At 68.1% G+C, this 56,962-nt stretch carries 50 protein-coding genes (1 of these 50 cut by a window edge); 24 read left to right on the top strand and 26 right to left on the bottom strand.

What is annotated here, in order from left to right:
- Positions 1-110 precede the first annotated feature (110 nt).
- Together AVT10_RS08710 and glpX are read right to left on the bottom strand one after the other, a co-directional pair.
- Entirely contained in the window at positions 111-731 is a 621-nt protein-coding gene (locus AVT10_RS08710) for a LolA family protein (RefSeq protein ID WP_066689900.1), read from the bottom strand.
- A gap of 180 nt (positions 732-911) precedes the next feature.
- Entirely contained in the window at positions 912-1,871 is a 960-nt protein-coding gene (gene glpX / locus AVT10_RS08715) for a class II fructose-bisphosphatase (protein ID WP_066689901.1), read from the bottom strand.
- 112 nt (positions 1,872-1,983) lie between these two features.
- On the opposite strand from glpX, the gene AVT10_RS08720 reads away from it, so the two are divergent.
- The gene (locus AVT10_RS08720) at positions 1,984-2,343 is read left to right on the top strand and encodes a hypothetical protein (RefSeq protein ID WP_066689902.1); all 360 of its coding nucleotides are present in this window, start codon (positions 1,984-1,986) and stop codon (positions 2,341-2,343) included.
- Between the two features lie 54 nt (positions 2,344-2,397).
- Positions 2,398-2,664, top strand: a complete 267-nt coding sequence (locus AVT10_RS08725; RefSeq protein ID WP_126014250.1) for a hypothetical protein — start codon at positions 2,398-2,400, stop codon at positions 2,662-2,664.
- A gap of 31 nt (positions 2,665-2,695) precedes the next feature.
- On the opposite strand, the gene AVT10_RS08730 is transcribed toward AVT10_RS08725, so the two are convergent.
- Positions 2,696-3,211, bottom strand: coding sequence for a YciE/YciF ferroxidase family protein (locus AVT10_RS08730; protein WP_066689904.1), 516 nt, complete (start codon positions 3,209-3,211; stop codon positions 2,696-2,698).
- Between the two features lie 71 nt (positions 3,212-3,282).
- Complete coding sequence (gene hisN / locus AVT10_RS08735; protein WP_066689905.1) at positions 3,283-4,065, bottom strand: histidinol-phosphatase; 783 nt, start codon at positions 4,063-4,065, stop codon at positions 3,283-3,285.
- 97 nt (positions 4,066-4,162) lie between these two features.
- Between hisN and AVT10_RS08740 the strand changes: the two genes are divergently transcribed.
- From AVT10_RS08740 to AVT10_RS08750, 3 genes are all read left to right on the top strand, one after another.
- Entirely contained in the window at positions 4,163-5,155 is a 993-nt protein-coding gene (locus tag AVT10_RS08740) for a phospholipase A (protein ID WP_066689906.1), read from the top strand.
- Positions 5,156-5,222: 67 nt separating this feature from the next.
- Entirely contained in the window at positions 5,223-5,774 is a 552-nt protein-coding gene (locus AVT10_RS08745; protein ID WP_066689907.1) for a peroxiredoxin, read from the top strand.
- 124 nt (positions 5,775-5,898) lie between these two features.
- A complete protein-coding gene (locus AVT10_RS08750; protein WP_066689908.1) occupies positions 5,899-6,981 on the top strand; it encodes a GGDEF domain-containing protein in 1,083 nt (360 codons plus the stop codon).
- A 262-nt stretch (positions 6,982-7,243) separates the two neighbouring features.
- Here AVT10_RS08750 and AVT10_RS08755 read toward each other — a convergent pair whose 3' ends face one another.
- On the bottom strand, positions 7,244-8,872 hold the full coding sequence (locus tag AVT10_RS08755) for an NAD(P)/FAD-dependent oxidoreductase (RefSeq protein WP_066689909.1): 1,629 nt from the start codon (positions 8,870-8,872) through the stop codon (positions 7,244-7,246).
- 78 nt (positions 8,873-8,950) lie between these two features.
- On the opposite strand from AVT10_RS08755, the gene AVT10_RS08760 reads away from it, so the two are divergent.
- The gene (locus tag AVT10_RS08760; RefSeq protein ID WP_066689910.1) at positions 8,951-11,359 is read left to right on the top strand and encodes a DUF3772 domain-containing protein; all 2,409 of its coding nucleotides are present in this window, start codon (positions 8,951-8,953) and stop codon (positions 11,357-11,359) included.
- Positions 11,356-12,108 (top strand): dienelactone hydrolase family protein, encoded by a 753-nt coding sequence (locus AVT10_RS08765; protein WP_066689911.1) that lies wholly within the window; start codon positions 11,356-11,358, stop codon positions 12,106-12,108. The genes AVT10_RS08760 and AVT10_RS08765 overlap by 4 nt, the downstream gene beginning before the upstream one ends.
- A gap of 149 nt (positions 12,109-12,257) precedes the next feature.
- Here AVT10_RS08765 and AVT10_RS08770 read toward each other — a convergent pair whose 3' ends face one another.
- Positions 12,258-12,680 carry a CoA-binding protein gene (locus AVT10_RS08770; RefSeq protein WP_066689912.1) on the bottom strand — a complete coding sequence of 141 codons (423 nt, stop codon included), beginning with the start codon at positions 12,678-12,680 and terminating at the stop codon, positions 12,258-12,260.
- Position 12,681: 1 nt separating this feature from the next.
- Positions 12,682-13,653: an Mrp/NBP35 family ATP-binding protein gene (locus AVT10_RS08775; protein ID WP_084401516.1), complete on the bottom strand. Its 972-nt coding sequence runs from the start codon at positions 13,651-13,653 to the stop codon at positions 12,682-12,684.
- Between the two features lie 69 nt (positions 13,654-13,722).
- On the opposite strand from AVT10_RS08775, the gene hflK reads away from it, so the two are divergent.
- From hflK to AVT10_RS08800, 5 genes are all read left to right on the top strand, one after another.
- On the top strand, positions 13,723-14,859 hold the full coding sequence (gene hflK / locus AVT10_RS08780) for a protease modulator HflK (RefSeq protein ID WP_066689913.1): 1,137 nt from the start codon (positions 13,723-13,725) through the stop codon (positions 14,857-14,859).
- The gene (gene hflC, locus AVT10_RS08785; protein ID WP_066689914.1) at positions 14,856-15,725 is read left to right on the top strand and encodes a protease modulator HflC; all 870 of its coding nucleotides are present in this window, start codon (positions 14,856-14,858) and stop codon (positions 15,723-15,725) included. The genes hflK and hflC overlap by 4 nt, the downstream gene beginning before the upstream one ends.
- A 93-nt stretch (positions 15,726-15,818) precedes the next feature.
- Positions 15,819-17,345, top strand: a complete 1,527-nt coding sequence (locus AVT10_RS08790) for a Do family serine endopeptidase (protein WP_066689915.1) — start codon at positions 15,819-15,821, stop codon at positions 17,343-17,345.
- Positions 17,346-17,457: 112 nt separating this feature from the next.
- Positions 17,458-19,125, top strand: coding sequence for a helicase HerA-like domain-containing protein (locus AVT10_RS08795; protein ID WP_066689916.1), 1,668 nt, complete (start codon positions 17,458-17,460; stop codon positions 19,123-19,125).
- A gap of 4 nt (positions 19,126-19,129) precedes the next feature.
- Complete coding sequence (locus tag AVT10_RS08800; RefSeq protein WP_066689917.1) at positions 19,130-20,059, top strand: AraC family transcriptional regulator; 930 nt, start codon at positions 19,130-19,132, stop codon at positions 20,057-20,059.
- An 18-nt stretch (positions 20,060-20,077) separates the two neighbouring features.
- Here the strand turns inward: AVT10_RS08800 and AVT10_RS08805 are convergent, their stop codons facing one another.
- The 3 genes from AVT10_RS08805 to queF form a co-directional block, all read right to left on the bottom strand.
- The gene (locus AVT10_RS08805; RefSeq protein WP_066689918.1) at positions 20,078-21,358 is read right to left on the bottom strand and encodes a glycoside hydrolase family 130 protein; all 1,281 of its coding nucleotides are present in this window, start codon (positions 21,356-21,358) and stop codon (positions 20,078-20,080) included.
- Positions 21,359-21,398: 40 nt separating this feature from the next.
- A complete protein-coding gene (locus tag AVT10_RS08810) occupies positions 21,399-23,666 on the bottom strand; it encodes a glycosyltransferase family 4 protein (RefSeq protein ID WP_066689993.1) in 2,268 nt (755 codons plus the stop codon).
- Positions 23,667-23,806: 140 nt separating this feature from the next.
- Positions 23,807-24,250, bottom strand: coding sequence for a preQ(1) synthase (queF, locus tag AVT10_RS08815; RefSeq protein ID WP_198158534.1), 444 nt, complete (start codon positions 24,248-24,250; stop codon positions 23,807-23,809).
- Between the two features lie 29 nt (positions 24,251-24,279).
- Between queF and AVT10_RS08820 the strand changes: the two genes are divergently transcribed.
- The 5 genes from AVT10_RS08820 to AVT10_RS08840 all read left to right on the top strand — a co-directional run bounded on the left by AVT10_RS08820 (position 24,280) and on the right by AVT10_RS08840 (position 30,557).
- Positions 24,280-25,827 (top strand): cryptochrome/photolyase family protein, encoded by a 1,548-nt coding sequence (locus tag AVT10_RS08820; RefSeq protein ID WP_066689920.1) that lies wholly within the window; start codon positions 24,280-24,282, stop codon positions 25,825-25,827.
- A 147-nt stretch (positions 25,828-25,974) separates the two neighbouring features.
- Positions 25,975-26,805, top strand: a complete 831-nt coding sequence (locus AVT10_RS08825) for a sulfurtransferase (RefSeq protein ID WP_066689921.1) — start codon at positions 25,975-25,977, stop codon at positions 26,803-26,805.
- Positions 26,802-27,995, top strand: a complete 1,194-nt coding sequence (gene metC, locus AVT10_RS08830; RefSeq protein ID WP_066689923.1) for a cystathionine beta-lyase — start codon at positions 26,802-26,804, stop codon at positions 27,993-27,995. The genes AVT10_RS08825 and metC overlap by 4 nt, the downstream gene beginning before the upstream one ends.
- Entirely contained in the window at positions 27,992-29,272 is a 1,281-nt protein-coding gene (locus AVT10_RS08835; protein ID WP_084401518.1) for a mechanosensitive ion channel family protein, read from the top strand. The genes metC and AVT10_RS08835 overlap by 4 nt, the downstream gene beginning before the upstream one ends.
- Before the next feature lie 154 nt (positions 29,273-29,426).
- Complete coding sequence (locus tag AVT10_RS08840; protein WP_066689924.1) at positions 29,427-30,557, top strand: GNAT family N-acetyltransferase; 1,131 nt, start codon at positions 29,427-29,429, stop codon at positions 30,555-30,557.
- 144 nt (positions 30,558-30,701) lie between these two features.
- Here AVT10_RS08840 and AVT10_RS08845 read toward each other — a convergent pair whose 3' ends face one another.
- The 5 genes from AVT10_RS08845 to AVT10_RS08865 form a co-directional block, all read right to left on the bottom strand.
- The gene (locus AVT10_RS08845) at positions 30,702-31,028 is read right to left on the bottom strand and encodes a hypothetical protein (protein WP_066689927.1); all 327 of its coding nucleotides are present in this window, start codon (positions 31,026-31,028) and stop codon (positions 30,702-30,704) included.
- Positions 31,028-32,677 (bottom strand): hypothetical protein, encoded by a 1,650-nt coding sequence (locus AVT10_RS08850; protein WP_066689929.1) that lies wholly within the window; start codon positions 32,675-32,677, stop codon positions 31,028-31,030. The genes AVT10_RS08845 and AVT10_RS08850 overlap by 1 nt, the downstream gene beginning before the upstream one ends.
- Before the next feature lie 19 nt (positions 32,678-32,696).
- Positions 32,697-34,484, bottom strand: coding sequence for a hypothetical protein (locus AVT10_RS08855; protein WP_066689931.1), 1,788 nt, complete (start codon positions 34,482-34,484; stop codon positions 32,697-32,699).
- A complete protein-coding gene (locus AVT10_RS08860) occupies positions 34,481-35,995 on the bottom strand; it encodes an NAD(P)/FAD-dependent oxidoreductase (RefSeq protein WP_420038501.1) in 1,515 nt (504 codons plus the stop codon). The genes AVT10_RS08855 and AVT10_RS08860 overlap by 4 nt, the downstream gene beginning before the upstream one ends.
- Positions 35,996-36,075: 80 nt before the next feature.
- Entirely contained in the window at positions 36,076-37,293 is a 1,218-nt protein-coding gene (locus AVT10_RS08865) for an argininosuccinate synthase (protein ID WP_066689996.1), read from the bottom strand.
- A gap of 135 nt (positions 37,294-37,428) precedes the next feature.
- Here AVT10_RS08865 and AVT10_RS08870 point away from each other — a divergent pair, with 135 nt between their 5' ends.
- The gene (locus AVT10_RS08870; RefSeq protein ID WP_066689934.1) at positions 37,429-37,752 is read left to right on the top strand and encodes an EF-hand domain-containing protein; all 324 of its coding nucleotides are present in this window, start codon (positions 37,429-37,431) and stop codon (positions 37,750-37,752) included.
- A gap of 117 nt (positions 37,753-37,869) precedes the next feature.
- Here the strand turns inward: AVT10_RS08870 and AVT10_RS08875 are convergent, their stop codons facing one another.
- Genes AVT10_RS08875 through AVT10_RS08890 form a run of 4 tightly spaced genes read right to left on the bottom strand, consistent with a single transcriptional unit; the run spans position 37,870 to position 43,309 of the window.
- Positions 37,870-41,271: a chromosome segregation SMC family protein gene (locus AVT10_RS08875; protein WP_066689998.1), complete on the bottom strand. Its 3,402-nt coding sequence runs from the start codon at positions 41,269-41,271 to the stop codon at positions 37,870-37,872.
- Between the two features lie 46 nt (positions 41,272-41,317).
- Complete coding sequence (locus AVT10_RS08880) at positions 41,318-42,052, bottom strand: thioredoxin domain-containing protein (RefSeq protein WP_066689935.1); 735 nt, start codon at positions 42,050-42,052, stop codon at positions 41,318-41,320.
- 22 nt (positions 42,053-42,074) lie between these two features.
- Entirely contained in the window at positions 42,075-42,767 is a 693-nt protein-coding gene (locus tag AVT10_RS08885; RefSeq protein ID WP_066689936.1) for a DsbA family protein, read from the bottom strand.
- Positions 42,767-43,309 carry a DUF721 domain-containing protein gene (locus AVT10_RS08890; protein WP_066689938.1) on the bottom strand — a complete coding sequence of 181 codons (543 nt, stop codon included), beginning with the start codon at positions 43,307-43,309 and terminating at the stop codon, positions 42,767-42,769. The genes AVT10_RS08885 and AVT10_RS08890 overlap by 1 nt, the downstream gene beginning before the upstream one ends.
- Positions 43,310-43,328: 19 nt before the next feature.
- Here AVT10_RS08890 and AVT10_RS08895 point away from each other — a divergent pair, with 19 nt between their 5' ends.
- From AVT10_RS08895 to nudC, 3 genes are read left to right on the top strand one after another with little or no spacing between them, the layout of a single operon-like run.
- A complete protein-coding gene (locus AVT10_RS08895; protein ID WP_232307938.1) occupies positions 43,329-44,360 on the top strand; it encodes an A/G-specific adenine glycosylase in 1,032 nt (343 codons plus the stop codon).
- A gap of 23 nt (positions 44,361-44,383) precedes the next feature.
- On the top strand, positions 44,384-45,688 hold the full coding sequence (locus AVT10_RS08900; protein ID WP_084401524.1) for a serine hydrolase domain-containing protein: 1,305 nt from the start codon (positions 44,384-44,386) through the stop codon (positions 45,686-45,688).
- Positions 45,685-46,539 (top strand): NAD(+) diphosphatase, encoded by an 855-nt coding sequence (gene nudC, locus AVT10_RS08905; protein WP_066689942.1) that lies wholly within the window; start codon positions 45,685-45,687, stop codon positions 46,537-46,539. The genes AVT10_RS08900 and nudC overlap by 4 nt, the downstream gene beginning before the upstream one ends.
- Positions 46,540-46,700: 161 nt before the next feature.
- On the opposite strand, the gene AVT10_RS08910 is transcribed toward nudC, so the two are convergent.
- Positions 46,701-47,591 carry a prephenate dehydratase gene (locus AVT10_RS08910; RefSeq protein WP_066689944.1) on the bottom strand — a complete coding sequence of 297 codons (891 nt, stop codon included), beginning with the start codon at positions 47,589-47,591 and terminating at the stop codon, positions 46,701-46,703.
- Positions 47,592-47,707: 116 nt separating this feature from the next.
- Between AVT10_RS08910 and AVT10_RS08915 the strand changes: the two genes are divergently transcribed.
- Complete coding sequence (locus AVT10_RS08915) at positions 47,708-48,388, top strand: c-type cytochrome (protein WP_066689946.1); 681 nt, start codon at positions 47,708-47,710, stop codon at positions 48,386-48,388.
- A 357-nt stretch (positions 48,389-48,745) separates the two neighbouring features.
- Here the strand turns inward: AVT10_RS08915 and AVT10_RS08920 are convergent, their stop codons facing one another.
- Together AVT10_RS08920 and AVT10_RS08925 are read right to left on the bottom strand one after the other, a co-directional pair.
- Positions 48,746-49,429 carry an HAD family hydrolase gene (locus AVT10_RS08920; RefSeq protein ID WP_066690002.1) on the bottom strand — a complete coding sequence of 228 codons (684 nt, stop codon included), beginning with the start codon at positions 49,427-49,429 and terminating at the stop codon, positions 48,746-48,748.
- A 10-nt stretch (positions 49,430-49,439) separates the two neighbouring features.
- Positions 49,440-50,105: a YggS family pyridoxal phosphate-dependent enzyme gene (locus AVT10_RS08925; protein ID WP_066689948.1), complete on the bottom strand. Its 666-nt coding sequence runs from the start codon at positions 50,103-50,105 to the stop codon at positions 49,440-49,442.
- 22 nt (positions 50,106-50,127) lie between these two features.
- Here AVT10_RS08925 and AVT10_RS08930 point away from each other — a divergent pair, with 22 nt between their 5' ends.
- Positions 50,128-50,658: a thiamine phosphate synthase gene (locus AVT10_RS08930; RefSeq protein WP_066689950.1), complete on the top strand. Its 531-nt coding sequence runs from the start codon at positions 50,128-50,130 to the stop codon at positions 50,656-50,658.
- A 74-nt stretch (positions 50,659-50,732) separates the two neighbouring features.
- On the opposite strand, the gene AVT10_RS08935 is transcribed toward AVT10_RS08930, so the two are convergent.
- Positions 50,733-52,811 (bottom strand): TonB-dependent siderophore receptor, encoded by a 2,079-nt coding sequence (locus tag AVT10_RS08935; RefSeq protein ID WP_232307939.1) that lies wholly within the window; start codon positions 52,809-52,811, stop codon positions 50,733-50,735.
- A 198-nt stretch (positions 52,812-53,009) separates the two neighbouring features.
- Between AVT10_RS08935 and AVT10_RS08940 the strand changes: the two genes are divergently transcribed.
- Entirely contained in the window at positions 53,010-54,080 is a 1,071-nt protein-coding gene (locus AVT10_RS08940; protein ID WP_066689954.1) for an AI-2E family transporter, read from the top strand.
- 95 nt (positions 54,081-54,175) lie between these two features.
- Here the strand turns inward: AVT10_RS08940 and AVT10_RS08945 are convergent, their stop codons facing one another.
- The 3 genes from AVT10_RS08945 to AVT10_RS08955 all read right to left on the bottom strand — a co-directional run.
- Positions 54,176-55,102: a phytoene/squalene synthase family protein gene (locus tag AVT10_RS08945; protein ID WP_066689956.1), complete on the bottom strand. Its 927-nt coding sequence runs from the start codon at positions 55,100-55,102 to the stop codon at positions 54,176-54,178.
- Positions 55,099-55,680: a TIGR00730 family Rossman fold protein gene (locus tag AVT10_RS08950; RefSeq protein ID WP_066689958.1), complete on the bottom strand. Its 582-nt coding sequence runs from the start codon at positions 55,678-55,680 to the stop codon at positions 55,099-55,101. Before AVT10_RS08950 ends, AVT10_RS08945 begins: the two co-directional genes overlap by 4 nt.
- A gap of 226 nt (positions 55,681-55,906) precedes the next feature.
- Positions 55,907-56,962 carry the 3' portion of a phytoene desaturase gene (locus tag AVT10_RS08955; RefSeq protein WP_066689960.1) on the bottom strand. The gene runs 423 nt beyond the window's last position, so only the last 1,056 of its 1,479 coding nucleotides appear in the window; the start codon falls outside the window, past its right edge — the gene reads right to left on this strand; the stop codon is at positions 55,907-55,909.

Genomic DNA, 56,962 nt, shown 5'->3' on the forward strand with positions numbered 1-56,962 from the left:
CCCCACTCCCCCACTCCCCCACTCCCCCACTCCGTCACCCGTCAGGATACTGCGCGGGTGGCGGGGCGGGGGAGCGGGCCGGTACCGCCTCCACGTCAGTGGATCAGGCGTTAGCGGCGCACGCGGCGCGGTTCGTTGAAGCGGAAGGCATTGTCCGCGACCGGCAAGTTGAACTGCTGATTCGTCAGCCGCACCGTGGTCCGATTCGCCTGCGCGTCGAGCGCGACCCAGCCCTGCAGCATCAGCCCGGCGGGCGCGGATGGCTGTCGCGCGAAGATCATCGTGATCCGGCCATATTCGGGGCGTTTCGGATCATAGGCCTCGACGCTGACGATTCGCGGATCGTTCGACGGCACGACCTTCGCGAATTTCGACGCATCGCGTTCGGGGTTCAGCAGGATGCCGAGCGGCGAGTTGCCGATCGGCCAGCGCTGCTTCTGCCCGACCTGATAATCGAGGAAGTAGAGCGACTTGCCATCCGACACGAGCAGGATCGGCACGCCCTTCTCATATTGGAAGCGGATCTTGCCCGGCTTCTTCAGCGTCAGCTTGCCGGTCAGCACCCGGCCGTTGCGGTCGGTCTGCGAAAAATCCGCGGTCATCGTCTGCGTCGCCGCCAGATGCCGCTGGACCGAGGCAAGGTCGTTCTGCGGTGCCTGCGCATGCAGGGCAACGGGGGCGGCAAGGGCGAACGCGAGCGCGAGCGGGCGAATGGGGCGTCTCCAGATCATGGGGCAGGGGTAGGATCGGCGCATTGAACGCGGCGTGAACCCATGGGTTGCGCGGTCGTGGCCATACTGAATCGCGTACCCCCGCGCAGGCGGGGGTCCAGAGCCAACAACGCAGCGCGGCGCGTGGAACCCTGGACCCCCGCCTGCGCGGGGGTACGGTGGTTGCTTTGCAGCCGCCCCTTACAGCCGGTGTTCGCCCTTCACCCAGCGCACCGTGCCCGAGCTGGCGCGCATCACGACGCTCTCGGTCGTCATCTTGCCCGGCATCCGCTTGACGCCGGCGAGCAGCGACCCGTCGGTCACGCCGGTCGCGGCAAAAATGCAGTCGCCGCGCGCCAGTTCGGTCAGGTCGTACTGCTTGTCGAGGTCGGTCACGCCCCACTTCGCCGCGCGGGCGCGTTCGTCGTCGTTGCGGAACACCAGCCGCCCCTTGAACTGCCCGCCGGTGCAGCGCAGCGCGGCGGCGGCCAGCACGCCCTCCGGCGCGCCGCCCTGGCCCATATAGAGGTCGATGGTGGTGTCGGGGTCGCTGGTCGCGATCACGCCGGCCACGTCGCCGTCGCCGATCAGCATCACGCCGCAGCCGACCGCGCGCAGTTCGGCGATCATCGCTTCGTGGCGCGGACGGTTGAGGACGCAGACGATGATGTCGTGCGGATCGACGCCCTTGGCCTTCGCCACCGCCTTCACATTTTCGGTCGGCGACTTGTCGAGGTCGATGATCCCGGCGGGATAGCCCGGACCGCAGGCGATCTTGTCCATATAGACGTCGGGGGCGTTGAGCAGGCCGCCCTTTTCGGCGATCGCCAGCACGGCCAGGCTGTTCGGGCCGGCGGTGGCGCAGATCGTGGTGCCCTCCAGCGGATCGAGTGCGATGTCGATCTCCGGGCCTTTGCCCAGGCCCACCTTCTCGCCGATGAACAGCATCGGTGCCTCGTCGCGCTCGCCCTCGCCGATGACGACGGTGCCGTCCATGTAAAGTTCGTTCAGCGCGGCGCGCATCGCTTCGACCGCGGCGGCGTCGGCCGCCTTTTCGTCGCCCCGCCCGACCAGCGTCGACGCGGCGATCGCCGCCGCTTCGGTGACGCGCACCATTTCGAGGACGAGCACGCGATCGAGGGTGTTGCTGACAGGCTGCATTGGACGAAGCTCCCGGCCGTTAAACGGATTAAACGCGGCGATAGGCGACCTGCCCTTGTCGGGCAAGGGATGTTGTGGATAACCTTGTGTATCGGCGACGAAAGGCACGGGCATGACGGCGTGGGCGATGCTTCTGGCGATGGCGCAGGATGGCGGAGCCGCCGCCGCGATGATGGCGCGGGCGCGCAGCATGACCCAGGTCGTCCAGCCCTGTCGCATCGACGCCGATCCGGACGAGATCGTGGTGTGCGCCGCGCGGACCGCCGACCGGTTCCGCGTTCCGCTGGTCACCCCTCCGGCAGAAGGCGATCCCAAGGCGGTCGACGCGCTGGGCGAGCGGGAGCGCCTGCTCGCCGTGCCGCAACCGGCCTGCGGAACCGCGGCGTTCCTGCAAGGGTGTGGCTTTGTCGGGGTGACCGCCTCGACCCGCAGGGGCGGCAGCATCGGCCGTGCGCGACCGCTGGCGCGGTAGCAACCAAAGTTTCGCCAAGACGTTCGGAACGAACGATCTTTGATGGGGGCGTCGATGTTGCTATCCGTGCTGCTTATGATGGCGCAGGCGGCGCCAACACCGACCAAGCTCGGCGTCGCCGATCCGGTCAACTGCATCGTGACGCCCCGGGCACTGGGCTGTCCGGATCGCAAGAACGACCGCTATCGCCTCGACGACGACACGCCCGAATTCGACCACAAGGCCGACGGCCTGCGGCAGGGAACGCCGCGTTGCGGACTGATGGGGATGCCGGTGTGCCCCAGCAACGGGCGTCCGATCCTGACCAGTCGCCCGCAGTAACCGGGGCGGCCTCGCGACCGCCCCGCCCACCTCATGCCTCGGCCAGTTCGGCCTGCGCATTGACCTTGTGCTCGGCCATGGTCGTCAGCTTCTCGTCGGTGGCACGTTCCTCGGCCAGCGTTTCGGCGAGCAGCGCGGCGATATCCTCGCGGCCCAGCTGCCGAGCCCAGGCGATCAGCGTGCCGTAGCGGGTGATCTCATAATGCTCGACCGCCTGTGCCGAGGCGATCAGCGCGGCGTCCAGCACCTTCTTGTCGCCGATTTCACCGGCAACCTCGTTCGCTTCCTTGATGATGCCGTCGATGGCGGGGCAGCTGACCGCCTTCTTGGTCGCGCCGTGCAGCTGGAATATCTGCTCCAGCCGGCGGATCTGCCCTTCGGTTTCGGCCAGATGGCGTTCGAACCCGGCCTTCAATTCGGGGTCGGTCGCCTTGGCCGCCATCTTGGGCAATGCCTTCAGAATCTGGTTCTCGGCATAATAGACATCCTGCAGCTGATGGACGAACAGATCGTCGAGCGTCGCAATATCCTTGGAAAACAATCCCATGACGTGATCCTTCGCAAAGGGGGGCGTGCCGTCCCAACGATGCGGCGCGCGCCCGGTTGCGAAGAAAATCGTCAGTGGCCGCGACAGCCGAGCAGGTCGACGACATCCTCCAGCCGCGCGGCGTCGCCCAGTGCAATGACCTCACCGATGCTGCCGGCATGGAGCGGATCGCCCGACCAGTCGCTCATCGTGCCGCCCGCGCCCTCGACGACCGGCACCAGCGCGGCGAAGTCGTGCAGCTTCAGCCCCGCCTCCACCACCAGGTCGATATGGCCGGACGCCAGCGTGCCATAGGAATAGCAATCGCCGCCGAGCACGGTCGATCGGACCTTGGCCTCGACATGTTCGAACCCGTGGAGCTGCCCGTCGTCGAACAGCGCCGGGCTGGTGGTCGCCAGCAGCGCATCCGCAAGATCGCGACAGCGACGGGTTCGGGCCGGTTGCCCGTTGAAGGTCGTGCCGCGCCCGACCGCGCCGACCCAGCGTTCGCCGATGATCGGCTGATCGATCACGCCCAGTACCGGCCAGCCGTCCTCGACCAGCGCGATCAGCGTGCCGAAGATTGGCCGCCCGGCGATGAACGATCGCGTGCCGTCGATCGGGTCGAGCACCCATACGCGCCCGCTGGTCCCCTCCGACACGCCATATTCCTCGCCCTGGATGCCGTCCGAGGGGCGTTCGCGCTCGATGATCGCACGCATCGCCGCCTCCGCTTCGCGATCGGCCAGCGTCACCGGCGAGGCATCGTCCTTGATCTCCAGCCCGTAATTGCTGCGGAATCGCGGGCGGATCGCGGCGCCGGCGGCGTCGGCCAGCTGGGCGGCAAGGGTCAGGTCGGCGGCGGTGACGGGCATGGCGGGCCTTTGCGTTGGGAACCCCCAGATAGGCGGTGACGCCGACAAAGCGCAAACGATGCTCGCGGTTGTCGCAAATGCCTGTCACATCACGTGCATGATCGCTCTCACCCTGCTCGCCGCCGCCGCCCAGCCGCAACTGCGCATCGTCGCCGAACCGCCCGCCTCGGTCGCGGCGGCGGAAGGCGGCGTGACGGTGTTCGTCCTGAACGAAGGGGCGAGCGAGGCAGACGCCACGCCGGCGCCGATGGAGGTCGTCACCGCCGATCAGGTGCCGCTCAGGATCGTGCCGGTCGACACCGCCCCCGCCCGGGTCGCGCCGGGCGGCTTCCGCGCGATCCGCTACCGCATTGCCCCGGTGGCGGTCGCGGCGACTTCGGCACCGGCCTCGCCAAAGGGCGAAACGGTGGTCGCGACCGCGAGCGGTCAGGCGTCGGGCCTGCTCGCCCGGTTCGAACCGCACCAACCGATCTATGGTGCGTTCGGGCTGGGGTCGGACGGCGCCAAGCTGCAACTGAGCCTCGCCTTCCGCCCGTTCGACGGTGCCGGCGCGCTGGACGGGGTGCGGCTGGCGTGGACGCAGACGATGTTCTGGGCCATCGACCGGTCGTCGGGGCCGTTCCGATCGACCAACTACAGCCCCGAAGTCTATTATCAGCGGCAGATCGACGACCGGATCGTCGCCGCGGCGGGCTATGCGCATGATTCGAACGGGCGCGATGCCGGGTCGATCGACGTGAACCGGATCTTCGCTTCGGCCAGCTATGTCCTGCCGCTGGGCGACGACTGGCGGGTCGAGGCGACGCCCAGGGCATGGACCTATGTCGGCACCGGCTATCGCGATCTCGACCGTTATTGGGGCAACTGGTCGCTGGGTGGCGCGATCGGACAGGTCGACGGGCTGCGCATCGCCGCCACGCTGCGCAATCCGCTGGGCAGCCGCCGCGCGGGCGAGCTGTTCCTGTCCTTTCCCGTCGGGCGCACCGGTCTGTACGTTTTCGGACAGGCCTTTGCCGGTTATGGCGAGGCGATCGACGATTACGCCCTGCGCTCGTCCAGCGCGCGGCTGGGAGTCGCCTTCACCCGCTGAGGCCAGCCGCTGGCGCGCCGCGGCCAAGCTGCTAGAATGAGGCAACTTCGCGCAAGGAACCTACTCGATGCGTCTCGCCCTGTTCGCCGCTGCCCTGACCCTGCCGTTCGCTGCCCCGCTGTCCGCCGCGCTGGCGCCCGGTGCTCGCGCGCCCGACTTCACGACCAAGGCCGCGATCGCCGGCAAGGCGTTCACGCTCAACCTGCGCTCGCAGCTGCGTAAAGGTCCGGTGGTGCTCTATTTCTTCCCGGCGGCGTTCACCGGCGGCTGCAATGCGGAGGCAAAGGCGTTCGCCGACGCGGTCGACGATTTCAAGGCGGCCGGCGCGACCGTCATCGGCATGTCGGCCGACGATATCGGCAAGCTGCAGGAATTTTCGAAGGCCCATTGCGCCGGCCGGTTCGCTGTCGCGAGCGCGGGGCCGCGCGTGATCCAGGGATTCGACGTGGCCCTCAACCGCCCGGCGGGTGCCGATGGCAAGCCGCGCACCATGACCACGCGCACCAGCTATGTCATTGACCGCGATGGCAAGATCGCCTTCGTCCATTCCGACATGAACCCGGCCGATCATGTCCGCTCGACTTTGGAGGCGGTGCGCGCGTTGGGCAGGCGCGGCTGAGCCGCCCGCCGCAATCGTGGATTTAGGGTAAATTTCCGCGAAACCCGATTTTAGCAAAGGCGCGCTACGCCCATTCCGTACAATCCGGCACATCGGGTGCGGGGTGGGGGCAGAGGGGCCGGGCGTGTATCTGGAAAAAATCGGCGACGGTGGGGCATCGGCCGGACACGGTCTGATCCATGCCGTCCTCGCTTTTCTGGAGGACCAGCGGCTCGATCCCACGCCGCTCAACTACAGCTTCGCCTACCGCGTCGTCAGCGAACCGGCGGGCGCGCTGGCGCTGGAGGTTGCGCGGCGGACCGATGGCGGCATCCGCCTGACCGGCGGCGAGGTCGAACAGTTGGGCAATGCGATCGACGGGGCGGCGGATGTCGCCGCCGGGCGACCCAATGCTCCGCCCGTGACGCCGACCGCTCCCGCGACCCCCGAACCGGACATCGCCGCCGCCGAAGCTTTGGTCACCGAAACGCTGCGCCAGGTCGCGGGCTTTGCGACGATGGTGTCGGAAATCCGCAGCGAAACGCAGGATTTCGGCCGCGACCTGGCCGCCAGCGCCGATGCGTTGCAACGCTCGACCCCCATCGCCAGCACCGATGCCGCCGTTGCCGAACTGGCACGGATCACCGCCGCGATGCGCGCGCGGGTCGAGATTGCCGAGGCGCGGCTGGAACAGGCGACGCGCGAGGCGAGCGACCTGCGCGAACAACTGGCCGCCGCGCATGACGATGCGCGCCGCGACCCGCTGACCGACCTGCCCAATCGCCGCGCCTTCGAGGAAGCGGTCGAGGCTGCCCAGCATGGGCCGGTCCATATCGCGATGTGCGATGTCGATCATTTCAAGGCGATCAACGACCAGCACGGCCATCCGGTCGGCGACCGCGTGTTGCGCGCCATCGGGACGACGCTGGCGCGCGAATGCCCCGGCCATCTGGTCGCGCGCTATGGCGGGGAGGAATTTGCCGTGCTGATCACCGGCATCGGCACCGGCGCGGCCCGGGCGCTCCTGGAAAAGGCGCGGATCGCGGTCGGCAAGCGCCGCTATCGCCTGCGCGAGAGCGATACGCTGGTCAACGGCATCACCCTGTCGGCCGGATTGGTCACGATGACGCCGGGCGAAAGGCTGTTGTCGGCGATCGAGCGGGTCGATGCCCTCTTGTACGAGGCGAAGCGCCATGGCCGCAACCAATCGGTTGGCGAAAATGGCTGATAAATGGGGTAATGCGCCGGCAAGAATTGCCAACACCGTGCACTTTGTAAAAACTATTGTTACAAATCAATAACATATTAATTGGCACGCCCCCTGCAATGCAATGTGCATAGCCGGCGAGATGGCTCGCACGGCACCAGGGAGTAGCCACCATGATCCGTACCGAAACCCTTCGCCAGCACGTCGCCGCCCTGTTCGGTGCGCTGCTCGTCTCCACGCTGTTGCTGTCGGTCGCCGCGCCGGTCGTGCCGATCGCCTGACCTCAGCCTTTGGCGATCATGGCGCGGGCGACCGCTTCGGCGACCTTGATCCCGTCCACCGCCGCCGACAGGATGCCGCCGGCATAGCCGGCGCCTTCGCCCGCCGGAAACAGGTTGGCGGTGTTGATGCTCTGGAAATCCTCCCCCCGCGTGATCCGCACCGGGGACGAGGTGCGGGTTTCGACCCCGGTCATAACCGCATCGGGATGGTCGTAGCCCGGAATCGTCCGCCCGAACGCGACCAGTGCCTCGCGCATCGCGGTGATCGCGAATTCGGGCAGGCATTCGGACAGGTCGGTCAGTGTCACCCCAGGCCGGTAGGAGGGCAGCACGCTGCGCAGCGCGGTCGATGGCCGCCCGGCCAAAAAATCACCGATCAGCTGCGCCGGCGCACGATAATCGCCGCCGCCCGCGGCATAGGCGCGTTCCTCCAGCTGCCGCTGGAACGCGATTCCCGCCAGCGGGTGCCCCGGATAGTCGCGCGCCGGATCGATGCCGACGACGATGCCGGAATTGGCGTTGCGTTCGTTGCGCGAATATTGGCTCATGCCGTTGGTCGCGACCCGGCCCGGTTCGGACGTCGCCGCCACCACCGTGCCGCCCGGACACATGCAGAAGCTGTAGACGGTGCGCTGGTTGGCGCAATGGTGCGACAGCGTATAGGCCGCCGCGCCCAGGTCGGGATGGCCGGCGCACGCCCCGAAGCGGGCCTGGTCGATCCAGCTTTGCGGATGCTCGATACGTACGCCGATCGAAAACGGCTTGGGTTCGAGGAAGACCCCGCGATCGTGCAGCATGTGGAACGTGTCGCGCGCGCTGTGCCCCAGCGCCAGCACCACCGGACCGTCCGCCGCCAGCGTCTCGCCGGTCGACAGCTTCAGCCCCGTCAGCCGTCGGGTGCCGTCCGGGCGTTCCTCCAGTTCGATATCGTCGACCCGGTGCGAGAAGCGATATTCCCCGCCCAGTTCCTCGACGGTCGCGCGCATCGATTCGACCATGGTGACGAGGCGGAAGGTGCCGATATGCGGATGCGCCTCGGTCAGGATTTCCTCCGGCGCGCCGGCCTTCACGAATTCGGTCAGCACCTTGCGGCCCAGATGGCGCGGGTCCTTGATCTGGCTCCACAATTTGCCGTCGGAAAAGGTGCCGGCGCCGCCCTCGCCGAACTGCACGTTCGATTCGGGGTTCAGCTCGCTCCGCCGCCACAGGCCCCAGGTATCCTGCGTCCGCTGGCGCACAACCTTGCCGCGTTCGAGGATGATCGGGCGGAACCCCATCTGCGCCAGGATCAGCCCGGCGAACAATCCGCACGGCCCCGCGCCGACGACGATCGGGCGCGGCCCGGCATAATCGGCGGGCATCTTGGTCACGAAACGATAGCCGGTATCGGGCGTCGTGGCGACATTGCGGTCGCGCTTGGTGCGGTTGAGCACCTGGCCTTCGTTCCTGACCGTCACGTCGACCGAATAGACGAGCTGGATATCATCCTTGTCGCGCGCATCATGCGCCCGGCGCGCAATGGTGTAGCGAACGAGGTCGCGCGGCGTAATGCGCAACCGCTCCCGGATCGCGGCGGCCAGTGCCTCTTCGGGATGGTTGAGCGGTAGTTTCAATTCGGTGATGCGCAGCATCGGGCCATTTAGCGTGGGCCGCCGCACATCGCCATGGCCGCGATTGTCCGCGGCCGTCGATCGCGATAGCGAGGGGGCATGATCGGAACGTTGCTCCGCTGCCTCCTGTCGCTGCTGCTGGCGGCGGCGAGTGTGCCCGCGCTGGCCCAGACCGTGGCCGCCCCCGACTATGGCAGCATGCTCGACCGTGCGGCCGACGAACTGGGCCGGGTCGACGGCGCGCTCGATACCCGGTTGGAACGCAGCGACCGCGACGAATTGCGCGCCCGGGCACAGGCGGTGCGGGCGAGCACGCTCGACACCGCGCAACAGCTGACCGGCGACATGGCACGGATCGAGGCGCGGCTGGCGCAGCTGGGTCCGGCATCGTCGGGCGAGGACCCTGCGATCCGCGACGAGCGTGCGGCACTCACCCGACAACGCACGACGATCGATTCGGCGACGAAGCGCGCGAAACTGCTGTCGGTGGAGGCGCAGCAGCTGATCGACGAGATTCAGGAAGGGCAGGCGGCGGAGCTGAACCAGAAGCTGTTCGGGCGCGGTGCATCGCCGCTGACGCCGGCATTCTGGAGCGCGATCCTGCGGTCGATGCCGCGCGACCTGCACCGGATCGAACGCTTCGTCGCGGCCGAGGTCGCGACGATCCGCGCCGCGCCCTGGGCACAGGCTTGGCCGGCGCTGCTGGGTTTCGCCATCGCGATCCTGTTGCTGGGCCCTGCGCGGCTGGCGGCGGCACGGGTCGGGCAGCGCCTGCTGATCGAGGGTGCACCGGGGCGGCGGGTGCGGCGGTCGGCCAATGCGCTCGGCCGTATCCTCGTCGGCACGCTCGCGCCGCTGCTGGCCGCCGCCGCGCTGCTGACCGGTGCGCGCTGGGCGGGGCTGGTCGCGTCGCGCTGGGACCCGATGCTCGATCAATGGCTGGTGGCGATCGGCTTTGCGGCCTTTTCCAGCGCGGTGCTGGGCGCGACGTTGATGCGGCGCAGCCCCAGCTGGCGGATCGCGCCGGTCAGCGATGCGGTGGCGACGCGGTTCCGGCCCTATTCCTTCGTGCTGGCGGGGTTGGCCGGCTGTGTGATCGCGCTCGATGCCGCGGACACCGCGATCGGCACCAGTCCGGCGATCCGCATAGCGACCCATTCGCTGCTGGCGCTGGCGCATATCCTGCTGATCGCCGGCAGCCTGTTCACGCTGGGCCGGATGCGGGCCGAGGCGAACGCGGCGGAGGAGGGCGCCGCCGACGCCCCGGCGCATACCGGGCTGGCGGCGATGCAGCTGTTCGCGTGGAGCATCGCCGGGGTGGCGTTGCTGGCGCTGGCGGCGGGCTATGTCGGGTTCAGCCTGTTCGTGGGGCAGATGGCGGCATGGACGCTGGTGCTGGGCGCGGCGGTCTATCTGGTGCTCGCCGCGACCGACGATGTCGCGACATCGGTGTTCGAACGGGGCAGCCGGCTGGGCGCCGCGCTGACCCGGGGCCTCGGCCTGCGCGGCGGGACGGTCGACCAGTTCGGGGTGCTGCTCTCGGGCGTGCTGCGGGTGTTGATCGCGGTCGTCGCCGTCGCCCTGTGGCTGTTGCCGTTCGGCGGCAGCGGCGTGTCCGACGCGCTGACCCGGCTGGGCGACCTTGCGCGCGGGGTGCAGATCGGCGGTGTCACCATCTCGCCCGGTGCGATCCTGCGCAGCATCGTCGTGCTGGCGATCGGGCTGGCGCTGGTGCGCGGCTTCATGCGCTGGCTGGAGGGGCGCTACCTGCCCGCCACCGACCTGGATGGCAGCGGGCGCAATTCGGTCAGCCTCGTCGCGCGCTATGTCGGTATCGCGCTGGCCGTGATCTGGGCGCTGGCGTCGCTGGGCATCGGGGTGGAGCGGATCGCGCTGCTGCTCTCCGCGCTGTCGGTCGGCATCGGGTTCGGGTTGCAGGCGATTACCCAGAATTTCGTCTCCGGGCTGATCCTGCTCGCAGAACGCCCGATCAAGATCGGCGACCTGATCCGGGTCGGCACCGACGAGGGCGATGTGAAGCGGATCAGCGTGCGATCGACCGAGATCACGCTCGCCGATCATTCGACGCTGATCGTGCCCAATTCCGAACTCATCACCAAATCGGTGCTGAACAAGACGCTGGCCAGCCCCTTGGGGCGCATCCAGATCCAGTTCTCGGTTCCGATCAACGCCGATGCGGCGGCGGTGCAGCAGCTGGTGCTGGATGCGTTTGCACGCGAAGAGGCGGTGCTGGACGACCCCGCGCCCAGTGCGTTCATCGACGCGATCGTCAACGATCGCATCGCGTTCAACTGTTTCGCGCATGTCGAATCGCCGCGCGCCGCCTACCGCGCGCGCAGCAACATCCTGCTCGAACTGCTCACCCGTTTCCGGGCGGAGGGGATCGAGATGGGCACGGTGCCGCAGCGCCTGGAACTGGTGACGATGCCCGGCGACCCGGTTCCCCCCTTGCCAGTCGATCCCGCCGGCGGCACGGCACGCGCATGATCCTGCTCAGCGACGAATTTGCCGACCTGCCCTGCGCGACAGGCGGCGTGATGCGTACCCATGTCTTTCGTCCGGTGGGCGAGGGGCGGTTTCCCGGCGTAGTGCTCTATTCCGAAATCTATCAGGTGACCGCACCGATCCGCCGGCTGGCGGCGTTCATCGCGGGGCACGGCTATGTCGTCGCGGTGCCGGAAGTGTATCACGAATATGAAGCGCCCGGCACGGTGCTGGCCTATGACCAGCCGGGCACCGATCGCGGCAACGACCTGAAATTCACCAAGCCGGTCGCAGGGTTCGACGCCGATGCGACGCTGGTGATCGACTGGTTGACGCAGCATCCCGCCTGCTCGGGACGGATCGGCGTCGCGGGCGTGTGCCTTGGCGGGCACCTGGCCTATCGCGCCGCGCTCGATTCGAGGGTGCTGGCGGCGGCCTGTTTCTACCCGACCGATATCCATTCGGGGACGCTGGGCGAAGGGCGCTCAGACGACAGCCTTTCGCGGATCGGTGAGATCGGCGCGGAGATGCTGTTCGTGTGGGGGCGGCAGGACCCGCATGTGCCCTATGCCGGAAGGCAGGCGATCCGCGACGCGCTGGAGGCGGCGGGGACGCGGTACGAATGGCATGAGGTGAATGCACAGCATGCCTTCCTGCGCGACGAGGGGCCGCGCTATGATCCGGCGCTGTTCGTGAGCACGACGGGGTGGATGCTGGCATTGTTCGCGCGGGTGCTGGGCGGGCGGGTTTGAGGTACAACCAAACCACTCCCGTTTGCTTCGAGCGCAGGTTCGAGCCTGTCGAGAACCGAAGTCGAGAAGGGCGTGGCCAAAGCGGCCGGGTTCTCGACGGACGCTTCTCGACAAGCTCGAAGCTGCTCGAACCGAACGGGTGGGTGCAGCTACCCGACCTTCCCGATCCCCAACCGCGGAATCTCGATCTTCGGGCAACGATCCATCACCACCTGCAACCCCGCAGCTTCCGCCCGCGCAGCGGCTTCCGCATTGACCACCCCCAGTTGCATCCACACCGCCTTCGCGCCCGCCGCGATCGCCGCGTCGACTGCCTCACCCGCGGCGGCCGAATTGCGGAAGATGTCGACGATGTCGATCGACTCGCCGATCTGGTCGAGGTCGCGGAACACGAACTCGCCGTGCAGATGCTCGCCGGTGATCTGCGGATTGACCGGGATCACGCGGTAGCCGCGCTGCTGGAGATAGGCCATCACGCCATAGGATGCCCGGTCGGGCCGGTCCGACGCACCGACCAGCGCGATGGTCCGCGCCTCGGTGAGCAGGGTGCGGATGCCATCGTCGTCGAGCATGTCAGTTCCTCTGCAGCCAGTCGCCGACCTTGGCGGCTATCGACAGGAACGGCTCTGCTTCCGCCCCGTTCCCGGCGGCCGGCGGCGTTCCGGCGTCCGACGCGGTGCGGATGTCGATCGTCAGCGGAATGCGCCCGAGGAACGGGATGCTAAGCGTCTCGGCCTTCGCCTCCGCCCCGCCGGTCCCGAACGGATCGGACAGCCCCCCGCAATGCGGACAGCAATAGCCGGCCATATTCTCCACCAGCCCGATGATCGGCACCCCGGCCTTGGTGAACAGGTCGATCGCGCGCGTCGCGTCGATCAGCGCCAGGTCCTGCGGCGTCGACACGATCACCGCGCCGGCCGGCTTGTGCTTCTGGATCATGGTCAGCTGCACGTCGCCGGTGCCCGGCGGCATGTCGACGACCAGCGTGTCGACCATCTCCCAATGGGCGTCGACCAACTGGGTCAGCGCGCCCGCCGCCATCGGTCCGCGCCACGCGATCGCCTGGCCCCCCGGGACCAGCTGCCCCATCGACAAGAGCGGCACGCCGACCCCGGTCGCGACCGGGACCAGCTTCTTGTCATGCGCCTCGGCCTTGATTCCTTCGACGCCCAGCAGGCGCGGCTGCGACGGGCCGTAGATGTCGGCATCGACCATTCCGACCTTCCGGCCGCTGCGCGCCAGCGCGATGGCGAGGTTGGCCGACAGCGTCGATTTGCCGACCCCGCCCTTGCCACTGGCGACGGCAATGATCCGCTGCTGCACCCGTTCGCTGGTCTGCGCCACGCGCACGCTGGCGATGCCGGGCGCGGTCGAGGCCGCCGCCTTCACATCGGCCTCCAGCGCGTCGCGCGCCGCCGGGGGCAGGCCGGTGACGTCGAGGATGATGCTCGCCGAATCGCCGGTCACGCGGACCGTGGCGCGTCCGGCCGCGATGGGGCCAAGCAGCGCGTCGAGCGCGGCGGCGGGGTTCGATGCGGAAGCCATGGCGGCGATGTAGCGTTCGAACGGCGCGTTACCACTGTAAAACGCAAGGCGGCCCCCTATAAAGGATGGATGCGATGGATCATGGGGCGGCGCGCACGCGCGCAAGTGCTGGGGATGAGCGACAAGGGCCCATGGGGCGGCGGAGGCGATTCCGGTAATGGATCGGGCGGCGGTGGCGGCGATGACGGCCCGCGCAATCCCTGGTCGATGCCGCCGGCGGGCAAGCGCGGCAAGATCGGCGGATCGACCTCGCTCGACGATTTCCTGAAGCGCGCGCGCAGCGGCGGTCCGGGCGGCGGCCCGTCCTTTCCGGCGAATGCCGGCCGGCTGTGGCTGGCGGCGGTTGCCGCGCTGATCCTGGTATGGATCGCCTTCACCAGCTTCCATTCGATCGGCCCGCAGGAACGCGGCGTCGTGACGATGTTCGGCAAATATACCGGCACGCTCAATCCCGGCATCCAGTTCACGCTGCCAGCACCGATCATGCGGGTGCAGGTGGAGGACGTGCAGAACACCCGCACCGAAAGTTTCCCGGCGGGCGGTAATCAGGCGAATCTGATGCTGACCGGCGACCAGAATATCGTCGACCTCGCCTATTCGGTGCGCTGGAACATCAAGAGCCCCGAGGACTATGTCTTCGAGATCAAGAACCCGCAGGAAACCGTTCGCGCGGTGGCCGAAAGCGCGATGCGCGCGGCGGTCGCGAGCAAGAACCTGACGCAGGCGATCGGTTCGGGCCGTGGCGAGATCGAGGCGGACGTCCAGACCCGGATGCAGACGCTGCTCGACGAATATCAGTCGGGCGTGCGCGTGCTGGGCGTCAGCATCCAGAAGGCGCAGGCCCCGGCCGAGGTCGACGACGCGTTCAAGGCGGTGACGGCGGCGCAGCAGGAGGCGCAGTCGAACCTCAACCGCTCGCGCGCCTATGCGCAGCAGGTGATCGCGCGGGCGCAAGGTGATGCGACCGAATTCGACAAGATCTACGAACAATATCGCATGGCCCCCGACGTGACGCGCCGGCGGCTCTATTACGAGACCATGGAGCAGGTGTTGAACCGCGCCGACAAGACGATCGTCCAGCCCGGCGTTCAGGCTTATCTGCCGCTGCCCGAGGTCCGTCGCCAGCAACAGGCGACCCCCGAGCCGGAGGCGCCGGCCCCGGCGCCGCAGGCCCAGTCCACGCAAGCGACGGGAGCGGCACGATGAACCGCGCGCTCCGCAATCCGATGACGGCGGGCATCGCGCTGCTGGTGCTGGTCATCCTGCTGTTCAGCACGATCGTGATCGTGCCGGAAACGCGCCAGGCGGTGATCCTGCGCTTCCAGCAGCCGGTCGGCATCCTCAATCCCTATCGCGCCGAACAGCCGTTCGGCCGCACCGGGGCCGGGCTGGTCGCCAAGATTCCGTTCTTCGACCGCGTGGTGTGGATCGACAAGCGGGTGCTGGACATCGAGCTGAACAACCAGCCGGTGCTGTCGACCGACCAGCTGCGGCTCGAGGTCGACGCCTTTGCCCGGTTCCGCATCGTCGATCCGTTGCAGGCGGTGATCTCGACCGGTTCGACCGCCAATACCGAGGAACGCGTCGCCAACCAGCTCGAACCGCTGCTGTCGTCGGCGCTGCGCGCCGAACTGGGCCGTCGTCCGTTCGCGGCGCTGCTCAGCCCGGAACGCGGCGCGGTGATGGACAATATCCAGAACGCGCTGCAGCGGACCGCTCGGCAATATGGTGCCGAAATCGTCGACGTGCGGATCAAGCATGCCGACCTGCCCGATGGCAGCCCGCTGCAATCGGCGCTGGCGCGGATGCGGTCGGCCCGCGAACAGGAAGCGGCGACGATCCAGGCACAGGGGCAGCGCGACGCGCAGGTCGTGCGCGCCAATGCCGAGGCGGAAGCGGCACGCATCTATGCCGCCAGCTTCGGCAAGGACGCCGATTTCTACGCCTTCTGGCGGGCGATGCAGTCCTATCGCGCGACCTTTGCCGGCGCGCCGGGGCAGAGCGGAACGACGTCGATCATCCTGTCGCCGGAGAACGGCTATCTCCGCGAATTCGGTGGCCGGGAACGCTAGGGCGCTCCCGGACATTCAAACCGCGTTCAGCAACGTAGTGGCAGGTTCGTTCCCGAAGGGGTTGCGAGCCATATTCGAGAGGACCATCCAACCGTGCGTTACGCCTACGCCATTACTTCCGCACTCTTGCTGGGCGGCGCTGCCGCCACCTTGACCCTCAACCCGTCGGACGCCCAGACCGCGCAGAACGAGCCGGGGGCGATCAACGCAGTCTCCGCCCCGCGCGCCGGCGCGCCGATGAGCTTTGCCGACATGGTGACGCGCCTGTCGCCGGCGGTCGTCAATATCTCGACCACGCAGCGCATCACCGTGCCGCAGCAGGCGAACCCCTTCTCGGGCACGCCGTTCGAGCAGTTCTTCGGCGGACGTGGCGGGGGGGCGACGCCCCGGACGCAGGAGGCGCAGTCGCTCGGCTCGGGGTTCCTGATCTCCAGCGACGGCTATATCGTCACCAACAACCATGTGGTGTCGGCGGGCGCACAGGGTGCCACGGTCGAATCGATCACCGTGACGCTGGCCGATCAGAAGGAATATAAGGCGCGACTGGTCGGCCGCGACGAGCTGTCGGACCTCGCGGTGCTGAAGATCGACGGCGCGACCTTCCCCTATGTGCGCTTCGGTGATTCGCGCCAGACGCGGGTCGGCGACTGGATTTTGACCATCGGCAATCCGCTGGGCCAGTCGGGCACGGTCACCGCCGGCATCGTGTCGGCACTGAACCGCGTCGGACAGGGGCCGTATGATCGCTTCATCCAGACCGACGCCGCGATCAACCGCGGCAATTCGGGCGGGCCGATGTTCGACATGCAGGGCAATGTCATCGGCATCAATTCGCAGATCCTGTCGCCGACCGGCGGCAATATCGGCATCGGCTTCGCGATCCCGGCCGAACAGGCCAAACCGATCGTCGACAAGCTGATGAAGGGACAGTCCGTTGCGCGCGGCTATCTGGGTCTGACGCAGCAGGAAATCAGCGCCGACATCGCCACCGCGCTGAACATCACCAAGGATCGCGGTGCGCTGGTGAACGGCGTCTCGCCGGGCGAACCGGCGGCGCGTGCCGGCATTCGTCCGGGCGACGTCATCCTCGCAGTCAACGGCAAGGAAATCACGCCGCAGCAGTCGCTGACCTATCTGGTCGGCAACGAGGCGCCGGGCAGCCGCGTCAACCTCGACGTGCTGCGGGACGGCCGTCGTCAGCAGATTGCGGTAACGCTCGGCACTCGCCCCTCGAACGATCAGCTGGCGGCGCAGACCGAACAGTTCGATCCCGACACCGCGCCGACGACGCCGCGCGCCAGCACCAATCTGGCGGCGACCGCCGGGCTGGTCGTACAGCCGCTGACCCCGGCGATCGCCCGGCAGTTGCGGCTCGATTCGACCATCCGCGGTGTCGTCGTCGCGGATGTCGATCCGAACAGCGATGCCGCGACCAAGGGTCTGCGCCGTGGCGTGGTGATCCAGAGCGTCAATCGTCAGCCGGTGACGTCCGAAGCTGAACTGGCCCGTGCGATTCAGCAGGCGCGCGCATCCGGTGCCAAGCAGGTGCTGATCTATGCCCAGCTGCCCGGATCGCTCTTCGCGCAGTTCGTGCCGGTCGGCATCGACGCCGCCAAGTAACGGTGGCGATGGGGGCGGTGGAGCGATCCACCGCCCCTTTTCTTTGTCCGCCAGCCATGATGGACCCTTGCCCGAAACGCGGTACATATCGGCGCAGTATGAAGGGCAGGCCATGACCGACACCGAACTCTTTATCGGCGCTACCGCCGACGGCATCCGCCAGTCGCTGGTCCTGAAACGCGCCAATCGCCACGGCCTGATCGCCGGCGCGACCGGTACCGGCAAGACGGTGACGTTGCAGGGGCTGGCCGAGAATTTCTCCGCCGCCGGGGTGCCGGTGTTCGTGGCGGACGTGAAGGGCGACCTGTCGGGCATCGCCATGGCGGGCAGCGCCACCGCCAAGCCCCACGCCGCCTTTGCCGAACGCGCCGCCGCGATCGGTGACAGCGACTGGCAGTATCGCGACACCCCGGTCGTGTTCTGGGACCTGTTCGGCGAGGCGGGCCATCCGATCCGCGCCACCGTGTCGGAAATGGGGCCGGTGCTGCTTGGGCGCATGCTCAACCTGAACGACGTGCAGGACGGGGTGCTGACCATCGCCTTCCATGTCGCCGACGCGGAAGGGCTGCTGCTGCTCGACCTCGACGATTTGCAAGCGATGCTGGCGCATGTCGCCGAACGGGCGGACGAACTGACCACCCGCTACGGCAATGTCAGCAAGCAATCGGTCGGTGCGATCCAGCGCGCGCTGCTGCAGCTGCGGGGGCAGGGCGGCGACCGCTTCTTCGGCGAACCGGCGCTCGACCTGGCGGACTTCATGCGCGTCGCCGACGATGGGCGCGGCATCGTATCGGTGCTCGCCGCCGACAAGCTGATGGCGTCGCCCCGGCTCTACGCCACCTTCCTGTTGTGGCTGTTGTCCGAATTGTTCGAAACGCTGCCCGAGGTGGGCGACCCCGACAAGCCGAAGCTGGTGTTCTTCTTCGACGAGGCACATCTGCTGTTCGACGATGCGCCCGACGCGCTGGTCGACAAGGTGGAACAGGTCGTCCGCCTGATCCGGTCGAAGGGCGTCGGCATCTATTTCGTGACGCAGAACCCGATCGACATTCCCGACGCGATCGCCGGACAGTTGGGCAACCGCGTGCAGCATGCGCTGCGCGCCTTCACGCCCAAGGAACAGCGCGCGATCCGCGCCGCCGCCGAAACCTTCCGCCCCAATCCCAGGCTGGACGTGGCACAGGCCATCACCGAACTGAAGACCGGCGAGGCGCTGGTGTCGGTATTGCAGGCCGATGGTTCGCCCAGCCCGGTCGAACGCACGTTGATCCGGCCGCCCCGCTCGCGCGTCGGGCCGGTCACGGCGGTCGAACGCGGCATCCTGATGCAGACCGACGCGGTCGGCGACCGCTACGACACCGCGATCGATCGTGAATCCGCCGCCGAGCTGCTGGGCGCCAAGGCCGACGAGGCTGCCGCCGCCGCCGCCGCGACCAAGGCGCAGGCCGCCGCCGACAAGGAAGCCGCGCTCAAGGCGAAGGAGGACGCCCGCCTCGCCAAGGAAGCAGAGCGCCAGCGCATCGCAGACCAACGCGCTACCGACCGTGCCGCGCGCGAGGACGAACGCGCCGCGCGTGCTGCCGAGCGCGAGGCGGCGAACAACCCATGGACCCGCGCCACGCAATCGGCGACCCGGTCGGCCGGGTCGGCGGTCGGGCGCATCGTCGTCAACGAGATCGGCAAGCAGGTGTTCGGTACGACGCGCGGCGGTCGCGCCAAGAGCGGCGGACTGGTCGGCGGGCTGCTGCGCGGCGTTCTGGGCGGGTTGTTCCGCGGGTAACGTCATGGATGTACAGGATATCACTGGCGGGACGGAGACGCCCGGCATCCCCCCATCGCTGTTCGACATGCGACCCGGCATGGCGATCCGCTATGACGCGCCCGATCCCCGGCTGGCGGATTATGTTACCGGCTATCACCTGTACGCCGCTAGCGGGCCGGGTGCGATGGGCCTCGAAAACTGGTTCCTGCCCGGTACGGCGAATGTCCGCGTCACGCTGAACGCCGGTCCGATCGCGGTATCGATCGGCCGGTTCCGCAGCGACCCGTTGCCGCAGGCCAGCCTGTTCGGGCCGACCAGCCATGCGATCCACACCGTCACGAATGGCGGGGCGATGATCGGTTTCGGCATCAGTGCGCTCGGCTGGTCGCGTTTCTTCGACGGGCCGGCGGATCGTTATGCCGACCGGATCGAGCCGCTATCGGCCGCCGCGCGACCGGGCTTTGCCGACCGGCTGGTGACGTTGCTGTCGGCGGTGCGCGACGAACATGGCGTGAAGCCGGCGCTCGACCGCTTCCTGCTCGCCGAACTCGGGCCACGGGTCGCCGACGAAGACCAGATTCGCAGCATCGCCCGCATGGTGACCGATGATCGTCCCAATGCGGTGGCGGACACGGCGGCGGAATGGGGCCTGTCGCCCGAACGGCTGCGGCGGTTGTGCAAGCGGCATTTCGGCTTCGTGCCGAAGACGCTGCTGATCCGCGCGCGCTTCCTCCGGTCGCTGGTGCCGCTGATCGAGGCGAAAGGCGACCTCGACTATTCGCGGATCGATCCGGGCTATGTCAGCGCGTCGCATTTCCTGCGCGATGCCCATGCGGTGCTCGGCACCACGCCGCGCCGTTTCCTGCACGCGCAGACCGAGTTTCTGGTCGCCAGCCTGCGCGCACGGGCGGCGGTGCTGGGCAGCGCGACGCAGGCGCTGCACCGGTTGTAGCCACCGCCCGATGGCGCCTCACATCGCGGCGAGCAGCGCCTCGATCGTCACGAATGCGAACGCCACCGAGCTATCGGCCACGCCATAGGGAATGAATATCCGGTCGCCATGGCGCAGTGCGCCGCACGAATAGACGACGTTGGGCACATAGCCCTCGCGGTCCTCGTTCGCCGCCGCGAGGATCGGTTCGCGGGTGCGACCGATGACCTTGGACGGATCGTCCTTGTCGAGCAGCACCGCGCCGATCGCATATTTGCGCATCGCGCCGACGCCGTGGGTCAGCAGCAGCCAGCCCTGATCGATCTCGATCGGCGGGCCGCAATTGCCGATCTGCACCAGCTCCCACGGGTAGACGGGCTTCAACAGCAGCTCCCCCTCGTCCCAATGGGTCAGCGTGTCGGACTTGATCAGGAACAGGTTTTCCCCGTCCTGCCGCCCGATCATCATATATTGGCCGTTCACCTTGCGCGGGAACAGGCCCATGCCCTTGTTGCGCGCCGCGCTGCCGGTCATCGGCACCAGGTCGAACGCGCGGAAGTCGCGGGTGCGCAGCAGCTCCGACTGGATCATCGACCCGTTATAAGCGGTATAGGTGCCGAGCCACTCGGCGGTGCCGTCGTCATGGCTGAAGTGGACGAGGCGCATGTCCTCCAGCCCCTTCGACTGCGCCTGGGTGATCGGGAAGATCACCGTGCCGGACAGCGTCGAGTCGCGGTGGCGATAGACGGTCACTTCGCCCTCGGGTGCTTCGTCCTCGTCGCCGACCGCATCGGCGGCGGTGGCGAAGGGCGGCTCGGGCGCCAGCACCAGTTCGTTCTCGTCGGTGATGATGCCTTCGCGGAACGCCACTGACGAGATATGGCCTTCGCCAACCGCGCGCAGCGACATCAGTATGCGGAGCGACCCTTCCGGCATGCCCGACTGGTCGAAATGCGGCACCGCGCTAGGATTCATCAGCGCGGCGGCGGCATAGCTATATTCATGGCAGAAATAGGCACCGATCAGCTGGCGCTTCTCATCGCTGATCGTGCTGCCGTCGAGGCCGAGCACCGCTTCGATCTCGTCATAGCGAGTCATGAACACCCGGCGCGTCTGCCAGTGACGTGCCTCGAAATCCTTGAGCACGGTTTCGAGTTGCGCGCGCGTTTCGGCAGGCGTCATCGCCAGCACTTCGCCGACCAGCCGCTCGGTCCGGCTGGGGGCCGAACCATTGCGCTGCCAAGCGATGTGAAACGGGCGCACCACCACGCGCGAGGGATCGGCGTACAGCCGGAGGGGGTGGTTGTAGAGTTCCAGCATTCGCGCGTCCAACTATTCCCGGCCGAAGCCGCGGCCGGATTCAGGCCACGGCGCGGCGCGGGTCTGCCACGGAAGCGCGGCCCTTTGAAAGGGCGGAAATCGCACAGGATGCCAATTGCAGCGCGAGAATCGACTCCGCCCCCTGATTGCGGTTCAATCCGGTGGGCATCAGCCCGTCGAAACAGCCGCCATCATGGGCGGTCGCCAGCGGCAGGTCGAGGTCGTTGGCGCCGAGATACCAGTTATAGGCCTTCACCGCCTCGTCACGCCACTTGGCATCGCCGGTCGCGTCCCATGCGGCGACGCAGGCTTCGACCGTCGCCTGCGCCTCCAGCGGCTGCTGGTCGAAGGGCAGCGGTTCGGCGAAGGGCCGGCCGAAGCTCTCGGTGCCGACCGCGCGGAAGCGGCCTTCGGGCGAGGTCTGGCGGGCGACGATCCAGTCGAGCGTGTCGATCCCGACCTTGACGAAATCTTCGCGCCCCAGCGCCTTGCCGGCGCGGATCATCGCTTCGGGCAGGCGGGCATTGTCATAGGCCAGCACGATTTCGAACCAGCCCCATTCGGGACGACGGCTCGCGTCGAGCAGGGTGACCAGTTCCTCGCCGAAGCGGGTCGCGATCTCCGTGGAGAGCGCATGGCCCGGATTGACCTCCAGCATCGCTACCGCGCCGAGCATGGCAAAGGCACGCGCGCGCGGGCTGTCGAGGTCGAGCGCGATCGAGGCGGTCTGTTCGTAAAGCGACATCGCCCAGTCGCGATGCTTGCGTGCCTGCGCATCGCGCGCGGTGATCGCCAGCGCCCACAAGGTGCGGCCGTTGGAGTCCTCCGACCCTTCATCCTCGCACCAGGTCCGGTCGAAATTCATGAAGTTGCGGAACCGGCGACGGTCCGGGTTCCACGCATATTGCAGGAACGACGCATAGATGGTTGTCCATTTGTCGCGGACGACAGGGTCAAGGTCCTCGATCTGCGACATCAGGATCAGCGCGCGGGCGTTATCGTCAATGCAATAGCCGTGCCGGCGGTCGGGCACCGAATAGATCGAATGCTGCAACATGCCGGTCGCATCGCTCATCCGCTCGACCGCCGCGAAGTCGGGCTTCAGCGCGGTCAGGTCGGCGCTGGTGCGCACCCGCCGGGGACGCGCCGCGACGGCGCGTGCAACCTCCGTCATCGCGGCTTCCGCAAGGCAGGGGAACAGCATCGTCCGACCGCGGGCATAGGCACGGGCAGCGAGGCCGTCGCGACGGGCGTCATTGCCCAGCAGGTCGACGATCTCACGCGCGAATGCCGCCGAGTCGCCGAAATCGACGAGGACGCCATGGTCGTCCGCCAGGATTTCGGTCGCGTGGACATAAGGGGTCGATACCACGACCTTGCCCACGCCGACGGCATAGGACAGCGTGCCCGAGGTGATCTGCGCCGGGTTGCTGTACGGAGTAACGTACAGGTCGGCGGCCTGAAGATAATCGAGCAGTTCGTCCTGTTCGACGAAGCCGTCGAGGAAGCAGACATTGTCGGCCACGCCCAGCGACGCCGCCTGCGCCTTCAGCCGGTCGCGATAGGCTTCGCCTTCATGGGCGACCAGATGGGGGTGGGTAGCGCCCAGCACGACATAGAGTGCATCGGGATGCGACGCAGCGACCGTCGGCATCGCCTCGATCATCGTCTCGATCCCCTTGTTCGGGGCGAGCAGGCCGAAGGTCAGGATGACCGGGCGACCGCTCCAGCCGAAGCGGGCCTTCATCGATTCGGGCTGGACGAACGGACGGTCGTGCACGCCGTGCGGGATCATCGCGATCTTGCGCGCGTCGGTGCCGTGCACCCGCATCAGGATGTCGCGACCCTTGTCGGCCATGACGATGATCTTGGACGCGCGGCGCAGCAGCGCTTCGAGCACGCGGCGTTCGTCGGCATTGGGATGTTCGAGGATGGTGTGCAGCGTGACGACGACGGGCACGTTCACCCGGTCGAGCAGCGCGACGATATGCTCGCCCGCCGGACCGCCATAAATGCCATATTCGTGCTGGACCCACACCGCCTGCGCGCCACTCGCCTCGATCCGGCGTGCCGCGTCGAGATACGCGATGCGGTCGTTCTGCGCGATCGCGTGGGTAACTTCCGGCGGATAGGCATAGGCGCCGAGCCGGTCGTCCATCGCATAGACGTCGACCGCCAGCGCGGGATAGCGATCGCGCAACGCGTTGAACGTATCGGTGGTAAAGGTCGCGAGCCCGCATTTGCGCGGCAGGAAATTACCGATCAGCGCGATGCGATCAAGCGAATCCAGGGCGACCCCGTGGTCCATCTGCGTTCCTCTGTGCGTTGCAATATCCGCGCGATAACCGGCGGTGTCCGCAAACAGAAACATTTCGACAGGATGAATGGTTGCATACCATTGTGCGCTGCGACACGATTCCGTGGCGAACCGTGTCGCGGCTGCGACGATCAGCCCCGGCCGCGATATCCCGGCACGTCCTGATCCGGAATCCATACCGCCTTGGGAGGTTCCCCCGACTGCCAGAACACGTCGATCGGAATGCCCCCGCGCGGATACCAATAGCCGCCGATGCGCAGCCATACCGGCTGCATTTCCGCCACCAGCCGTTCGGCGATGCCGACGGTGCAATCCTCGTGGAAGGCGGCATGGTTGCGGAAGCTGCCAAGGAAGAGCTTCAGCGATTTCGATTCGACGATCGTCTCCCCGGGCACATAGTCGATCACCAGATGCGCGAAATCCGGCTGGCCGGTCACCGGGCAGAGCGAGGTGAATTCCGGCGCGGTGAAGCGCACCAGATAGGGCGTGCTGCGCGGGTTGGGAACATAATCGAGTTCGGCGGCTTCCGGAGTGGTCGGAAGCGGGCTGGCCTGGCCAAGGAATTTCGGGTCCATGGCCCCCATGTAGAAGGGACGGCGCACAAATGGAACGGGTGCTGATCCCGATACTGGGCGACCAATTGTCGTTCCATCTGTCGTCGCTGGCCGATGCCGACCCCGATGACACCACGATCCTGATGATGGAGGTGGTGGAGGAAGCGACCTATGTCCGCCATCACCCCAAGAAGATCGCGTTCCTGTTCGCCGCGATGCGCCACCATGCTGCCGCCTTGGAAGAGGCGGGCTGGAGCGTCGATTATGTCCGGCTCGACGATCCCGACAATGCCGGCAGCTTTACCGGAGAGATTGCCCGCGCGGTCGAGCGGCATGATCCGACGCGGATCGTCGTCACCGAAGCCGGCGAATGGCGGGTGCAGGTGATGCTGGAGGCGTGGGAGACGATCTTCGGCATTCCCGTCGCGATCCGCCCCGACACGCGCTTCATTTGCTCGCACGACCGGTTCAACGCCTGGGCAGACGACCGGCGCGAGCTGCGCATGGAGTTCTTCTATCGCGAGATGCGGCGTGAGACCGGGCTGCTGATGGACGGGGCGAAGCCGGTCGGGGGCAAATGGAATTTCGACCGCGACAATCGCAAACCCGCACGCCGCGACCTGCTGATCCCCCGCCCGCTGTCGTTCAAGCCAGATGCGGTGACGCAGGACGTGCTGGCGCTGGTCGCCGACCGGTTCGGCGACCATGTCGGCACGCTCGACGGGTTCGACTTCGCAGTGACGCGCAAGGATGCGTTGCGCCAGCAACGTGCCTTCCTCACCCATGCGCTGCCCGGCTTCGGTGACAATCAGGACGCGATGCTGACCGGCGAGCCCTATCTGTGGCACGCCGTTCTTTCGCCATACATCAATGCCGGGCTGCTCGATCCGCTCGACCTCTGCAAGGCGGTCGAGAAGGAATATGATGCGGGCAAGGTGCCGATCAACGCGGCGGAAGGGTTCATCCGGCAGATCATCGGCTGGCGCGAATTCGTCCGCGGCATCTATTGGCGTGAGGGGCCGGACTATGTCACCCGCAACTTTCTCGGCGCCAAACGCGACCTGCCGGGCTTCTACTGGACCGGGGAGACCGACATGCACTGCCTGTCCCAGGCGATCGGGCAGACGCTGGACCATGCCTATGCCCATCATATCCAGCGGTTGATGGTCACCGGCAATTTCGCGCTGCTGATCGGCGCCGAGCCGCAACAGGTGCATCGCTGGTATCTGGAGGTCTATGCCGATGCCTATGAATGGGTCGAACTGCCCAATACGCTGGGGATGAGCCAGTTCGGCGATGGCGGGCTGCTGGGGTCGAAGCCCTATGCCTCGTCGGGGGCCTATATCGACCGGATGTCGGATTATTGCGGTCCCTGCCGCTATGACGTGAAGCAGCGTACCGGTCCCGATGCATGCCCGTTCAACGCGCTGTACTGGGACTTCATCGCGCGCAATCGCGAGAAGCTGGGCAACAATCCGCGCATGGCGATGCCATACCGGACGTGGGACAAGATGGCTGAGGAGACCCGGCAGGAACTGCGCGGCCAGGCGAAGGGGTTTTTGCAGGCCTTGGACAAGCTACCGAAATATGCGGGGTAAGCGTATCCCCGCGCAGGCGGGGATCCAGAGCCAAAACGGGCCAGCGGCTTACTTGGCCCTGGATCTCGCCTGCGCAGGGGTACGATACGCTGCCGTCTTTTGCTCCGGCGCTTGACCCGCCGCGTCGCACGCCTAAGCCTTCCTCCCATGCAACCGCTCGTCTCCACCGCATGGCTCGCCGATCGGCTCGGTACCCCCGGCCTCGTCGTCCTCGACGCGACCTTCGTGCCCGTTCAGCCCGATCCGCCCCGCGACGAAGCCGCCGAATTCGCCGTGGCCCACATTCCGGGTGCGCGGTTCCTTGACCTGCGCGCGCTGTCGACCGGGCAGGCGACGTCGCTGCCCGCCGCCGACAAGGTGGCGGGACGGCTGGGCGAATTGGGCCTGACCGACGATGTGCAGGTGGTGCTGTACGACAATTCGCCGCATCGCACCGCGGCAAGGGGCTGGTGGCTGCTGCGGCGCTTCGCCCGCGGGCTGCCGGTGGCGATCCTCGATGGTGGCCTTGGCAAATGGCAGGCCGAGGGGCGACCGGTCGAGACAGGCGAGAGCGTGACGACCCCGACCCGCGTCGCGGCCGATCCCGATCTGGCCGCCGTGCGGACCAAGGCGATGGTGCTGGCGGGGCTGGAGAAAGAGGGCACGCAACTCGTGGATGCCCGATCGCCGGCACGGTTCGACGGGAGCGAGGCCGATCCGCGCGGGCTGCCGTCGGGCCATATTCCGGGCAGCATCAACCTGCATTACGCCCGCTTCTTTCGCGAGGACGGGACGTGGCGGTCGCCCGACGAACTCGGCGGTCTGTTCGCCGAAGCGGGAATCGATCTCGACCGGCCGATCACCACCACCTGCGGGTCGGGCATCACCGCCGCGATCCCCGCCTTCGCGCTGCATCTGCTCGGCCGCGATGCCGCGCTGTATGACGGCAGCTGGACCGAATGGGCCGCCGATCCGCAGACGCCGAAGGTGACGGCATGAGCGCTTCCGACCCGAGCCACGCGCCCGAGACACAGGTCGTCACCGGCGGACGCCGCGACGAATGGACCGGCGGGGTGGTCAACGTTCCCGTCTGGCGGGCCTCGACGATCCTGTACGACGACGTCGCCGACCTGCGCGCGGCGGCGGGCAAGGATACCCATCACCGGCTCTATTACGGCCGGCGCGGCACCCCGACGCAATGGTCGTTGGCCGCGGCGCTGACCGAACTGGAGCCGGGGGCCGAGGGCACGTTGCTCTATCCGTCGGGCGTCGCGGCGATCACCACCGCGTTGCTCGCATTCCTGAAGCCCGGCGATCATCTGCTGCTGCCCGACAGCGCCTATGACCCGACCCGCGCCTTCGCACACGGCATGTTGAAGACGATCGGCATCGAGACGACGCTGTACGATCCGGTCGTCGGCGCGGGGATCGCCGATCTGATGACGCCGGCGACCAAGGTGCTGTTCCTCGAAAGCCCGGGCAGCCTCACCTTCGAAGTGCAGGACGTGCCGGCGATGACGGCGATCGCGCGCGAACGCGGCATCACGACCATCCTCGACAACACCTGGGCCACGCCGCTGCTGTTCCCGGCGATGGCGCATGGCGTCGACGTGACGATTATGGCCTGCACCAAATATGTCGTCGGCCATTCCGACGCGATGCTGGGATCGGCCACCGCCGTCGCATCGCACTGTCAGCGCCTGCGCGATGCGACCTATCAACTGGGCCAGCATGTCGGGCCGGACGATGCGGCGCTCGGTGCGCGAGGCCTGCGCACCATGGCGGTGCGGCTGAAACAGCATGGAGAATCGTCGATCCGCATCGCGCGGTGGCTGGCCGAACAGCCCGAGGTGGCGCGGGTGCTGCATCCGGCGTTGCCCGGCTGTCCGGGGCACGACATTTTCCGGCGCGATTTCCGGGGCAGCGCCGGGCTGTTCGCCTTCGTCCTGAACGGTGGCAGCGATGCCGGTCGGGTAGCGCTGATCGACGGGCTGAAGCTGTTCGGGATCGGCTATAGCTGGGGCGGGTTCGAAAGCCTCGCGCTGCCGATCGATCCGCATCGCTATCGCAGCGTCACGCGGCGCCAAGCGGAAGGACCGATGATCCGGTTGCAGATCGGGCTGGAGAATAGTGACGATCTGATGGCCGATCTTGCCGCGGGCCTCGCGCGGTTCCGGGCGGCGCCGTGAACGACCTTGCCGCCGGGCTGGCCGGACAGGGATTGCCGGTGGCGGACGGGCGGGAACTGATCGAAGCCGGCATCGTCCTGGGGCTGGTGCTGCTGTCGCTGCTGCTTGGCTGGCTGGCCGGGCGCTGGGCGGGGCCGCACCTGACCGATTTGTGGCGGCAGCGGGTCGGCGACCATGCCGTCGGCCTCGCATCGCGGATGTGCGATATCGTCCGGCACCTGGTGGCGGTCGTGGCGCTCGCGCTGGTGGCGCAGGTCCGCGACTGGGGGGCATTGGGCGATATCGTCGTCGGGGTTGCGCTGGCGGCGGCCGTTGCGCGGCTGGCGATGCAGCTGCTGCGCGGCGTCAACCTTGCCCGGTGGCTGGCATGGGCGGTGGCGTCGATCCTGTTCGTCGCGGTGCTGGCCGGATCGGTCGGCGGGCTGGAGCCGATCACCACCACGCTCGACGCGATCGGTTTCTCGGTAGGGCGCAGGCGCCTGTCGCTGCTGGCGCTGGTCAGTGCGCTGCTGACCGCCGTCGTGCTCTATGCCGTGGTGCGCGTTGCCAACAAGCTGGTCAGCCATGCGGTCGGGCAGGCGCGGAGCCTCGACCCCGCACAGAAACTGCTGGCGCAGAAGCTGGCGTCGATCGCGGTGGTCATCACCGCCTTCTTCTTCGGCATCGACCTGCTCGGCATCGATCTCACGACCTTCGCGATCTTTTCGGGCGGGCTGGGCCTCGCGGTCGGCTTCGGGTTGCAGAAGACGGTCGGTAACCTGATCGCGGGCATCATCCTGTTGATGGACCGGTCGATCAAGCCGGGCGACGTGATCGTCGTCGGCGACAGCTTCGGCTGGGTCAACAAGATCGGCGTGCGCGCGGTGTCGGTCATCACCCGCGACGGCAAGGAACACCTGATCCCCAACGAAAACCTGATGACCCAGGAGGTGGAGAACTGGTCCTTTTCCGACCGCAACGTGCGTGTGCGCATTCCGGTCGGGGTAGGGTATGAAACCGACCTCAGGCTCGCACAGAAGCTGATGCTGCAGGCGGCGACCGAAAGCCCGCGCGTGCTGCGCAGCCCGGCGCCCAATGTCTGGCTGATCTCCTATGGCGAATATGCGGTCGAGCATGAGATATTGGCGTGGATCAGCGATCCCGAGCAGGGGGTGGGCAATGTGCGGTCCGACGTGCTCAACCGGTTGTGGGACCTGTTCGGCGAGCATGGGATCAAGATTCCGGTGCCGCGGCGGGAGTTGATGTTCAAGGAGGCGTTGAAGGTGGCGAAGGACTGACAGGATCGTCATTCCGGCGAAGGCCGAAATCGATGGACAGACCGACGTCGCGAACCTTGCGAAGCGGCCCGTATCCATGGATCCCGGCCTTCGCCGGGATGACGATGGGTATGAGGGCTACCGGACTCCATCATCACCCCCTATCTTGCCGTCCGTGACCACCATCACCGCTCGTATCGCCGAGGGCGTCCGCGCCGTGCCTGCCGACCAGTGGGATGCCTGCGCGGGCACGGGCAATCCGTTCCTCCGCCACGCCTTCCTGTCGGCACTGGAGGAATCGGGCAGCGTCGGGCCGGGATCGGGGTGGCAACCGCTGCCGATCATCGTCGACGATGCCGACGGCGTGCCTGCCGCCATCGCGCCGGCCTATGCCAAGGGGCACAGCCAGGGCGAATATGTGTTCGACCATAGCTGGGCCGATGCGTGGGAGCGGGCCGGGGGCGATTATTATCCCAAGCTGCAGATCGCGGCACCGTTCACCCCGGTGCCCGGCCCCCGGCTGCTGTTGCGCGACGGGGCCGATGCCGCCGCGCTGATCGGCGCGGTCGAGGCAGTGGTGCGGCAGAACGGGCTGTCGTCGGCCCATGCGACGTTCGTGGAGGAAGCGCAGCTGCCGGCGTTCGAAGCGGCGGGCTGGCTGACGCGGGCGGGCACGCAGTTTCACTGGGCCAATCGCGGCTATGAGAGCTTTGAGGATTTCCTGAACGATCTGGCCAGCCGCAAGCGCAAGGCGATCCGCAAGGAACGCGCCGCCGCGCTGGACGGGCTGACCGTCCGGCACCTGACCGGGCGCGAACTGACCGAGGCGCATTGGGACGCCTTCTGGACCTTCTATCAGGATACCGGCAGCCGCAAATGGGGCCGCCCCTATCTCACCCGCCCCTTCTTCTCGTTGCTGTCGGAAACGATGCCGGACGCGGTGTTGCTGATCCTCGCCGAGCGGGGCGGGCGGCCGATCGCCGGGGCGCTGAACCTGATCGGCGGCGACGCGCTGTACGGCCGCTATTGGGGGGCGGTGGAGGAGGTGCCGTTCCTCCATTTCGAGCTATGCTATTATCAGGCGATCGACGCCGCCATCGCGCGGCGGTTGCAGCGGGTCGAGGCCGGCGCCCAAGGCGAGCACAAGCTGGCGCGGGGCTATGTGCCGGTAACGACGTGGTCGGCCCATTTCCTGCCCGATCCCGGCTTTCGCCGCGCGGTGGCGGACTTCCTGGATCGGGAGCGGGCGGCGGTTGGGCAGGAACAGGAATTTCTGAGCGAGCTGACGCCGTTTCGGCGGGCGTAGGGTCCAGTCGCCCCGGCCAAAAACGTCACCCCAGCGCAGGCTGGGGTCTCCAGCGGCTCCTGTCTCGCCCTGTTACCGGGAGATCCCCGCCTTCGCCGGGATGACGTCCATGGCCAAGGAGAGAAGCAGGCTGCGTAGCTCGCCTTACTTCTTCCCCATCAGGCCACCCAGCCCGCCGGGCAGCATGTCGCCGATCCCGCCGAGCGCGCCGGGATTGACGTCGAGGCCGAGCAGCTGCGCGAACTGGCCCAGCGCATCGGGACCGCCGACTTCGGACAGGATCGCCTCGATCTGATGGCGCGACACGCCGCTATGGTCGGCGGCTTCCTGCGCCGGGTCGGCATGGCCGGCGAACTTGGCGAGCAGGCCGAGGACGGTCTGTACCTGTTCCTGCGAAATCCCCGCCTTTTCGGCGATGGCGGGCAGGTCGAATTGGCCGGCCAGCTTCAAGGCGTTGTTCAGCAGGTCCATCAGTTTTTCCTTACCGGTTCGTTGGCCGCCATCTGTCGCGACGGATGACGGCGGGGTTTGGCGAACGGACGATTGCCCAGATCGCTCCATGTCAGGTCGGGCGGCGGGACGCTATGGTCGATCCGGAAGACCGCGCTGCGGCCGCTCCGCCACAGCGGCACCAGCCCCTGTTCCAGTCGCCGGTCATATTGGGGCGGGCGGATCAGCCAGACATAATCGAACGCGTCGCGCGGGAATTTGTACAGCGCACCGGCGATCGGCCGCCAATATTCGCGGGGGCATTTGACGTCGGTCACCAGTTCGGACGGATCGTGCGAGAAGCCGCGTGCTTCCTTGTACCGGACCGTCAGCAGCTGCCCACCGGCCATCGACCATTGGTCGTTGGCATAGGCCTGGCGCCGGGCGAGCGCGATGCCGGGCAGATGCTGCAGCCGGGTCATGCGCCATTCGTTGTAGCAGGTCTCACCAACGAACGTGACCAGCCGCGCGCCGACCGGCACATGGTCCAACGCCGCCAGTTCGCGGTCGTAATCGCGGTCGTACAGCCAGAAGCTGTAGGTGGTCGCAGCCATCCGCCCGACGAAGATCGCCAGGCCGATCGCCGCCAGCACCCCGGCATGACGGATCGACAGGCCGGGCTTGGGCCGGAGCGCGATCAGGCTGATCCCGAACAGATAGGGGACCAGCCGCATATCGGCATAGGCCGACCCGAACACGATGCGCGGCAACAGGACATAGACGGCGATCAGGAACAGCGCAGACAGGCCCAGATTGCGCGAATAGCCGATGTTCGGATCGCGCAACCCCTTGAACAGGACGAGGTAGAAGACGGCGACCGAAGCGAGGTCGTAGAGCTGCCAGCGGTCGCGCAGCGTCATCGTCATCCACTGCATCTTCGCGCGCCAGTTGAACCAGTCGGCGGTCTGTCCGCCGACATGGCCGCCCGAGCGCCACAGCAGCATCAGCAGCGCAGGGGGCGCAAGGACGAGGCAATGGAGCCCGGCATGGAAGGCGGCGGCGAACCAGTTGCGACGCTTGTCATGCTCGCGGATCAGCTCGGCCGAGGCGGCCAGCACGCCCAGCGTGCCCCAGCCGAAGGTGTGGGTCAGCCAGATCAGTCCGGCTACGGGTACGAACACCACCCCGCGCAGCACCAGCCGCCCCTGCCGCCCCAGTCGCAGCCATAGCGCGAAGGCGTTGAGCGCCAGCGCCATCGAAAGCACGAAATTGGCGAAGCCGAAATGGAACGGAAAGCTGTAGACGATCGGCAGCGCGAACAGCGCGGTCGCCGGGATGCGGCCATGCACTTCGCGCGCGATCCACAACAGGCCAACGGCGGTCAGCGCCGGGATCGTCAGGATGATGAGCTTGACGGCAGGTTCGAGCCCGATCAGCGGTTCGAGCAGCCAGACGAGCAGGTCGACGCCGAGATTGCCGATCAGGCTCCAGTCGAAATTATACCAGTCATGGAACCAGGGCGCCTGTCCGGTGTCCCACATCTGCTGGACGCGGTAGCGGCCCATATGTCCCGGCAGGTCGACCATCGGCGGGATGTCGGGCCATAGCAGCGGCACCGCCGCCAGCACCGCCATCAGTGCGACGAACCAGCGCGTCTGCCACCAACGGAGCTGTTCGGCGGATCGGGTCATACCCTTGCGTCCTTACGGGCTAGGCAGGCGGGCTCGCAAGAGGGCGGACCACCCGCCATACCAATATTGGCGAGTCGGGAATTGCGACCGGTTGCAACCAGTCGAAACGCTCGCCCCGCTCCAGCCGCGCCCACAGGCCGTGGGGGGCGGCATTGGCATAGGCCAGATTTTCCGAAATGCCCGGACAGCCGACGACATAATCGACCCCGCGCCCGAGGATCGCGCTGCGCGACAGGTCGGGCCGGGCCATGAAGCTGGCGATGACGAACCGCATGGCGGGGGCGTTGCGATGATAGCCGCTGGCGATCGGCCGGAGGCGGCTCGATGCGACGATCGCCGGCCCGATATCGAGCGGGGCGAGGATCGTGGCGCCTGCCGGCAGCGCTGCCAGCGGTACGACGTCGGGCTGGCGTGGGCAGACGGGCTTTTCCCCAGTCAGATAGGGCCGCGGGATCGATACGACCGCACGGTCCGGCACGCCCAGCAGCAACAGGATGCCGGTCAGCACCAGTCCCGGCGCCGCGATCGCCGCGACACCCAGCAGGGCGGCGAGGCGGCGGAGCGGCGGCACGATGGCCCGCGCGCGGGCGAGGCGGTCGGCGACGATCGCCGCCACCGGGGGAATGGCGAGCGCATTGGCGAGCGCGGCGGATCGCAGCACGATAAGGCCGCACAGCGTGGCCGCGATCAGCAGGCCGAGCAGGATCGTCCAGGGCTCCCGCCGGTGCCCCGGTGCCGCCAGCACCCGACGCAGGGTCACCACGACCGCGACCGCCGTCAAGGTGAAGCTGCCGGCGATCGTCGGCCAATATTGATGCCAGACCGGCAGCCCCTCGGCGATATTGAGGAACCAGACGCGGTAGGTCAGCGGATCGAGCATTCCGAACGGCCCGCGGGCGCACTCGCTGGCGAGCAGCGCCATCGTCGCGACCGTCGCCGCGCCGGTCACGGCCAGCAGCGCGAACCGCCCGACGGGCGACCGCAGCGGGGCCAGCGTCGCCAGAGCGAGGCCGATCCCGGCGATGCCGATCGTCGCCAGCCATGCCGGGTCGATCGCGTCGCAGGCCGGGCTGGCCCAACCGGGACCACGGGTGACGAGGTGGAGCAGCAGCGTGGCCAGCGCCATCGTCAGGCCGAAGCCGCGCGTCTGCGCCGCCCGCGCCGGCACGAATACCCAGGCCAGCCCCGCCGCGGCAATCAGCGCGAGGAGGAAGGCGAATCCTTCGAACGAAATCGTGACGAGCAGCGCGCCACCCAGTCCCGCGACGATCCCGCTGCGCCCGTCGCGGCGCAGGATCAGCGCGGCGGCAGCCAGCAGCCCGCTGGCGATCTGCCAGCCATGATGGTCGATGCGCAGCGGTTGCAGCTGGCTGAGCAATGGCGTCGTCAGCGGCACCATGACCATCGCGGCCAGTGCCGCTGGCCGCCCGGCCAGCCGGCGGGTGATCGCCGCGACCAGTGTCATGACGACACCCAGCGTGACGAGCGGGACGGCGATCGCCGCGATCCGCTCGGCAGCGGCGTCCCCGACGATGCCGCGCAGCGCGAGGACGACCGCCGCCAGCGGCAGGTCGACCAGCCGCGACCAGTGCATCGTCAGCCCCGGACCTGCAAAGCCATGCTGTCCGACGTCCCACCAGCTCTGCCCGTCGAGCAGCGCGCGTACTTCGAGCAGGCGCATGATGTCGTCGGGATCGTACATGCGCAGCGGACCGATGCGCGGGATCGCGCACAGGATCAGGACCAGCGAAACGAACCCCCAGACCGCGACCGGCGAGGGCGTGTCGCGCCCCGCCGCCTCGCTCACGCCGCCGCCCGGATCGCGGTCGGCACCGCGCGGACGCTGGCGAGGGCGGCCTGTTCGCCTTCGCGGCCCGCCTCGTGATATTCGGCGTCCTCGTTCACCTGCCACACATCGTGGATGCGCGCGCCGGCGAGGATGTTGCGGACGGTCAGCATCGCCGTCATCATCGCATGATCCTGGTTATTGTAGCGGTGCATGCCGTTGCGACCGACCATGTGCAGCGTCGGGAAACGGGTTTCCAGTTCGGTGCGCAGCGCCTCGACCCGGTCGGCATAGCCTTCGTCATAGACCGGATAGGCTTTCGGCTGGCGCACGACCGCACCGCCGACCACGTCCTTGGCATCGACCAGCTTGAGCGTCGCCAGTTCGCGCGTCGCCTGCGCGATCAGATCGTCGTCGCTGCTGGCCCATAGCCCGTCGCCCTCGAAGCAGAAATATTCGAGGCCGACGCACGCGATGGCTGGATCGGGCACCATTTCGGGCGACCAGCTGCGGAAATTCTGGACGCGGCCGACCTTCACCCGGTTGTCGTGGATGTAGATCCAGTTGTCGGGGAACAGGTCGCTCGACCGGATCATCAGCGCGACGGTCAGGAAGTCGCGGTAGCGCAGGGCGCTGGCGTCGGGCAGCGTCGCGGGCAGCGGATGGATGCGCGAGGCGAGTTCACGAAGCGGCGCCGAGGAGATGACGTGGCGCGCGGTGATAATCCGCGTCGAATCGTCGGCGCGGTCGGTCGCCACCATCCGCCAGCGATCCGCCGCCACATCATGTTCCAGCGTGCGCAGCGCATGGCCCATCAGCACGGTATTGCCGCCCGCGACGACATGGTCGCGCGCTGCTTCCCACATCATCCCCGGCCCCTTGCGCGGATAGCGGAAGCTTTCGAGCAGGGTCTTGGCCGCCATGCCGTCATTGGGTTTGCGGTTGAGACCCAGCGACCGCTTGAGCCCGTCGAGCACCGCCGCGCCGAGGCTCAGCCCCTTGATCCGCTGCGCCGCCCAGTCCGCCGACATGGTGTCGCACGGCATGCCCCACACCTTCTCGGTATAGGTCTTGAAGAAGATCGAATAGAGTTTGTGGCCGAACTGGTTGACGACCCAGTCCTCGAACGAGGCGACCGTACGGCGGGGGAACAGCTTGGCCTTGGCATAGCTCGCCATGCACAGCGCGGAGGTGACGAGGCCGAGATTGCCGAGCGCCTCGAACGCGCGCAGCGGATAGCTGTAGAATTTGCCGCCATAGAAGATGCGGCTCATCCGCGGGCGGTCGATGAAGTCGTCGGGCAGAATCTCGTTCCACAGCGCCACGACTTCCTGCGATTTCGAAAAGAAGCGGTGGCCGCCGATATCGAAGCGGAAACCGTCATGCTCGACGGTGCGGCTGATCCCGCCGACATAGCGCGGGTCCTGTTCGATGACGGTGACCGACAGCCCGGCCTTGGTCAGCAGATAGGCGGCGGTAAGGCCGGCCGGACCGGCGCCGACGATCGCCACGTCCACATTGTCGCTAGCCACCCGCACAACTCCCCCGCTTCGTTCGAAACGGTCGGTGCCATGCGAGTGGCTAAAATGTGGTTAAGGCAATCTTACGTCGATCAGCGATCCCGCCGGCCGAGCAGGCGCAGGCGCAGCGCGTTCAGCTTGATGAAGCCGGCCGCGTCGCGCTGGTCATAGGCGCCCTGATCGTCCTCGAACGTCACGACCTTTTCGCTGTAGAGCGAATTGGGCGACCGGCGGCCGATGACATGGACCCCGCCCTTGTACAGCTTGAGGCGGACTTCGCCCGACACCTTGTGCTGGCTGTGGTCGATCGCCGCCTGCAGCATCTCGCGCTCCGGCGAGAACCAGAAGCCGTTATAGACCAGCTCGGCATAGCGCGGGGCCAGTTCGTCCTTCAGGTGCGCGGCACCGCGGTCGAGCGTGATCTGTTCGATCGCCCGGTGCGCGGCGTGCAGGATCGTGCCGCCCGGCGTTTCGTACATGCCGCGCGACTTCATGCCGACGAAGCGGTTCTCGACCAGGTCGAGCCGGCCGATACCGTGCGCACGGCCGAGTTCGTTGAGCTTGGCGAGCAGCGTGGCGGGCGACATGCCCTCACCATCGACCGCGACCGCGTCACCGCGTTCGAACGCGACGGTGATGACCTGCGGCGTATCGGGCGCATCCTCCGGGTTCACCGTGCGCGAGAAGACGTAGTCGGGCACCTCGTCCCACGGATCCTCCAGCACCTTCCCCTCGGACGAGGTGTGCAGCAGGTTCGCGTCGGTCGAGAAGGGCGATTCGCCGCGCTTGTCCTTGGGCACCGGAATCTGGTGCTGTTCGGCGAAGGCGATCAGCGCGCTGCGGCTGGTCAGGTCCCATTCGCGCCACGGCGCGATGACCTTGATGTCGGGCTGCAGCGCATAATAGCCGAGTTCGAAGCGGACCTGGTCGTTGCCCTTGCCGGTCGCGCCATGGCTGACCGCGTCGGCATTGACCGCCTTCGCGATCTCGATCTGGCGCTTGGCGATCAGCGGGCGTGCGATGGAGGTGCCGAGCAGGTACAGCCCTTCATACAGCGCGTTCGACCGCATCATCGGGAACACGAAGTCGCGGACAAATTCCTCGCGCAGGTCGTCGATGAAGATATGCTCGGGCTTGATGCCCATCAGCTCGGCCTTCTTGCGCGCCGGCTCGAGTTCCTCGCCCTGGCCGAGGTCGGCGGTGAAGGTCACGACTTCGCAATTATATTCCTGCTGCAGCCATTTGAGGATGACGCTGGTGTCGAGGCCGCCCGAATAGGCGAGGACGACGCGATTGATGGACTCGGCCATGGGCGGCTCCTTGGGAATGCAGTGGTTCGGCGCGCGGTTAGGCGACGCGGGGCCGCCGCGCAAGGACACGCGCTTGCGCAGGCGCGAATGCGGTGCAATCGTGTCGCACATTTCCCCTTTTCGGAAAGAAACCCGATGTTCCTCGCCGTCCTTGCCCTTGCGCTGCAGACCGCTCCCGCGCCCGCCCCGGCAACCCCGCCCGCGCCGGTGGTCGAACCGGCGGCCGAGGACGAGACCGAGTTTTTCGGCATTTTCGACAAGGACAAGGACGGCACGATCAGCAAGGCCGAGTTCGACGTGATGAGCGCCCAGATCGATGCCGAAGCGGCGAAGCAGGACCCGTCGCAGAAAGGGCAGGCAGCCGCCGGCCTCGCCACCGCCTTCGCGCTGATGGACCAGAACAAGGACGGCCGGATCACGCGGGAAGAGTTTCGCGCGGTGGTGAAGGCGGGGCAGTAACGAAAGTCGACGTCACCTCAGCGCAGGCTGGGTCTCCCCGTTGTGAAACGCGCTCCTCGCCGCGCGAGACCCCAGCCTACGCTGGGGTGACGTTTCTTGGTTGTGTGGGGGGCTGTTCTACTCCGCCGCGAGCAGTCCCGTCGCGCCGCCCAGATCGACCGATACCAGCCGGCTGACCCCGCGTTCGACCATCGTCACGCCGAACAGCCGGTGCATCCGGCTCATCGTCGCGGCATTGTGGGTCACGATCAGGTAGCGGGTGTCGGTATCGGCGGCCATGCGGTCGAGCAGGTCGCAGAAGCGATCGATATTGGCATCGTCCAGCGGCGCGTCGACCTCGTCGAGCACGCAGATTGGCGACGGGTTGGTCAGGAACAGCGCGAAGATCAGCGCGACGGCGGTCAGCGCCTGTTCGCCGCCCGACAGCAGGGTCAGCGATTGCAGCCGCTTGCCCGGCGGCTGGGCGAGGATTTCGAGGCCCGCTTCCAACGGATCGTCCGAATCGACCAGCGCGAGCTGCGCCTGCCCGCCGTCGAACAGCGCGCCGAACAGGCGGCGGAAATGGCCGTCGACCGCGTCGAACGCCGTCAGCAGCCGCGCGCGCCCTTCGCGGTTGAGCGTGCCGATCGATCCGCGCAGCCGCTGTACCGCTTCGGCCAGTTCGGCACGTTCGGCGGTGGTCTCGCCCTGTGCCGCTTCCAGTTCGGCCAGTTCGGTGTCGGCGATCAAATTGACCGGGCCGATCCGGTCGCGGTCGGCGAGCAGCCGGTCGTGCGCGGCACTCTCGTCGGTCGCATCGCCCACCTCCGTGCCGACAAAGCCGATGCGCGGCAGCAGCGGCGGGGGGCATTGGAAGCGTTCGCCCGACAACCGCCCCATTTCCAGCCGGCGCTGTTCCTGCGCGTCGGCCCGCGCGGACGCGCCGGCGCGGCGTTCGCGGGCCGAGGCGAGCGATTCGGCGATGGTACTGCCCGCCCGCTCGGCGGCGCGCAGGCGGGTTTCGGCCGCGGTTTCGAGCGTAGCCGCCTCGGTCGCGGCGCGGCGTAGATCGCCGAGCGCGCCATCGACCTGCGCCAGCTCCGCGGCAAGGGCCGCTGGCCGGTCGCGCAACGCCGCGCGGTCGGCGGCGAGCGTGGCGGCTCGCGCCTCGACCTCGGCAATGCGGTGATCGGCATCGGTAGCGCGCGATCGCCACGCGGACAGTTCGGTCTTCGCCGTCTCCAGCCGTTCGCGGTCGCGCCTGAGGGCGGCGTCGAGCGCGGAACGGGCCGAGCGGGCGTCGGCCATCTGCGTCCGCGCGGTCGCCGCTGCGCCCGCCAGCGCCGCGACGCGGCCGGCGGTCGCGCTGCGATTGGGTAGCTGGCCAAGCGCGGCATCGGCGCGGTCGCTCTCGTCCTGCGCCTCGATCAGGTCGGCGCGGAGGCGTTGCAGACGGGCGGCAACGTCGTCGGCGCGCGCCTGTGCCCGTTCGATCGCGGCGGTGGCGCGATCTTCGGCGCGCAATGCCTCGCGGGCCTGCGCTTCGGCCTGTTCGAGCGTGCGGCGGGCGGCGGCGAGGGTCGTTCGCGCATCGGCGATCGCGGCATCGGCGGCGGCGAGTGCCGCGTCGGCGGTGTCGCGGCGGGTGATCAGTGCCGGGCGTTCCTGCCCCAACGCCCGCAGCCGGTTGGCGCGGGCGAGGCGTTCGGCGGCGGCGGCCCCCGATCCGGCTCGGGCACGCAGGCCGTCCCAGCGGCGCATCGCCCCGTCGAGCGTCACCAGCCGTTGCCCGACCGCCAGCGTCGTGCCCTCGTCGCGTTCCACGACCAGCACCTGCGCCAAACGCCGGGCGAGCGCGGGGGCGGCAACCTGCGCCGATAGTCGCCCGATGCCGTGCGGCACCGGCGGACCATCGGCCCTGTTCCCGGCATCCTCCCAATAGCGGTCGTCCGCCGGATCGGTCCCGGCGTCGAGATCGTCGCCCAGCGCCGCCGCCAATGCCGCTTCGAACCCCGGCTCGACGCGTACCGAATCGATGATCCGCGCCCGCCCGCTTCGCCGGAGCGCGCGTTCGAGCGCGCCGATCTCCCCGTCCAACGCGGCGAGTTCGGCGGCGGCGGTCGCGCGGTCGGCCTGTGCCCGGCCGCGCGCCTCCTGCGCGGATCGTTCGGCGGCATCGGCATGGGCGATGGTGGTGCGGGCGGTGTCGGCGCTGGCCAGTGCTGCCGCGCGACGCTCGACGGCTGCCGTCCGCTCGACGGTCAGCGGTGCGAGCGCCGGCAATGCCCCCTGTTCGGCGAGCGCACGCGCTTCGTCGCGGCGCGCGCGGTCGAGGCGGATGCGCGCTGCGTCCTGTGCGGCGGCGGCGACGCGAGCCTCGGCCAGTTCGGCGGCCTGGGCCGCGACCGCTTCGCCATGGGCGGCATCGGCGGCCATCGCGGCCTCGGTCGCCCGGACCAGCGCCCCGTCCAGTTCGGGGAGGCGTGCCGCCGCATCGGCGATAGCCTGCGTCAGCCGCGCGATCTCGTCGGTCAGCCGCGCCGCTGCATTGGCGGCATCGCCGGCCAGAGCCGCCTCGCGCGCGCGATCCTCGCTCAGCCGCGTGGCCTGCGCCTCCAGATCGGCCAGCCGCCGGGTCGCGGCATGGGCCTGCGCCTGCAACCGTTCGCGGGCATGGCCGGCATCGGCCGCGCGCTGCCGCAGTTCCTGCGCGGTCGCGCGGGCGGCGGCCAAGGCCTGCGTCGCGGCGGTTTGTTCGGCGAGCGACTCCGCCTGCGCGCTGCCGTGGCTGGCGACGAGGGTTTCGGCGGCGTTCGCCTCCGCCCTGGCGGCATCGGCGGCGGTGGCGGCATCGCGCCAGCGGGCATAGATGGCGCGCGCCTCGGCGATGCGGATCGCGTCGGTCAGTTCGCGATAGCGGGCGGCGATCCGCGCCTGCCGCCGGAGGACGGCGGCGCGGGCATCCTGTTCCTGCGCCATTTCGCCCAGCCGGTCGAGATTGGTCTCCGTGGCGCGCAGCTTTCCCTCGGCATCCTTGCGGCGAATATGCAACCCGGAGATGCCGGCGGCGTCCTCCAGCATCGCGCGGCGTTCGGCGGGGCGGGCGGCGATGACCGCGCCGATCCGGTTCTGGCTGACGAGCGCGGGCGAATGCGCGCCGGTCGCGGCATCGGCGAACAGCAGCGACACGTCCTTCGCCCGCACGTCGCGACCGTTGATACGATAGGCGGAGCCGGCACCGCGTTCGATCCGGCGGACGATCTCGACCTCGTCGCCCGCTGCATCCTCGGCAAGAATCGCGACCTCGGCAAAGTCGCGGGGCGGGCGGGTTTCGGCGCCGGCAAAGATGACATCGTCCATGCCGGCGCCGCGCAGCGATTTCACGCTGTTCTCGCCCATGGTCCAGCGCAGCGCTTCGAGCAGGTTCGACTTGCCGCAGCCATTGGGGCCGACCACGCCGGTCAGCCCGCGTTCGATCACCAGATCGGCGGGGTCGACGAAGCTCTTGAATCCGCTCAGCCGCAGTCGTCGGAGCGTCAGCCCCGGCGCGCGTGAAGTGGCCGCGTCGTCACCCGCGGCCATGGGGTCAGGCGCCGGCGCCCTTCAGCGCTGCCTCGATCTGTGGCCAAGTCACCGCATTCTCGACCTTTTCGCCATTGATCAGGAAGGTCGGGGTGCCGGTGACGGTCGCGCCGCCTTCTTCGGTGATCTTCACCACCTGTTGCAGCAGGTTCTGGTCGGCGAGGCACTGGCGCGCCTTCGCCTCGGGCACGCCGCGCTGCTTGACGAAATCGACGAAGCCGGCGGCATCGGCCCAGCCGGTAACCGCCTGCAAGGGCGGGATCGACTGCAACCGCGCCTGTTCGGCCTGCGGGATCGCCTGCATCCGCTCCAGCGTCGCCGCCTGGTCCTGATACATGGCTTCGAGTAGCGGGAAGAAGGTCGCCGTGCCGTTGCAGCGGCCGAGCACCGCCGCCGCCAGATCGGGCGCGCCGTGCACCGCGAAGTCGCGGAATTCGAAGCTCACCTTGCCGGTCGAGACATAGTTGTTGATGAGCGGTTCGTTGCCTTCGCGGGCAAAGGCCCCGCAGGTCGGGCAGGTGCGCGAACCATATTCGACCAGCTTCACCGCCGCGTCGGGGTTACCGATGCGATAGCCGCCCTCCGGCGTGACCGCGACCATGTCGGTCCATTTCTTGCCGGCCGGCGCGGCGACATTGGCGACCGGCGCGGCGGCGCTGCCATTGGTGCCGGTGCCGGAATCACCACCGCCACAGGCCGACAACAGGCCAAGCGCGATCAGGGGGAAGGCGAAACGCATGGGATCTACTCTCTTCTAAGGATCAGGAGGCGGTCAGGAACGGCTTGAGCGTCGCCCAGTCATGGGCTTCGACCTTCTTGCCGTTGACCTCGAAGCTGGGTGTGCCTTCGACGCCGGCCGCCTGCGCCGCTTCGGCAATGGCGATCACCCGCTTCTGTGCGGCTTCGTCGTTCAGGCAGGCGGTGATCTTCGCATCGTCCACGCCCTGTCCCCGCACCAGCGTGCGCAGCCCGGTGGCAGCGGCGAGCTGTTCCAGCCGCTTGCCGATGGTCGGGGTCGGCTGCTGCGCGGGCGGCGTCGCGGCGAATGCCTCGGCCTTGTCGAGCATCGCGCTCTGCTGCGCGAAGATCGCGTCATGCGCCGCCAGGAAGCGGTTCGCCCCGCCACAGCGCGCGAGTAGCGCGGCGGTCAGGTCGAGCGCGTCGCGCGGGAGCGTGCGATATTCGACGCGTACCTTGCCGGAGCGGGTCAGCGCGGTCAGCTCGGGCTTCGCATCGCGGGCGAAGGCGGCGCAGTGCGAACAGGTATAGCTGGCCCATTCGACCAGTTGCACCCGCGCCATCGGATTGCCGACCGCGATGCCGCCGGTCGGCAGCATCGTGACGCTGTTGGTCCAGTTGCGCGCGGTCGCCGCCTTGGCCGGGGCCTGCGCCTTGGCCGGGGGCATCCCGAACAGCGCGAGGATGAACGAACAGAGCAGGATGAGGATACGCATCAGCGGACCTTGCCGAGGATCGGAATGGCGGGGGGCGGCGGGGCGGCGACCGCACCGGCGAGTGCGGCAAGCACCTCGCGCAGCTCGGGATCGGCGATGTCGCGCAGGCTTTCGTGCATTTCGGCCGGGACCGGCGGCGGTTCACGGCGCGGCGGCACCGGGCGGCGCGGGCGGACCTCGCCGTGCCGGAACTGGAGCCGGGCGACCGCCGGATAGCCGAAGAAGCGATTCACCCGCTCGACGATTTCGGGCGCGATATGCTGCATCATCGTGCCATGCGCGCCCGATACGATCAGCGTCAGCGTTCCGTCGGCGCGCTTGCCCGGCGGGAAGCGGATCGATTCGGGGGCGGACACGCGGGCGAAGCGTTCGCCGACGATCTCGCCCCAGCGGCTCACCACCGCCGACTGGACGAAACCGAACTTGCGGAACGCCGCGCCGCCGATATCGGGCAGCAATTCGGCCACGGGCCGCGCACCGCCACGCCGGCGGGGTTCGGGAATCGTCGCATGGGGGCGGGGGCGCGTCGTCATTGTCGGCATCCCATGCCATAGAGCCGACGTGGACGCCAAGCATCTCTCTGTCGCCGAACGGTTGCTCGACTGGTATGATCGCAACCATCGTTCCCTGCCGTGGCGCAGCCCGCCCGGAACGGCAGCGCCCGATCCGTACCGCGTGTGGCTATCGGAGGTGATGCTCCAGCAGACGCAGGTGGCGAGCGTGCGGCCCTATTTCGAGGCGTGGACCGCGCGCTGGCCGTCGTTCGCGGCGCTGGCGGCGGCGGACGATGCCGATGTCATGGCGGCATGGGCGGGGCTGGGCTATTATGCCCGCGCCCGCAACCTGCTGGCCTGCGCGCGGGTCGTCGCGGCGCGGGGCGGGCTGCCCGACACCGAAAGCGATCTGCGCAAGCTGCCGGGGATCGGCGACTATACGGCGGCGGCGATCGCGGCGATCGCCTTTGGCCGGCGGGCGGTGGTGGTCGATGCCAATGTCGAGCGGGTCGTGTCGCGCTTGTTCGCGGTTGCGGAGCCCTTGCCCGGTGCCCGCCCGGCGATCCGCGCGGGCACCGATACGATCACGCCGGACGCCCGCGCGGGCGATTTCGCGCAGGCGATGATGGACCTGGGGTCGATGGTCTGCACCGCCCGCTCGCCGCGCTGCCTGCTCTGCCCCCTGCGCGACGATTGCGCGGCCTATGCGATGGGCACGCCCGACGCCTTTCCGGTCAAGGCTGTGAAGAAGGCGAAGCCGCAGCGATTCGGCACGCTGTTCTGGGCGGAACGGGACGGGCGGGTGCTGCTGGTGCGGCGGCCGGACAAGGGGATGCTGGGCGGTATGCGCGCGCTGCCGACCGGGCCGTGGAGCGATAGCGATCCGGGCGCCGAAGGCGCGCCGTTCGCCGCCGACTGGCGCGCCATCGGTCTGGTCCGCCATGGTTTTACCCATTTCGATCTTGCCTGCACCGTCATGGTGGCGGATGCAGTCGACGACACCGCGCAGGGCGAATGGTGGCCGGTCGCGGACCTTGAAGCCGCCGGCATGCCGACGCTGTTCGCGCGGGCGATAACGGCTGTGGAGGGAATGCGATGAGGGGTGAGAACCGGGTCCGAAATATGCTGGCGCTGACCGGCGCGCTGTTGCTGGTGCAGCCGGCGGTGGCTTGGGCACAGGCCGCTCCGCCGCGCGCGCCCGCCCGCCCGGCGGTCCGTGCACTGCCCGCAACCGACGGGATGGTCCGCAGCTATGTCGCGCAGAAGAAGGCGCCGGGCATGGTGGTGATCGTCGGCGGGCCGGACTGGACCAGCGCGCATGCCGCCGGCCGGGTCGCCACCGACGCCAATGCCGCGTCGGCCAATGTCGATACGCTGTGGCGCGTCTATTCGATGACCAAGCCGATCACCGGCATGGCGGCGATGATGCTGGTCGAGGACGGCAAGCTGAAGCTCGACCAGCCGATCAGCGACTTCATCCCCGGCTTCAAGTCGATGAAGGTGCTGACCGACCCCGACAAGAGCCTCGCCAGCCGGCCGGCGACCACGCCGATCACCGTGCGCCATCTGCTGACCCACACCGCCGGCCTTGGCTACAGCATCGTGACCAAGGGGCCGTTGCTCAAGGAATATGAGCGGTTGGGCATCGTGCCGGCAGCGGTCAACGCGCAGGCCGAGGTCGCGATGGCGCAGGCACGGCCGAAATCGCTGGAGGAATTCGCCAACCGCGTCGCCACCCTGCCGCTGATCGCCGAACCGGGGACGAAGTGGAGCTATTCGATCGGGCTGGACGTACTGGGTCGGGTGATCGAGGTGGCTTCGGGCATGTCGTTCGAGCGGTTCTTGCAGACGCGGATGTTCGGTCCGCTGGGCATGACGTCGACCTATTGGACGGTCCCGGCGGCGCAGAAGGGGCGGTTGGTCACCAACTATGCCTGGGCCGGCGACAATCTGGTGCCGGTCGATCCGGGCGCCACGTCGGTCTGGCTGTCGCCGCCGAGCTTCCCCTATGGCGGAGCGGGTCTCGTCATGTCGGCGGCGGATTACGACCGGTTTCTTCACATGCTCCAGAATGGCGGCACGTTGAACGGCAAGCGGGTGATGAAACCGGCCACGGTGGCGCTGGGCATGTCGAACCTGTTGCCGGCCGGCGTGACCTTTGGCGGGGTCGACGGGGCTACCGGTGGGCAGGCGGGGCCGAAAATGGGCTTTGGCGCGGGCGGTTCGGTGTATCTGGAAACGCTGCCCGGACGGCCGGGCAAGGGCACCTATGGCTGGGGCGGGGCGGCCGGCACGGTCGCGTTCGTCGATCCGGTGCGGCAGGTGCGCGGGACCCTCATGGTCAATTACTTCCCGGCGGACAAATGGCCGCTGCGCGACGATCTGGTGAAGGCATTGGCCAGCGATCTTGCCGGGCCGGTGCGATGATCGGCTTTACCGGCGTGGCGCTGGTCCGTGCCGACAATGAGCGCGACGATCCGGCCGCATTCGCCCGGTGCCTGGCCGATCCGGCGGCGCGGCTGCTGGTGCTGACCGGATTGGAGCCGCCGGTGGCGGAGGACGGGGCGCTGCAGCTGGCTGCGATGGACCCGGCGCGCCGCGATGCGCTGCTGCTCGGCTATCTGGAGGGCGCGCCGCTGTTCGTGGCGGGCGAGGGCGACGGCAGCGCGCCGGCTATGCGGTCGCCCGCGCTGATGGCCGCGCTGGCGGAGATGCCGGCGGCTGACGTCGCGCTCTACGGCATCGCGCGCAGCCTGGTCGACTGGCATTCGCGGCATGGTTTCTGTGCGCGGTGCGGCCATGCGAGCGTCGTCGCGCGTGGCGGTTGGGCGCGGTCGTGTCCGGGATGCGGCGCGCTGCATTTTCCGCGGACCGACCCGGTGGTCATCATGGCGGTCGAGCATGACGACCGCGTGCTGCTGGGTCGCCAGCCGAGCTGGCCGGCAGGACGCTATTCGGCGCTGGCCGGATTCGTCGAGGTCGGGGAATCAATCGAGGAAGCGGTCGCGCGCGAGGTGCTGGAGGAAGCGGGTGTCGCGGTTGCCGGCGTGCGCTATGTCGCCAGCCAGCCCTGGCCGTTTCCGTCGCAGCTGATGATCGCGTGCATCGCGACGGCGGCGGACGATGCACTCCGGATCGATGCGACCGAGCTGGAGGACGCGTTCTGGGCGACGCGGGACGAGGTTCGCGCGGCGCTGGCCGGGGATACGACGCGGTTCATCGCGCCGCCGGGCCATGCGATTGCGCGGAGTCTGTTGATGGCGTGGGTGGTGGGGTGACTTAAGCCCCCTTCACCTCGCCGCCGTTTGCTTCGAGCGCAGGTTCGAGCTTGTCGAGAACCGAAGTCGAGAAGGGGTTGCCCCAAGCAATAGGTTCTCGACGGACGCTTCTCGACAGGCTCGAAGCTGCTCGAACCGAACGGGGTGCGCAGAGGGAAATTCTACCCCCGCTCCCTTGCCCGCCCGTAGCTCCCCAGCAACCGCACCCATTTGCTGTGGAACCGCAGTTCGTCGAGCGCGCGGTCGACATGCGGCTCGCCCGGCCGTCCTTCGATGTCGCAGAAGAACTCCGTCGCGGCGAAGGTGCCGCCGCGCTGGTAGCTTTCCAGCTTCGTCATGTTGACGCCGTTGGTCGCGAAGCCGCCCATCGCCTTGTAGAGCGCGGCGGGTAGGTTCTTCACCTCGAACACCAAAGTCGTCATGCACGGCCCCTCGGGCAGTTCGGGCGGCGCGGCGCGGGCGAGGACGACGAAGCGGGTCGTATTATGGTCGGCATCGGCAATGTCGTCGGCCAGCAGTTGCAGCCCGTACAGCTCGGCTGCCGCCGGGGGGGCGAGTGCCGCCACCGTCGGGTCGCCGATCGCCGCGACCGATGCCGCCGCACCCGCGGTGTCGGGATGCGCTACCGGCTCGATCCCGCGCGCGCTCAGCCAGTGGCGGCATTGGCCCAGCGCCTGTTCGTGGCTCATCGCCTGACGAATGCCCTCGACCGGGCCCAGACCCATCAGCGCATGGCGAATCGGCAGGAAATGTTCGCCGGTGATGACCAGCCCGGATTCGGGCAGCAGGAAATGCATGTCCGCCACGCGCCCATGCAGCGAATTTTCGATCGGGATGATCGCGCAGTCCGCCTGTCCGACACGCACCGCATCGATCGCATCGGCAAAGCCGAAACAGGGCAGCGGCAGGCCGTCGGGAAACGCCTGTGTCAGCGCGACATGCGAATTGGCGCCGGGTGCGCCCTGAAAGGCGACGGTGCGATTCGGGTCGCGCGCGGCGGCTTCGATCATCTGCGCCACCAGCGGGCGCGCGGGTGCGGCGTATTTCTGCATGGGGTGCGGCGATTATCGGTCGCGGGGGCAGGCGGCAACCCTGTCTTGCCAGTATCGGATGCCGCCTCTAAGCATGGCCCCAAACAGAACCACATTTAGGTGAGACGGCTCAGGGCATGGACGACCGGACGAACACCATCGCAGGTTGGGTATTGGCCGGTTGCGCCGCTGCCCTCGGACTTTCCATCGCCAGCGGCATGGTGTTTCACTCCGGTCCGCCGGAAAAGCCGGGCTATCCGGTCGAGGGCGCCGCCGAAGCCGGGGGTGGCGCTGCCGCCGCCGTGCCGATCGCCACGCTGCTCGCCACCGCCGACGTCGCCAAGGGCGCGGAAGTGTTCAAGAAATGCGCCGCCTGCCACACGGTGAACCAGGGCGGGGCCAACGGCATCGGTCCGAACCTGTGGGGCGTGCTGGGCAAGAAGCACGGCCATATTCCGGGATTCGCCTATTCGAGCGCGCTGACCGGTATCCCGGGCAACTGGGACTTCGATTCGATGAATGCGTGGCTGACGTCCCCGCGCAAATATGCGCCGGGCACCAAGATGACCTTTGCGGGTCTGGGCAGCGCCGAGGACCGGGCGAACGTCATCGCCTATCTCAATTCGCAGGGATCGAACCTGCCGCTGCCGGCCGCTCCCGCCGCGGGTGCCGAGGCGGCGCCGGCCGAGGCGGAGGGCAATGTCGCGGAGGGGGCTCCGGCCAACACCGCCGACGTCGTCAACGCCGCGACCCCGGCATCGGGCGCGCCGTCGGTCGATCCGGCCGCGGCGGAACAGGCGGCGAAGAAGGGCCAGTAACGGCCCGGCTTCGGAAAGAAGAATGGGGGTCACGCGGAGGCGCGAAGGGGTTGCGGTTGGTGCCGCCCTCCAGTGTTCCCGCTGGCTCGAATAGAAGAAGAAATTGGTTCGCGCAGAGGCGCAGAGAGGTTGCGTTTGCTGCCACCTTGCGCTCGATCGGTAGACCGTCGCGCCCGCTTCGGCTTAAGATGAGGCCGCTGGCGCGGATGAGGACGCGGCAAACGCAACCTCTCTGCGCCTCTGCGCCTCTGCGCCTCTGCGCGAAATCTAATCTTCTTCTTCGCGTCTCCGCGCCTCCGCGTGAAAACCACCTGCTACTCGCTTACGCCATTACGTGGACCAACCGTCCGGCCACACTCAGACCGACACCGGTTCCAGCCCGAGCAACCGCGCCACCTCGTCGAAGCCATGCGCGATCTCGGTCACGCCGAGCGCGCGCAGGCGGTCGTCATGGCCGACGCCGCAATGGGACCCGGCGCACAGCCCGATCACGCGGGCGCCGGATGCAACGGCGCCGGTGACACCGACCGGCGAATCCTCGAGGATCGCGCAGTCCTCGATCGCGACGCCGAGCTGCTTCGCCCCGTACCGATAGAGGTCGGGCGCGGGCTTGCCGTTCGCGACATGCTCCTTGCCGCTGTAGATATGGTCGCCGAACGCGTCGCGGATGCCGAGATGGTCCAGATGCGTCGCGATCCAGTGGGTCGTGCTGGACGACACGATCGCGCGCGGCAGGTCGGCGGGGAGCGACCGGACGAAGGCGACCGCCCCGGCCACCGCCTCGACCCCCTCTGCCAGCACGCGGGCATCCTCGATGGCGCGCGCGTCCCAGAAGCCGTCGGGCACCGGGCCGCCGACCCATTTCTCGATCGCCTGGGTGAAGTGGTCGCCCGACAGGCCCATGAAATTGGCCATGGAATCGGCGGCGCTGGTCGGATGGCCCGCCTGGGTCAGGAAGTCAGCGATCTGGCGGTTGCCGGCAAATTCGCTTTCCAGCAGCACGCCGTCAAAGTCGAACAACAGGGCTTTCGGACGGGTCATCATCGTTCCTTTACTGGCCCCGCGCGCCGAACAGGGCGGAGCCGATGCGGACATGGGTCGCGCCGAGCGTCACGGCGGTTTCGAAATCGTCGGACATGCCCATGCTGAGGCCGGTGAGGCCATGGTCGCGGGCGAGCTTGGCGGTCAGCGCGAAATAGGGCGCGGCGTCGAGGCCGGCGGGCGGCACGCACATGAGCCCGGCGACGGGAAGCCCGGCGGCCTTCGCCTCGGCCAGCAGCGCGGGCAGGTCCGACAGCGCGCAGCCGCCCTTTTGCGGTTCGTCACCGATATCGACCTGGAGGAAACAGGCGGGCGCGCGGCCGGTCTTGTCGATCGCCTTGGCCAGCGCGGCGACCAGCGAGGGGCGGTCGACCGAATGGATCGCGTCGAACAGGCGGACGGCATCCTCGGCCTTGTTCGACTGGAGCTGACCGACCAGATGCAGTTCGATGCCGGGCGTAAGCTCCTGCAATGCCGGCCATTTGCCTTGCGCTTCCTGTACCCGGTTTTCGCCGAACACGCGCTGTCCGGCGTCGATCAGCGGCTGGATCGCGGCGGCGTCATGGGTCTTGCTGACGGCGATCAGCGTCGTCGCGCCGCGGGGGCGGCGGGCGATCGATTCGGCATGGGCGATCCGGTCGCGAACGAGGCCGAGCGGGGTGTCGGTTTTGGTCATCGCGCGCGCTATAGAGGCCGCCATGCGCCGCCGCCACCCTTTGCCGACCCGCTGGCTGATGACCGATGAACGGTTGGGCGAGGCATTGCCGGCGATGGTGGCGAAGTTGCCGCGGGGGAGTGGTGTCGTGTTCCGGCATTATGCCACACCCGAAGGGGAACGGCGGCGGAAGTTTACACAGGTGCGGCGGATCGCGCGGGCGCGGGGGCTGGTGCTGCTGGTGGCGGGGCCGCCGCTGCGGGGTGGCGATGGGGTGCACGGAAGAAAGGCGTGCAAGACCAAGGGGTTGGCGACGCGGCCGGTGCATTCGATGCGTGAACGCATCGCCGCCGAGCGGGCGGGGGTCGATGGCATCTTCGTTTCGCCCGTCTTTCCCACCCGGTCGCATCCCGGTGCGCGGGCGCTGGGGCGGGTGCGGTTCCAGCGGCTGATCGTGGGTGCGCGCGTGCCGGTCATCGCGCTGGGCGGGATGACGGCGGCACGGGCGCGGACGCTGAAGGGGATTGCCGGCTGGGCGGCGATCGATGCCTGGGGGTCGTTGCCCCCGGCTTGATCCGGGGGGGGGGCGAAGAAGAAGCGGGACCCCGGGTCGAGCCCGGGGTGACGATGGGAGGGAGATAGGTCGCGTCAGAACTTCGCGCGTAGTTCGGCGAAGACGGTGCGCGGGTCGCCGGGGAAGTGGCCGGTCTGTGCCGAGAAGCCCGAGGCGGCGTACACCGTGTCGAAGAGGTTATCGACCCGGAGCATCAGTTCGGCAAAGCCCAGCTGCTGCGTGATCGACGCGTCGAAGATGGTGTAGGGCCGGACCGTCTGTCCGGCGAGGCTGATGCGGCGCGAGACATGTTCGCCGCCGAACGCAAGGGCGGTCCGGATCACCGGCAGCTGATAGCGGGTCCAGAAGCCGAGCTTGTGCGCAGGGGCATTGGCGAAGCGGGTGCCGACCGCGTTGGTGATCGCCTGTCCCGGCGCGGTGGCGGTGATCCGCGCGTCATTATACCCATAGTTGGCGAGCAGCACCCAGTTGCGGGTGAGGTCGGTGGTCAGGTCGAGTTCGACCCCCTTGCTGGTCACCTGCCCGATCGGGCGCAGCTGATCGACGCCATTGACCGGGGGCAACGCGGGATCGACCTGCAGGATGTTTTCGCGGACGATGCGGTACAGCGCGGCATTCGCCTGCAACCGGCCGTCGAACAGGAGCGATTTGACGCCGCCTTCCCACTGGTTGCCGGTGACCGGCGCGAACGGGCCGCCGGCGTCGGTCGCCTGCGACGCGCTGGCCTGCGGTTCGAATCCCTGCGACCAGCTGACATAGAGCGACAGGTCGGTGCGTGGCTGATAGATCGCGCCGCCGCGGAAGGTGACGTCGCTGTCGGCATAGCGCGAGCGGGCGGTGACGCGGTTGCCGGTGGCGACGGTCACGCCATCGTCGAACCGGTCGTAGCGCAGCCCGCCGACCAGCAGAAACTGCTCGGTCAGCGAAATCTGATCCTGCGCATAAAAGCCATAGCGGGTCGAGCGGGTGTCGGTGACGGTGAAGGGCAGCGCCATCGCCCGCGTGGCATCCCCGTCCGAGCGGCCATAGACCGGGCGGCTGAGGCTCAAGGGCAGCACGCCGCTGCGCAGGATGCGCGAGCGCAGGATATTCGTTTCGCGAAACCAGTCGCCGCCGAACTGGAACCGGTGCTCCATGCCGAGCAATGTCGTGGTCGCGGTCGCATTGGCGGCGAAGGACAGGCCGTCGACCGGGCGGACCTGATCGCGGAATTCGCGCAGCACCAGATCGGGGTTGGCGGCGTTGCGCCCGCGCGGCTCGTGATATTTCTGCCGCTCGGTCGCCTTGAAGTAGCGGGCGCCGACATCGAACGTGATCGCGTCGCCGATCGCGGTCGCATAGCGCGCCTGGGTCGCGGTCGAGGTCAGGTGGAGGAAATCGCTCTTTTCATTGGCGTTCCAGCGGATCGAGCCGAGGAAGCGCCCGCTATCGTCGACCAGCACCCCGCGCAGCCGGTTGGCGCGCAGATAATTGTCATAGGTCGTGACCTGCACCGTCAGCAGCCCGCCGGGATTGGTGCGGATCGACAGGCCGGCATCGCCGATCAGCGACTTGTTCAGCGTGTTGAAGCGATAGGGCCGCATCGCTTCGTAGAAGCCGCCGAGGCGGTAGCTGACCACGCCATCGGCATCGATCCGGTCGGTCGCCTCCGCCGAGATGCCGAACCGGTCGTAATTGCCGGCAGTGACGACGGTGCGCAGCGCGGCGCGGTCCGACGGCGTCTTCGACACGTAATTGATGATGCCGCCGGGCGATCCTGGGCCGAAGAACAGCCCGGCAGGACCCTTGAGCACCTCGACCCGGTCGATGTTGAACAGTTGCGGGACCGAAAAGCCGATGAACGGATTGCCGCGCTGTCCGTCGTAGAAGGACTGGTCCTGGCGGAAGCCGCGAAAGGTGACGCCGGCATAGCTGAATGCGCTGACGCCCGAGATATTGCGATAGATGTCGGTCGCGTCGCGCGCGCCCTGATCGACGAACAGGTCGGCATTGATGACCTGCAGCGCCTGCGGAATGTCGAGCGGGTCCTGTGCCGATTTGCCAACGGTGGTGACGAGCGTGCGGTAGAGTTGCTGGGCGCGGCCCTGCACGATGATCTCGTCATCGGCGGGCGGGTCTGCGCGGTCCTGTGCCAGTGCCGGAACCGAAACCATGGCCGCGCCCGCGACCGACATCCAAAACCGCTTCACACCACCCCCGATGTATTGATGCAATTCGCTCGCATTAGCGAACGAACATGGAGGATGCAATCCAATTGCGAACGATCCGCAAAAAGGATGACATTGTAACGCAGCCGAACCGGAACGCGGCGGCGTTCCGACCGTTGGAGGGCGCATAAGGGGAAAAGCGGGATGGCCGACAACGATACGCAGCGCGCGACGCCCGGTTACGGCCGGGTCGCGGCGATGACGGTGATGGTACTGGCGATCGTTGGCGCGGCGTGGCTGTTGGTCAGCATGATGCGGCTGGTGCTGCTGGTGTTCGCCGCGACGACGATCGCGGTGCTGTTCAGCGCGGTGGCCAACCGGATCGAGCGATGGACGCGGCTGCCGCGCGGGCTGGCGCTGGCGCTGTCGGTCATCCTGCTGCTCGGTACGGTGATCGGCATCTTCTATGCGTTCGGCGCGCAGCTGGCGCAGCAGTTCGACACGATCCAGGAACAGATCCCGGCGGCATTCCAGGCGGTGCAGCGTCAGCTCGACAGCTGGGGACTGGGCGAGCCGTCGCGCGAATTGCTGACGCAGGGCAGCAGCGACCTGTCGACGATCATGTCGCGCGCGGGCGGCTATGCCCTGTCGATCGGGTCGGGGCTGTCGGATGCGGTGCTGGTGCTGGTCGGGGCGATTTTCCTGGCGGCCGATCCCGAACTCTATCGCCGGGGGCTGGTGACGCTGGTGCCGCCCAAGGCCGAGGGCGTCGCGCGCAAGGCGGTGGACGACGCCGCCGGCGGCCTGCGCGGATGGATGAAGGGCGAGGCGGTGGCGATCATCGTCGTCGCGGTGCTGACCGGGGCGGGGCTGTCGCTGCTGGGCGTGCCGGCCGCGATCGGGCTGGGGCTGATCGCCGGGTTGATGGACATCGTGCCGTTCGTCGGGCCGATCATCGCCGGCGTGCCCGCCGTGCTGCTGGCCTTTACCCAGTCGCCGTCGACCGCGTTGTGGACGATCGTGCTGTTCCTGATCGTCCAGCAGATCCAGGGCAATATCCTGCAACCCATCGTCCAGAAACATGCGGTCGACGTGCCGCCCGCCGTGTTGCTGTTCTCGGTCATCGGCATGGGGCTGTTGTTCGGGTTCATCGGCGTGCTGCTGGCGGCGCCGCTGACGATCGTCGTGTTCGTGCTGGTGCAGCGGATTTACGTGCAGGCGCTGCTGGGGCGGGACATTACCGTGGCGACGGACAAGGTGAAGGAGGAGGAGTGAGCGCTCCGCTCCCAAGCTGACTTGATCCCGGGTCCCGCTTTTCGTGCCGTCGAGAAGAAGCGGGACCCCGGGTCAAGCCCGGGGTGACGGGTGGGTCAGGCGGGGCGCGTCCACAGTACCGGGTCGCGCGGGGTATCCGGCGCGGGGCGCCAGCGGGCCGCCACGAAGGCGCGGGCGATGGCGGCGATCTTTTCGCCTTTCGATGTGCTCTGCCGCTGGTCCCATGCGGCGGGGCCGGCGGCGGCGACTTTCCGGGCGATGCCGCCATAGATGTCGGCGGCGGCGAGCACCGCCCAGGCCGAGCGCCATGGCAGGCGGGCGGCACCGACGCGGGCGCTGTCTTCGTGGGAAGCCGCGCGCGCGGCCATGCGGCGGGCGAGGATCGCGACCCGGTCGGGCGTCGCCATCGGATCGGCGGGGTCGATGCCCTGTTCGGCCAGCCAGTCGCGCGGCAGATAGCAGCGGCCGGCGTCGGCATCCTCGCGCACGTCGCGGGCGATATTGGCGAGCTGAAAGGCGAGGCCGAGATCGCAGGCGCGGTCGAGCGTGTCCTGTTCGTGCGCGGGCACGCCCATCACCACCGCCATCAGCCCGCCGACCGCGCCGGCGACGTGATAGCAATATCGGTACAGGTCGGCTTCGCTTACCGGCTGCCAGCCATCGGCGTCGAGCTGGAACCCGTCGATCACGTCGTACACGAGGGCATGCGGCAGGCCGACCTCGGCTGCGACCACGCCCAGCGCGTCGAAGGCGGGATCGCCGGTCGGCTGCCCGGCCAGCGCCTGCGCGGTGCGCGCGCGGATCAGGGTCAGGCGTTCCTGCGCATCGTCGAGCCGCTGCATGCCATGGCCCATGTCCTGCCCGTCGGCCAGGTCGTCGCAGGCGCGGCACCACGCATAGAGCAGCCAGGCGCGTTCGCGGGTGACGGGATCGAACAGCTTGCTCGCCGCCGCGAAACTCTTGGAGCCGCGCGCGATCGTGTCGCGAGCATGCGCGACGAGCGCTGCGCGGGGCGGGATCAAAGGTCCTTGCTGCTCATATGGATGATCGCCTGCACCGGCGTGTGCGCCGCCATCTTGCCCAGCAGCGCGTCGAGCGTGTCGGCGACCAGCAATATGTCGCGGTGCATCGGGCGCATGAAGCCGACCTCGGCCATCTTCGCGACGAAGGCGATCAGATGGTCGTAGAAGCCGGCGACGTTGAGCAATCCGACCGGCTTGGTGTGATAGCCGAGCTGTGCCCAGCTCATCGCCTCCCACAATTCGTCCATCGTGCCGGTGCCGCCGGGGATGGTGACGAAGCCGTCGGACAGGTCGGTGAACGCCTGTTTGCGCTGATGCATCGTGTCGACGACGTGCAGTTCGGTGAGGCCCTTGTGCGCGGCCTCTGCCTTCACCAGCGCGGTCGGGATCACGCCGATCACCTCGCCACCCGCCTCGATCGCGCCATCGGCGACCGCGCCCATCAGGCCGAGCTTGCCGCCGCCATAGACGACGCCGATGCCGCGCTCCGCCAGCGCACGGCCGACGGCGCGGGCGGAGTCGATATAGACAGGGTCGGCGGGGGTCGCGGACCCGCAATAGATGGCCAGGCGCTTCATGGGGGTGGGAGGTAGGCGATTGGCGGGTGGGGGGCAAGCGGGTGACGTTGCCCCTACCTGCCCAATACCCAATCCGTTTGCTTCGAGCGCAGGTTCGAGCCTTGTCGAGAACCGAAGTCGAGAAGGGGGTGCCTCAAACGGGGCGTTCTCGACGGGCGCTTCTCGACAAGCTCGAAGCTGCTCGAACCAAACGGTTGGGGTTGGGGTTGGGCGCGGGAGAGGGCGTTCAGTCCTCGCCCCCCAGCATCAGCCCAGCCGTCGCCTTGGCGCTTCCCACGACCCCGGGAATCCCCGCGCCCGGATGGGTGCCGGCCCCGACCACATACAGATTCGGGATATCGTCATCGCGGTTGTGCGCGCGGAAATAGGCGCTCTGGGTCAGGATCGGCTCCAGCGAGAAGGCCGATCCCTGATAGGCGTTCAGGTCGTGGGTGAAGTCGCTCGGCATATAGCTGAACTTCGTCACGATCCGGTCGTGAATGTCGGGGATCAGGCGGCGGCCGACTTCATCGAGAATGCGCTTTTCGAGGATCGGGCCGATCTGGTCCCAGTCGACCGGGAACTTGCCAGTGTGCGGCACCGGGCACAGCGCGTAGAAGGTCGAATGCCCCTCCGGCGCCATCGACGGGTCGGTGACGGTCGGATGGTGGAGATAGAGCGAGAAGTCCTCGCTCAGCACGCCATGGTCGTAAATGTCGGCGAGCAGCCCCTTATAGCGCGGGCCGAACAGGATCATGTGGTGGGGGATGCCCGGCCATGTGCCCTTGATGCCGAAATGGACGACGAACAGCGACGGCGAGAAGCGCTTCTTCTCCAGCCGCTGCACCTTGCGCTGCGCGCTGCGCGAACCGGACAGCAGGTCCTTGTAGCTGTGCATCAGGTCGGCATTGGTCGCGACCATGTCGGCGCCGATCACCACGCCGCCCTTCGTCGTCACCCCCGTCGCGCGGTCGCCGAGCGTGTCGATGCTCTTGACCGGATCGCCGAGCATCAACGTGCCGCCGAGCTTTTCGAACAGGCGGACCATGCCGGCGACCAGCTTGTTGGTCCCCCCTTGCGCGAACCACACGCCGCCGTCGCGCTCCAGCTTGTGGATCAGCGCATAGATGCTGCTGGTCTTCATCGGATCGCCGCCGACCAGCAGGGTGTGGAACGACAGCGCTTGGCGCAACTTGTCGTTCTTCACGAACGACGACACGATCGAATAGACCGAGCGCCACGCCTGGTACTTCGCCAGCGCCGGCGCGGCCTTGATCATCGAGGCGAAGTCGAGGAACGGCAC

This window comes from Sphingomonas hankookensis, from assembly GCF_001619955.1.
Taxonomy (GTDB): Bacteria; Pseudomonadota; Alphaproteobacteria; order Sphingomonadales; family Sphingomonadaceae; genus Sphingomonas; species Sphingomonas hankookensis_A.

Coding starts and splice junctions, on each gene's coding strand:
- glpX (WP_066689901.1), bottom strand. CDS start 1,871: ATGCAGCCTGTCAGCAACACCCTCGATCGCGTGCTCGTCCTCGAAATG.
- AVT10_RS08765 (WP_066689911.1), top strand. CDS start 11,356: ATGATCCTGCTCAGCGACGAATTTGCCGACCTGCCCTGCGCGACAGGC.
- AVT10_RS08870 (WP_066689934.1), top strand. CDS start 37,429: ATGTTCCTCGCCGTCCTTGCCCTTGCGCTGCAGACCGCTCCCGCGCCC.
- AVT10_RS08730 (WP_066689904.1), bottom strand. CDS start 3,211: ATGGGATTGTTTTCCAAGGATATTGCGACGCTCGACGATCTGTTCGTC.
- AVT10_RS08930 (WP_066689950.1), top strand. CDS start 50,128: ATGCGCCGCCGCCACCCTTTGCCGACCCGCTGGCTGATGACCGATGAA.
- hisN (WP_066689905.1), bottom strand. CDS start 4,065: ATGCCCGTCACCGCCGCCGACCTGACCCTTGCCGCCCAGCTGGCCGAC.
- AVT10_RS08920 (WP_066690002.1), bottom strand. CDS start 49,429: ATGACCCGTCCGAAAGCCCTGTTGTTCGACTTTGACGGCGTGCTGCTG.
- AVT10_RS08890 (WP_066689938.1), bottom strand. CDS start 43,309: ATGCCGACAATGACGACGCGCCCCCGCCCCCATGCGACGATTCCCGAA.
- AVT10_RS08800 (WP_066689917.1), top strand. CDS start 19,130: ATGGATGTACAGGATATCACTGGCGGGACGGAGACGCCCGGCATCCCC.
- AVT10_RS08845 (WP_066689927.1), bottom strand. CDS start 31,028: ATGGACCTGCTGAACAACGCCTTGAAGCTGGCCGGCCAATTCGACCTG.
- AVT10_RS08825 (WP_066689921.1), top strand. CDS start 25,975: ATGCAACCGCTCGTCTCCACCGCATGGCTCGCCGATCGGCTCGGTACC.
- nudC (WP_066689942.1), top strand. CDS start 45,685: ATGATCGGCTTTACCGGCGTGGCGCTGGTCCGTGCCGACAATGAGCGC.
- AVT10_RS08925 (WP_066689948.1), bottom strand. CDS start 50,105: ATGACCAAAACCGACACCCCGCTCGGCCTCGTTCGCGACCGGATCGCC.
- AVT10_RS08885 (WP_066689936.1), bottom strand. CDS start 42,767: ATGCGTATCCTCATCCTGCTCTGTTCGTTCATCCTCGCGCTGTTCGGG.
- queF (WP_198158534.1), bottom strand. CDS start 24,250: ATGGACCCGAAATTCCTTGGCCAGGCCAGCCCGCTTCCGACCACTCCG.
- AVT10_RS08910 (WP_066689944.1), bottom strand. CDS start 47,591: ATGCAGAAATACGCCGCACCCGCGCGCCCGCTGGTGGCGCAGATGATC.
- AVT10_RS08795 (WP_066689916.1), top strand. CDS start 17,458: ATGACCGACACCGAACTCTTTATCGGCGCTACCGCCGACGGCATCCGC.
- AVT10_RS08710 (WP_066689900.1), bottom strand. CDS start 731: ATGATCTGGAGACGCCCCATTCGCCCGCTCGCGCTCGCGTTCGCCCTT.
- AVT10_RS08775 (WP_084401516.1), bottom strand. CDS start 13,653: ATGGCTTCCGCATCGAACCCCGCCGCCGCGCTCGACGCGCTGCTTGGC.
- AVT10_RS08850 (WP_066689929.1), bottom strand. CDS start 32,677: ATGACCCGATCCGCCGAACAGCTCCGTTGGTGGCAGACGCGCTGGTTC.
- hflK (WP_066689913.1), top strand. CDS start 13,723: ATGCGATGGATCATGGGGCGGCGCGCACGCGCGCAAGTGCTGGGGATG.
- AVT10_RS08725 (WP_126014250.1), top strand. CDS start 2,398: ATGTTGCTATCCGTGCTGCTTATGATGGCGCAGGCGGCGCCAACACCG.
- AVT10_RS08760 (WP_066689910.1), top strand. CDS start 8,951: ATGATCGGAACGTTGCTCCGCTGCCTCCTGTCGCTGCTGCTGGCGGCG.
- AVT10_RS08880 (WP_066689935.1), bottom strand. CDS start 42,052: ATGCGTTTCGCCTTCCCCCTGATCGCGCTTGGCCTGTTGTCGGCCTGT.
- AVT10_RS08915 (WP_066689946.1), top strand. CDS start 47,708: ATGGACGACCGGACGAACACCATCGCAGGTTGGGTATTGGCCGGTTGC.
- AVT10_RS08755 (WP_066689909.1), bottom strand. CDS start 8,872: ATGCTGCGCATCACCGAATTGAAACTACCGCTCAACCATCCCGAAGAG.
- hflC (WP_066689914.1), top strand. CDS start 14,856: ATGAACCGCGCGCTCCGCAATCCGATGACGGCGGGCATCGCGCTGCTG.
- AVT10_RS08805 (WP_066689918.1), bottom strand. CDS start 21,358: ATGCTGGAACTCTACAACCACCCCCTCCGGCTGTACGCCGATCCCTCG.
- AVT10_RS08770 (WP_066689912.1), bottom strand. CDS start 12,680: ATGCTCGACGACGATGGCATCCGCACCCTGCTCACCGAGGCGCGGACC.
- AVT10_RS08935 (WP_232307939.1), bottom strand. CDS start 52,811: ATGGTTTCGGTTCCGGCACTGGCACAGGACCGCGCAGACCCGCCCGCC.
- AVT10_RS08820 (WP_066689920.1), top strand. CDS start 24,280: ATGGAACGGGTGCTGATCCCGATACTGGGCGACCAATTGTCGTTCCAT.
- AVT10_RS08740 (WP_066689906.1), top strand. CDS start 4,163: ATGATCGCTCTCACCCTGCTCGCCGCCGCCGCCCAGCCGCAACTGCGC.
- AVT10_RS08940 (WP_066689954.1), top strand. CDS start 53,010: ATGGCCGACAACGATACGCAGCGCGCGACGCCCGGTTACGGCCGGGTC.
- AVT10_RS08900 (WP_084401524.1), top strand. CDS start 44,384: ATGCTGGCGCTGACCGGCGCGCTGTTGCTGGTGCAGCCGGCGGTGGCT.
- AVT10_RS08745 (WP_066689907.1), top strand. CDS start 5,223: ATGCGTCTCGCCCTGTTCGCCGCTGCCCTGACCCTGCCGTTCGCTGCC.
- AVT10_RS08950 (WP_066689958.1), bottom strand. CDS start 55,680: ATGAAGCGCCTGGCCATCTATTGCGGGTCCGCGACCCCCGCCGACCCT.
- AVT10_RS08810 (WP_066689993.1), bottom strand. CDS start 23,666: ATGGACCACGGGGTCGCCCTGGATTCGCTTGATCGCATCGCGCTGATC.
- AVT10_RS08865 (WP_066689996.1), bottom strand. CDS start 37,293: ATGGCCGAGTCCATCAATCGCGTCGTCCTCGCCTATTCGGGCGGCCTC.
- AVT10_RS08720 (WP_066689902.1), top strand. CDS start 1,984: ATGACGGCGTGGGCGATGCTTCTGGCGATGGCGCAGGATGGCGGAGCC.
- metC (WP_066689923.1), top strand. CDS start 26,802: ATGAGCGCTTCCGACCCGAGCCACGCGCCCGAGACACAGGTCGTCACC.